This is a genomic window from Psychrobacter sp. CR212, assembly GCF_059693765.1.
This window is the reverse complement of record NZ_JCATIF010000001.1, coordinates 288,358-346,028: the sequence shown is the minus strand read 5'-3', so window position 1 is coordinate 346,028 and position 57,671 is coordinate 288,358. Positions and strand designations below refer to the sequence as shown.

The window sequence follows — 57,671 nt, the reverse complement described above, 5'->3', positions numbered from 1 at the left end:
AGCGTTTTACCGCCTTGTTTGGTCGCCTCTAAACGGATACCGATTTGCTCCGCATCTGAGGCTTTTTTGGTTTTATCATGAGCGACATGTGTATCTGCATGGATTTGCCAGTATTCTTCTGGAATGAACGCGCGAATTTCATGCTCACGCTCAACAACCAAGCGCATAGCAACTGACTGCACACGGCCTGCTGATAGTCCGCGAGCAACCTTTTGCCATAGCAGCGGCGATACCATGAAGCCAACGACACGGTCCAAGAATCTGCGCGCTTGCTGAGCATTGACGCGATCGATATCAAGCTTTGATGGTTGCTTAAAGGCGCTTTGAATAGCTGACTTAGTAATCTCGTTAAAGACCACACGTTGATACTTGCTATCAGGCCCACCGATAACTTCTTTTAGATGCCAAGCGATCGCCTCCCCCTCTCTATCCATATCCGTTGCCAGATAGATTTTGTCAGCGTCTTTGGCCAGTGCTTTGAGCTCTTTGATGACCTTGGTTTTGTTTGGCAGTACTTCATAGACGGCCGCCCAATCATGCTCTGGATCTACGCCCATACGGCGCACCAGTGCTTGCTGTGCTTTTTCTTCTTTGGTCAGACTGTCATCTTTTTTAGCGGTCGTTGCTTTCTTTGCACTTTTGCTCGCACTGACCGGCAAATCACGGACGTGGCCGATACTTGAGCGTACAATAAAGTCATCGCCAAGATATTTATTAATCGTTTTTGCCTTGGCTGGTGATTCTACAATCACCAAAGACTTGCCCTTTGGGCTGTCAGCAGCTGATGCTGCGGCTTTTTTGGTTGTGGTTTTTGCCATATTCGACGACACCATAATATAGGTAAATTAAAAAATATAAGTAAACTAAAGGTGAAATTACAGTCAGCAGTAAAGTGATTTATAGTAATAATGGCTGCTGATAAAAAAGGTTATAAAACAAATTATAACCATAAAATAAAGATATAGTTATAAAGACGTTACACTGCTAAGCGTTAAACTGTCAACTTTAAATAAATTGAATATGAAAAACTGCTTGCATATCGCCCTTTAATGGAGACAAAAAAGCGCTTTACTAGCCTTTCACGTCTTTTTGCATTTGTATCGCCCACTTCTCAAGATTGGCTTTGAGCACTAACAGATCTTCCTCAATACGTTGCTGATGATACGTGGGATTAGAGTTTGGGCGCACGTAAGCAATGTCTTCCCAATAGATGATAATGCTATTTGCCTTGGTCATCAGCCCTTTAACAAACGGCTCAATGCTCACTGGTAGCTCTAATGGCGCTTTGTCCAAGCTAAAATCGGTTTTTTTTACCGTCACATTATTGCTGCTTTGCGTAGAGCGAATGGCACTTGGAATATGGAGTGTTTTTGCATCATCGCTGGTATCAACAAAACTGTTATCTGGTCGCCATTGTCCATCGATCACTTGATAGCGTGTGTGCGGCAGTTTGGTCTCTTCTAATATCAGACAATACTGTCCAAGCATACCGCGGCCATATTCATTATCACGACCTTTGATCCAATCAGGGCAAGCAACGAGCTTTGGATTAAGCTGCAAACGGCGTGCGGTCATACGCAGCTTGTCTAAACGCTGATCGATACCATTCGGTTTGAGCGCCATCATACTCCCTAAGACGAATAGTACAATGATAACGCCAATCAATGTTCCCATGATGCTCTGGCCTTTTAACTAAATAAAAATGATGCTAAACAATATCAATATAACTGCCACGGCTGATAACCGCTGTCTACGCTAACAGTAAAAATAACGGCTTTATAAATAACTATCCTATAAATCGTTAACGTGAACTGGCTGCTACTCACATGACAGATAACGATATAGCAAGACTTATAATGAGCTCGAACCCGCAAAAATCAAGCACTGCCACTCAACTACTATTCAAAAACTGGCTGTATGGCTCACTCTTTATTTGTCAGTTATACTGTTAAATCAGACATTTAGCGTGCCTAATCATCAGTAGCATAGCCACATACAAAAACCAGATACAAAAAGTGGTCGGCGTAAAAAAGTGCTATGATAAACCATAATTTTAAACGCGCGCAGGTTTATTATGAATTATCTTATTAAGTCAAACTCATCAAGCGCTTATATCGCTAGCAAGCTGACAGGTAAACTCCTGAGCAACACTGGCATAAGCTTATCATTACTTGGCGCAATCGTGCTAACAGTGTCAGGCTGTGCCACCACCCAAAGCCTGACCCCACAGCAATGTCAAAGCAGTAACTGGCAAGAAGTCGGTTATGCCGATGGTCTACAAGGTCGTTCAGGGGCTTACTTTGGACACTATACCAACAGCTGCGCCAGTGTCGGCGGCGCCAGTCCTAGCCGCATACAGTGGGAGCAAGGACGACAGCAAGGTCTCAAAAACTACTGTACCGAGCTGAATGCTTATAAGCTCGGTCGCGAAGGCTATGACTGGCAGCCAGTCTGTCCATTAGAAGGTATTGAGAAATTAGAAGAAGCTTACTCTCAAGGACGCTACTACTATATCCGTCAGCGCGATCTGGATTACTTGCGCTCGCCTTATCCGTTTGGTTACGGACATCTGGGCTTTGGCTACCGTCCATTTGGCTATGGCTGGTAAAAAGAAAACCTCAGTGATGACTTAATTTGAGGTTTAAGTCGTCACTGAGGTCGGAGAGAAGCTTATTATTTTAATCGTTCTTATTATTGTTATGGCGCTCGTGCTATTCATTGGCTTGTTGATTTATATCGCTAATTTTTTGCTGTAACGGACGTTGCATTTCGCTGCTTATTACTACTTACTACCGTTTATCGCTGCTATTATTCATTGACAAAGGCAATCTTGGTAAGTCCTGCTTGACTGGCAGCCGCCAAGACCTGAGCGACCGTATCATACTTACCTTCTTTATCAGCGCGCAGTTGTACTGAAGGATCTTTGCCGGTTGCGCCTTGCTCCTGCAAACGCGCCTCTAGCGCTTCCATGCTGATGGGATCGCTGTCCCAAAATATCCCCGCGTCTTTATCAATACTGATTTGAATGGCTTCTGGCGGCGTTTGATTGACCTCAGCACTGGTCTTTGGCAAATCTAAAGGAACCGTCGGATTCAGCACGGTCGCTGTCAATAAAAAGATAATCATCAATACCAGCATGATATCGATAAGCGGAATGAGGTTCATCTCATTCATACCTTGAACGTCATCATCACCCAGTTGAAATGCCATAATTATTCTCAATACTTGTGTTTATTGTCATGCCGCCAAGAGGTGCTTTTTTATTCTGCCACAGAGCTGCTGTAGTGGCGCGCTTGCTGCGTGTCTACTGCTGCATCGATAGTATTTGAGCGATTGCCTTTAACCGCCTGCACCGATGTTGCGCCCGCATTCGGGCTAGTAGACAATGGCACAGGCTCAGCAGACCCGGACAACAGATCATGTGCTCTATCATTGGCTTGATACATCACACGGCGATTGATACGTACTGCTATGTTGTAAAACACCACAGCTGGAATAGCCACAGCGATACCAAGACCCGTCATAATTAGTGCCTCACCAACGGGGCCTGCCACTTGTCCCAATCCTGCCTGTCCACTCATACCAATATTATGCAGCGCGTGGAAAATGCCCCACACCGTGCCAAATAAGCCGATAAATGGCGCGATCGCTGCCGTCGTTCCAAGAATAGGTAAGCCGCGCTCGCTGGCAAAACGGTAGCGCCCTATGTGCTTGAGTAACGTCTGTTCAGTGACCAAACGACGAGCGGCAGCATCGGAGCCGACCAAATCGGCCTGCTTTGCTTGTAGTTGTTGATTCAAGTCATCTGCCACACTGGTCGCCAGTTTGCGACTTTGCAATACGCGGACGATACCTGTCACCCAAGAGAGAATAGATAACGCAAGTAACAAAAAGAATAACGTCTTTGTCACCATGTCGCTGATCTGCCAGTATTGCATAAAGTCCATATCAGACTCCTTAATGTTTTATGCCATCACATGCTACTAAAACGAGTATCATGCCTTGTCTTATTATGAAAGATTATCAATAAATACGTTGTTATAAAATATAAATGCTCAAGGAACCGCATAGCTGATCGGCAAGGTCACATTGCCCACCACTGGTGCGCCATTCTTGGTAAAGGGTTTGAACTTGCCAGAGCGTACTTGACGCTGGGCTTCTTTATCCAGCAAAGTATTGCCTGAAGACTGCGCCACTCGCACGCTATCGATACCACCTTGTTTATTGACGCGCAGTACCAATACCACGTTGAGCGTATCACCTGAACGCGCTCTACGTGCCGCACGATCAGGGAAGCTAAATTTCGGTGCAGAGGCCCAATTGGCAGCGCTCGCAGTAAAGCTTACAGGCTCATTACTCTGTGCTCGAGCAGCAGCTTCCGCAGCAGCCTCAGCTGCTTCTCTAGCGGCTTTGGCTTGGGCGGCGGCTTCTGCTTCTCTAGCAGCTTTGGCTTGTGCCGCAGCCTTAGCATCCGCGACTCTTTTAGCTTCTTGCGCTGCTCTGTCTTGTGCTTCTTGAGCGGCTTTTTTGGCTCGGGCAGCAGCCTCTTTGCGCTGCTCATCAGCAGCCGATGTATCGACTATCGGTTCTGGGCTGATCTTTTTGGGTGCTGCTTCTGTTGGTACAGGCTTTTGACTACTCTCAGTAGATGTTTTTTCGGTTGCGATGATCGGCGGTGTTTCAGATATTTTTTTCACCACAGGCTTCGCTGGTTCTATAGGTGTCTCGACACGCTTCTTAGGCGGTGGCTCTGCTTTTGGCTGTTGTACAGGCTCAGGTTGCACTTCTTTTTTGATGGTGACCTTTTTGACCTGCTGCACAGGTTCTTTCGTTTCTGCTATAGGCGCTGCGCTTTTAGTCGGTAGCGTGACGAACTCTATTTCAACCGGCGGTATGTCTTGTTTTGGCTCAGGCTGTAATTTGGGCGCTTTTATGCTCACCAATGCGACTGCTGTTAGCACATGCAGTCCTACCACTACTAAAATAGAGAGTAGGATCGATCTGATTGGTGGGGCCTCTAAATCCGTTGAACTCATAACAGCCTAATATTTATTGTCCGGGATGGAATGGCGTAGATAATAATGCAAACGATAATTATTATCAATAATAATTTACAATATTTCTTTGTTTGCCAACTTTTTTATACTTCTTTTGCTGAGCTTATTTGATTAACCAACACCTCTATTTTAATACCTGTGGCTCACCTACTACCTGTCTTTGGAAAAAAAACATCACCTATTAAATGGTACAGCTAATGACTCAATTTGTAGACAATTATTTATAGATAGCCATCCATTGCTAATAAAAACCATTATCATTTGTATTGATAATGAGTCTCAACTACTTTATCATAGAGGCTGTTCTGTCTAGTAGTCCTATTTTAAAAAATGATTTATATAAGAATATTCAAATTATAAAAATGCCTAACCTATAAGAACAAGGTTAGCAGGCAGAACCGATGAGATTTCTATCAGCCTATCTCGAATTTATTCAAAAACATGCTTGATAACGCTCGTCATTTTCCTATTTTTTATTGTCCTACATGTGCAATTAGATTGTTAAAACATTGCCTAAATACACGATATACCGAGTCTATTATGTCTACTACTTCATTATCAAATCGCTCTACCAGTCCTTTTTTTAAGCGTCCATTATTGGCTACTATGATGACAGCTTTAATCGCTGCTATCAGTGTGACAGGTTGTAGCTCACCTGAGTCTGAATCAGCTGATGCTACAGCTACCAATCAAACGGCCAATGAGTCTGCAAACGTTGCCAACAACGATGCTGTATCTGCTGAAAAAATCACGGTGAATACCGCTAAGGGTGATGTTGATCTGGCAATGAGTCCCTCACCGTTGGTGGTGTATGACATGACCTTGATGCAAGACTTGGCAGCATTAGACGTGGCTGTTGATGGTATGCCAGGCAGTTTGCTGTTAGACAATTTACACTCAAAAACACAGCCTGAACCAAAAGCGGTCGGCACTGTGTTTGAGCCAGATCTTGAAGCATTAAATGCCATGCAACCACAAGCAATCTTGGTGGGCTCACGCATGGCAGAAAAGTATAACGAGCTGTCAAACATCGCGCCGACGTTGGACATGTCTATCGACACGGCTAATATTTATGAGTCGAGTAAGCAGCGTTTGCATGATTTAGGTGCGCTATTTGGCAAAAGCGATCAGGCCGCTAGATTGCAACAAGACATAGATACGCTTATCGACGAGACAAAGGGTGTCACCAAAGATAAAGGCACTGGCCTAGTCGTCATGGTCAATGGCAACAAAATGTCAGCATATGGCGACAAATCTCGTTACGGGTTTATCCATACTGTATTAGGTGTACCAATGGCAGATAAGCAGATTGCCGATGCCCCTCATGGACAGCCGGTCTCTTTTGAATATATCCAAAAAGCCAATCCAGACTGGTTGTTTGTTATCGATCGCAGCGCTGCAATTGGTGAAGATGGTATCGGTGCCAAAGCCGTATTGGACAATCCGCTGGTCGCGCAGACCAATGCGTGGAGCAAGCAGCAAGTGGTTTATCTAAGCCCAGACTCTTACCTAGCGTTTGGTGGCTATTACCAATGGATGCAGGATCTCACAACGATTAAAGATGCCTTTGCTAACGCTAAGTAACTGTGCTTATTGTTGAATAATTGCCCTACTAGGTCGTTACGCAAGTAATTGCACACAACGTAGGCCATTATCACTACCGTTATTACTGCTCATTTTTAAGCCAATAAAAATTATGTCGTTATTTTCACACCGTGCTCGTGCTAGGCTCAAACCTAGCGCTTCTTTGCCAGTATCAAATTGGCAAGGAAGCGCTAGCCATACTTTAGGCTCGAAATATCGACGTGCCGCCATACCACCGTGGTTAATCAACACAGCAAGCCTCATTATCATGGGGCTTTTGGTGTTATTGAGCTTATCTATTGGTGTGGCTGACTTTTCGTGGTCGGGTATCTTACAAAGTATCATTAGTCATAGTGCAAACTCTGATAGCTCGCTACTACTGGTCAGCCGTATCCCGCGCACCGTTGCGATTATTTTGACGGGCATTGCGATGGCAGTGGCGGGAATGATCATTCAAGTGGTGCTCAAAAACCGCTTTGTAGAGCCGTCCATGGTCGGCGCAACTCAGAGTGCTGCACTTGGTTTGCTAGTGGTCAGCCTACTGTTCCCTGCCAGTGCGCTCATTGTGAAGATGAGCGTAGCGACCATCGCCGCTGTATTCGGTATGATGCTCTTTATGCTATTGATTCATCGTATACCACCAACTGATTTTTTGATGGTTCCACTGATTGGTATTGTCTTCGGCGGCATTATCGAAGCAGTCACCACCTTTATCGCCTATCAAACTGAGTCGCTACAGATGCTGAGCGTCTGGCAGTTTGGGGATTTCTCAGGCGTACTAGCCGGTCGCTATGAGCTGCTGTGGCTCACGGGCGCGCTGTGTGTACTCGCCTATATCATCGCCGATAAGCTAACCATCGTTGGCTTGGGTGACAATATCGCCTTGAACTTGGGTATTAGTAAACGCCAAGTCACGTGGATTGGCGTGGGTATGGTCGCCATGATGAGTGCCGTCGTGGTCGTGACCGTGGGTATGATTCCTTTTATTGGCCTTGTCGTACCAAACATTGTGAGCCGACTGATGGGAGATAAGTTGCGTCGTAGCTTGCCTGCAGTCGCGCTACTTGGTGCTTCGGCAGTATTGCTGTGCGATATTATCGGTCGCTCGATTCGCTATCCATTCGAAGTGCCTGTTGCCACCGTATTTGGCGTGGTCGGTACAGTGCTGTTTTTATGGCTATTATTGCGCGCGCCAGCTGAGCAATAGCACTATGTTTACTAACTGTATGCCCACTTTTGGTACTCATGTACCGTCGTTCATTTTTTGCCTTATTAGATAAGCTTGGCACCATAGGATTTTTGTATGTTCTCATCAACTAAGCTTACTGCCACAAAGGCTCGCTCTACAGACCCTAGCACAGCGATAGACAACTCATCTTCAGCAGATGGTCAGTACTCAGCTGCTGCCCAAGGTCAGTTGGCAAAGCTTTGGGCATGGATAGCTGCGCATCCGAAATCCATTGCAGCCATTATTTTACTTATCGCGATGACCTTGTTTATGACACTCAATGTCAATGGCTATTGGGACTTTGCGCTACCGCTACGGGGCAAGAAATTACTGGCTCTGATGGTGGTTGGCTATGCGATTGGCGTGTCGACGTTATTGTTTCAAACGTTGACTCACAATCCAATTCTAACGCCCTCCCTACTCGGGTTTGATTCGCTCTATGTTTTGCTACAAAGCTTACTGGTTTTCTTTTTAGGGGCGATTAGTTTTACCAGTCTCGATCCTATTGCCAAGTTCACGCTAGAGATTGTCCTGATGTTTGGGGCATCTTTATTATTATTTAAGCTATTATTTTCTAAAAGCAGTCAGGATCTGACACGCTTGATATTGGTGGGCGTTATCTTTGGTGTGTTGTTCCGCAGTTTATCAGCACTCATTGCACGGCTGATTAACCCTGATGATTTTGTGGTCGTACAGTCCGCTAGCTACGCGCAGTTCAATACGGTCAATCCTCAGCTATTAGGCATTAGCCTATTTATCTGTATCATCACTGCGGTGTTTGTCTGGCGCTGGCGCTACCAATGCGATGTGCTGATGCTCGGACAAGCCCAAGCCATTAACCTTGGTATCAATTATCAACGTCTGGCATTTGGCCTATTAACTGTTATCGCAGTGCTAGTCGCCACAGCCACTGCACTGGTCGGTCCAGTGACTTTCTTTGGTCTATTGGTTTGTGCATTGACCAATCGTATCGCTCGACACATGTATCATACTGAGCGGCTGATATTGGTCAGTTTGGTCGCTATGATTTGCTTGGTGTTGGGTCAGACACTCTTTGAGCAAGTGCTAGATATGGCAGGCGTATTGTCCGTTGTGATAGAGCTAGCAGGTGGCCTCGTATTCTTGGCATTGATATTTATGTCTCAACGCCGTTCGTTATAACGACTCAGCCGACATTGTTTATTTAGCTGATGCTGTTGATAAAGAAAGCCCTAAGACTTTTTAAATAAGACGATTATGATTAAACTGAATAATATCTCTCACCATATTGGCAAACAACAAATCTTGCATGACATTACGTTGTCCCTACCAACGGCGCAGGTCATTGCTTTGATTGGGCCTAACGGCGCTGGAAAATCGACGTTGTTTTCTGTCATGGCTCGCTTGCAACCACTGCAATCTGGACAAGTGAGCTTCGCTGTAGATAATGAGGAACGTGATATTGTCAGCTGTCAGGCGCGCACACTTGCCAAGACGGTCGCTATGCTCGGACAAGACAACCATGTACAAGGACGACTGCGCGTGCATGAGCTGCTGATGTTTGGTCGTTACCCTTATCATCAAGGACAACCAACCGTAGGCGATCAGCAAAAAGTACAAGAAATCCTTGAACGCTTTGAGCTGGAGCCACTTGCCGAGCGTTTCTTGTCAACGCTATCAGGTGGACAGCGTCAGCGCGTGCTGATTGCAATGATCGTCTGCCAAGATACGCCCTATCTATTGCTTGATGAGCCACTCAATAACCTAGATATGTATCATGCTGGTCGACTCATGCGTGAGCTACGTACGCTTAGCCACAATCAGCAAAAAACCGTGGTGATCGTCCTACATGATATCAATCAAGCAGCACAATTTGCCGATACGGTCGTTACAATGAAAGCAGGAGAAGTGATGGCTGTTGGTCGCCCTGCTGATGTTATTACCAAAGAGACAATGAAAGATTTATACAATGTCGATGTGACTGTGCTCAATCATCAGGGTCGTCCTGTGATTGTTGATACGGTGTAAAACCCCACTTCTTCTTATGTAAAAAAGCTCAATATAATGCTAGTGCATTGGTACTAGCACTATATTGAGCACATCAATTTTATGTTTTAATATCTATTTGAGCTTTTGCAACGCCTTTAAACGCTGCTGTCGGCCTTTCCACCATAGATACACACCTGTCCCTGATAGCACCGCAACTGCCAGTCCAATCATTGCCAAAAATGCTTGATACAGTCGATGGCCCCACCCATGACCGATATGTCCCATATGCAGCGTTGAAAGCCATTGGTCTACTTTGTTGCCAAAACCGCTTTGATAACCAAAACTAACGCGCGCAACCTCTCCTGTGGCAGCATCAACCGTAATAGATGACGCGCCGCTGTGTGTACCAATATCTCTATCTGTTTTGAAACGCATCTGCCACTGCTTATCCTCTGCAACCCAGCGGATACCCAATAACTGCTGTACAGCCGTACCATTCTGCCGCGCCGCAATATCGGCTTGGGCACTCAGATAGGCAATGCTGTTGCTCTTATTGACTGTTTGAGCAATGGCATCCGCTGTATTGCGGCTATCGTTAACAGTCGTATTTGAGTTTATAGACTTATCTGCCCTACCCTGATTTTCTACTGTTTTATTCGGTTCAGGCTTGGTTGGCGGTCGCCCTCTTTCTCTTGGCGTCAGTCCGACCACTGCCTGCATCACAGGCTGATAAACGGGTTTTAGATTAAACCCAACGCTCGACCAAGCGATGACAAATAGCATCACCCATAGCCACAGACCAAACGCATGATGCAAATCATAGTTAAGCTTAAAGGTATTGGTTTTTCGGCGAATTTTCCATGCAGGTAGCCAGCGCTTAAACAGCGAGGTGCGTTTTTTGCTAGAGACTTGTTTTGACTGACTCGATTTGACTGCTCGAGGAAACGTTAAGTAAAAGCCAATAAAGCAATTAATCGTCCAAACTAGCGAGACAACGCCCAAGACCCATTTACCAATATCACCAAGCAATAAGTCGCGGTGCAACCAAAATACCTTCCACATGGTGTTATGCCATGCCCATGCCTCCTTATCACGCGTACCGATAATCGCGCCAGTATAAGGGTCAACATAAACTTCATGAAAGGTTGGCTCAGGTGCGTCTGAACTGGCATTGCCGCGCCATCTGTCTACAGCAAATACAACCGATTTACCGTCATCAATAGCGGTCGGCATACTAGAAAATGCATACTCTGGATACGTCGTTATTACTGTGTCATGTAGCTCAGAAATAGACAGCATCGGTGTGCTTTGCGCCTCGATACTGGCCAGTTTGTGATTAAACACATCGTCAAGCTCATGATGAAAAGCGAGCAGCGCACCCGTGAGACTGGCAATGATTAAAAAGGCTGCCATAGCAAGCCCAGTATAACGGTGAATCCACAAGCAGGCTTGACGAGGATTGAATGTAATCATGGGTCTTGGTTCTTTATTATATGTTGTTTGGGTAGGTATTTATCCGTTAGCGTCATTGCTGCTATAGCCAATCCAAAAGCCAGTAGGCAATAAAAAGCCAGCTCCCATGTACAGACAGCTGACTCTATAAGTACGATTAGACTCAAACCAGATAAGCTATATTAGAACTGATACGTTAAAGACGTTTTGATATTACGTCCCATCTCAAAATCAGTATAGGCATCATCGATAGAGTTGCGCGATGCATGACTTGCATAAGTCTCATCAAAGATATTGTAGACACCTAGCGTGGCCTTTAGACCTTCGATTTGAGTTGGTGCATAAGTCATAAAGATATCATGCACGTCATAGCCTGGTTTTTCGTTGTCATCACCGGCGGTATTTGGTGTCACATCGGCGACATAAATACTGCGCCAGCCAAGCTCGGTGGTGCTGGTTGGAGCGTAACCAAGATTGACCATGTACTTGTCACCAGACTCTGAGCCACTGCCGCTGACAGAAGAGATATTGTAACCCGTATCTTCGCCTTTGCTACGTGCACGAGCATAGCTTAGACCCATGTTGAAATTATCTGCGCGATAATCAGCTGATAACTCTACGCCTTTGATCTTAAAATCTTCGTCATTGTTAATGACACCTTGGCAGGCTTCAGGGGCAGCACTTGTACCTAGTTGCCCAGTGGTACAATTCATACCAGTTCTACTGTCACCTGCACGTACGAACTCAATATAGTTTTCGATATTGGTTTCAAAGTACTTAGCGCTCAGTTTTAAAGAGTCATCAGCCATGGTCAAACCACGCAGCGTTGTCGCAATACCGATTTCTGCATTGTCACCTTCTTCTGCTTCTAGGTCATTGTTCACATAGGTATCAACACCGTCGGAATTAAAGATCGTTTGGCTAAGATCTGGGCCATTAAATAACTGCGTATAGCTCGCAAATAGCTGGGTACGCGGTGCAATCTCATAACTGGCGGCCAATGCGCCAACGACATTGTCGTAAGTCTTGCCAGCCGATACGTACTCTGGAGACTCATAACGGTCATAGCGGACGCCGGGCGTTAAGCTAAGCTTACCCATCTGCCATTGGTCTTCTAGATACACAGACGTATTGGTTGCTTCATCTGTACCAGCAACTGGTATAGTTGTACCTCGTTGAACACTGCTATAGTCAGATTCTTTTTTGTAATGCTCAACCCCAGCGATGAACTTATGAACCCCTGGTACGCCGTTGATGATGCTGCTATCGACGATACTGGTGTTCTGTATTTTGCCGCCTGTAGTTTTGACTTCCGCATCAAACTCAAACCCAGGTACGCCATCAGAGTTACGCAAAATCTGTGTGCTGGTCTGATATACATTGGCGTCTACATTGACCAACTGGTTGGCAGGACTGTATGCGTAGTCAAGCGCATAGGTATCGCGTTTGACTTCCTGCGGGATGATTGGGTTCCAGCCACCAGCAGGAAAATCTGGACGTAATGGGAACTTGCCTTTGTTTTCGGTACGGCTAAAGCTAGCGCCTACATGATGATCACTACCGACATACGCACCCGCTTTTAATAAGATGTTTTCGCCTTCGCTATCTTCCGTTTGGATTTTACGGCCTTTACCATCTTCACCAGCGTCCGCGTCACGTTTGCCATAATAAGCCAGTAAATCAATATTTTCTGTTGGCGCACCATACACAGTAGCTGAGGTTAGCAGTTCATCATTGTTGCTGCCGTAGCCTGCATGCAGCTTAGCACCTATTTTTTGACCAGGCTTAAGTAAATCTGCCGCGTCGACTGTCTCAAAAGCAACCGCACCGCCGATAGCATCATTACCGAGCGTCACTGAGTTATTGCCCACTGACACCTCTGCTTGTTTTAGCAGATCTGGATCAATAGTGACATCACCCATGTGGTAGAACAACGCGCCTTCTTGACGTGCGCCATCAATCGTTACTTTTAGGTTGGTATCATCAAGACCACGTACACGAATACGTTGGTTGACCGATGAGGTACCGCCTACGCTTACCCCCGGTACGACGTCCAGAAAATCGCTCAGATGGCTTGCTTGAGCTGCTGGCGTATAGTCATCTATATAGACAGAGTCCTCTTGTACACTATCGCGGACAGAGCTATTTGCTGTCACGGTAATCGTTTGCAATGTCGTGTTTGGCATATCTGCTGCCGTTGCAGCACTGGCAGCTTGTGCACACAATGCCGCTGCTACACCCATAGATAGCACAGTCAATCTGCTAGATAACTTTACTTCGCGCATAACACATCTACTCACTTTATTTACTGTCAAAAATTAGAATTATTTTTAAAACCTATCATCGAATAGTCCTGAAAATAGCGCCTATCAGAAGATTCATTACCTTAAAAACACTCAATCATGTCGTGCAAATAACACTATTAATACTAATGATAATGATTAGCGTTTAAATAAAGAGAGGCATAATAACTAAGTATTAACAATTTGGCAATAATTAATACCATACATTCTCAATTCTAGTACTTAGTACGCCAGGTGGACGTAGCAATACAACGCAGCAACGCTTGGTATTAACTATAAATATGCTATCGAATATGATGCTGGCCACGAGTTGAATCTATATAAACAAAGCTTAAACATCATCACGTCTATCATCACGTCTATAGCAGCCTGTTATTAACTTAGCTCATCACTTGTATTTCTTGTACTACTGTACTAGAATGCTGATACAAGCCAAAAGTATCATGGCTATCCTGACTGTTTTTTGATGAAAACTTTATTTGATTAAGACCACGATTATGAGTACTGACCCTTATCACAGCTTACTGAGTCATCTGGCAAACTGTACTGATAGCGCAGAGATTGAAAAGCTACTCAGTGCCCTGCTGACGAATAAAGAGCAGCACGACATTGCTAACCGCATTCGTATCTTTGACTTGCTTGATCGAGGTATCACGCAGCGTGACATCTCTGAGCAACTAGGCGTTGGTATCGCGACTGTCTCTCGCGGTGCTAGAGCCATGCACAGCCATGATGTGAGTGCACTGCTTGCGACCCATAGAGAACGCGCTTAAACCACCGATCTCAATACTTTCTACCCTTTTACTCATTACTTTATTAATTGTTGATTGACACATATTTGAACCATTTTGGACTTTATTATGACTGCTAGTACGCCCATACATACCCAACCTGCACCTATCGATATCCCGAGCAAACCACAACGTATCAAGCTCACGCAAGATATCGATTTTTTTGCATTATTCAAACGTATCGAGAGCGCTTTTGACACCTGTTATTTGCTCGAGTCATTGGGCGAAGACAGTCATATCTCACGCCACCATGCCATCGGCTTTGATCCTGTGACCACCATCGCTGCTATTGACCGTAATACGCTCGCTATCACTGATAACAAAACGGCTGAAACGACTCGTTATCAAACTGACAATCCTTATCAATTGCTCCGCGCCATCACGCCGCAGCACGTCATTGCCCGTGATCAAAGTGGCGGTCTCGTCGGTTATTTGGGCTATGACTGTGTGAATTTTTTTGAGCCAAGCCTGACAGTCAAAGCCAGTGAAGACTTTGAGCCATTTAAATTTGGCGTCTATTTGGACGGCTTGACGCTCGATAAAATGACGGGTGAGATTTTCTACTTTTATTATCCAACCGCTCAGCAGAATAATCGTATCGAGCAAATCAAAGCCCTACTTGATGAGCCAGTTCCCAGCTACGAAGCACCCACCGTTGAATTTTTGGGCGATGGTATGAGTCAAGATGAGCATGCCAAGGTAGTGATGCAAGTCAAAGAAGACATCATCTCTGGTCGTATCTTTCAGTGTGAGGTTGGGTTTAAGTCCAAATATCGTATTGCTGGCGACAAAATGCCCATCTACGAAAAATTGCGTACCGTGAACCCCTCGCCGCACATGTATTTTATGAAATTTGCTCAGCAGTGCATCATTGGTGCTTCCCCTGAGCTACTGTTTCGCTTGCGTCAAGGCGAGATGGAAACTTACCCACTCGCAGGTACTGCCAAGCGTGGCGTCGATGTGGCAGAAGATCGCAAACTTGCTCGCGCCCTACTCAACGATGACAAAGAAATTGCCGAGCACAATATGTTAGTCGACTTGCATCGTAATGATATTGGCCGAGTGGCGCGATTTGGCACGGTAAAAGTGCGTAGTTTGATGGACATCAAGCGCTTCTCGCACGTACAGCATATCTCCTCTGAGATCGTCGGCATCTTGCACCCTGACGAAGATATGTTCAGTGCCCTTGCCAGCAACTTCCCCGCTGGTACGTTATCAGGCGCTCCTAAGGTAGAGGCTATTAAGGTGATTAACGAGCTGGAGCCCGATGGGCGCGGTGCTTATGGCGGCGCGCTGGGTTCATTTAACTTCAATGGTGATTGTATTTTTGCCATTCCAATTCGTAGCCTGTTTATCAGCGGCGAGTCAGCCTACGCGCAAACGTGCGGCGGCAATGTCTATGACTCAAACCCAGCCGATGAGTATCTAGAGATTCAGCGTAAGCTGTCGGCGATGAAAGTCGTATTAGACAGCTTTATGCAACCATAATTACCCCTATTTTTATCAAAGAGTTTATGACCCATGAATGTTTTAATTATCGATAACTACGACTCGTTTACCTTCAATCTGTACCAATATGTCGGCGAGATTCTGCAAACCTTGAGCGATGATAAAGAAACCAGCGTCACCGTGAAGCGCAATAATGAGATTACCCTCGCAGAGGTAGAAGCAATGAATCTGGATAGAATCATCATTTCACCTGGCCCTGGCTCCCCTGATGATCCTGCCTATTTTGGTATATGTAGCGAGGTCATCGAGAAACTGGGCAAGACTGTGCCACTACTGGGCGTGTGCCTCGGTATGCAAGGTATCGCGCATGTGTTCGGCGGCGATGTGGTACGTGCCAGTGTGCCGATGCATGGCAAGGTCTCATCGATTCGCCATGATGGTAAGGGTATCTATCAGGGCTTGCCGCAAGCGCTTGAAATCATGCGCTATCATTCACTGGTGGTGAAAGCCGATACGATCCCAAGCTGCCTAACGATTACCTCAGTCGTCGCCAATGACGAGCGAGCGACATTAAGCTTCGATGAATCTGCGCTGACGGGCGATGAGATTATGGGACTAAAGCACAAAGACTATCCGATTCAAGGCGTACAATTTCACCCTGAATCGTTTGCTACTGAGGGCGCTAAGCGTTTGCTGAGTAATTTCTTACTGCAGGTGTAAATGCTACTATCCAGCCACGTCTTCCATTTTAAATAACAGTCGATTAAATTTAGACCACGCCCTAGTAGCAGTTTATAATCTTTTAATGATAGACTAAAAGAACAAACAAAAGACAGCCCTTGAACCGGTTGTCTTTTCTTATTGCAATACGGCTTGGCGCCTTTACATCACAGGCGCTTTGGCAATATAGTCGAACCACTATTAAAATGTTACAGCGTTAGACTCGTTTAGCCTACTACTGTAGCACTTGCACTCGTCCGCCTTGTACCACTTTTAATATTGATTGACTATAGCCCAATGTCATTTAGATCGTAAGAAGAAACCATTATGGCAAATATCGACAGTACAGCGGCGATACACTCGCATCAGTCATGGATAGGCATTGTCCAAATCATTACCGCGGCAACCTGCTGGGGGACGCTTGGGATATTCTCAACCTACCTCAATCAAATGGGCTTTAGTGGTTGGCAAGTCACGATATTACGCATCGTGACGGCAGCAGTGATTATCTTAGCCATGCTACCGACCCTATGGCCACAGCTGATCAAACTACGACCCAAGCAGTGGTTTGGGCTAGCACTTCAGTCCTTGATTGGTGTACTGGGGATGTCCGTCTGCTATTTTTTTGCTGTCAGTTATGTTGGCGCGGGCCCTGCGGTGGCTTTGCTTTATACCGCACCTGTGTTTAGCTTGTTATTCTCAAAGTTTTTGCTCAGTGAGTCCATTACGCGAAAATCTATCGCGCTGGCATTCATGGCGGTTTTTGGGGTTGGGTTGACGATGCTGGGTGAGCAAGCAGAGGTCAATTGGGGTATTTTGCTCGGCTTGGCAGCAGGGATGTGCTACTCACTATACGGTGTGCTCGGTAAGCGTGCGATGCATGATGCGCACCCTGCCCCTTTGGTATTTTTCACTTCCGTAGTAATCAGCGCGTGCGGGCTGCTATTACTGCCCAAAACGTATCACACCTATGATCAGCTAATGTCCTTACCACTACTGACTTGGGGCTATGTGTTAGGGCTATCGCTCTTGGGTACAGTCGTTCCCTTCGGCTTGTATATGAAAGCGCTGGAGAAATTGCCTGCCTCGCGTGCATCTGTGTTTACGATTTTTGAGCCGTTGACGGCGATTGCGCTGGCAATGATACTGCTACATCAAGCTCTGTCTTGGATTCAATATCTGGGCGTGACACTGATTTTGCTGGCGGCGTTGTTAAATGCAGTGGTCAATGGCACGACCACACGGGTGCCTCGCTGGCTTAAAAGACGGCAAACGGTTTAGCCTTGTTATTTGGTTGTCTGGTAGGGTGCGATAGCCAAATTTGGATTAAAAAACGACGCAATAGATAGGCTTGATTAATGGTATAAACTTCAAGTTAAATTAAAATGATCATTTATAATCTATGAATTAGAACTATTTATCATGCAACGCTCTTCCATCTGGCAATCCAAATAAAACTAAGATCTTATCCAAGTTGCACTTATCTGAAGGTGTGGTTTTTAAGCCTTTTAGAATATAGCCGTTAGGATTATCTTTAGAAGTTAGAGTCCCTCCAGCGCTTATAGTATCGCCTACTTGGTAAATGACATTAAAATATTTTAAAGTCTGATTCTTTTTATCCCAGCTCGAAACCCCGTATGGTAGCAGCGGTACGGCTTTGTGTGGGCCATACTGGAAATAAATACATTCATTTTCGTATTTAAGCTGTACATTTACACCTTGTAAAATTTCACTCTCATTGAGATCGGAAAAATTGAAAGGGTAAGTATAAAATAAACCCTGACCACTAGTAGAAGAGTAATGAACTAAAGGCATAGTACTTTGAGAATAGTCCTTTGCTACTTTCATGTCTTTCGAAGGAGAGGTTGTAACTTGACAAGCAGTCAACAAAACGCAAAAGAAAATTGATACGTTACGAATATTCAAACCAGCTCCTTTAAGCACTAGGTTAAGAGTGTTTTTAACTTTATTAAAACATCAATATAAATAAAAAAAAGTTTTAATATATTACTATTTTGTTAAGGTGGCTATGATGCTTAGAATAGTCAAGTATGAGTATATGTATTCTTAACCTTACCGACTTGGCTTTTAAAAAAGGTATTTTTTTCGCTTGCTGTACCTACGTTGACAGAGGCTACATAAAATTTGTCCAAAACCGTCAAACTCAAATTATAGACACAAAAAAAGCCCTCAATGGGCTTCTTTCTAACTAAACATATTGCAACGATATAAATCGCTTACTGCTCGATACGCTGCAAAAACGCTTGCGTACGTGGATGGCGCGAGTCTTCAAATAACTGTTTGGCGCTGCCTTCTTCGACAACGACACCGTCTTCGATTAAGACCACGTGGTCTGCCACATCACGGGCAAAGTTGATTTCGTGAGTGACCACGACCATCGTCCAGCCTTCTGACGCTAACTGCTTCATGGTTTCAAGGACATCTTGTACCAGCTCTGGATCAAGTGCAGACGTTGGCTCATCAAACAATAACAATGAGGGTTCAATCGCTAGTGCACGGGCGATGCCAATACGCTGCTGCTGACCACCAGATAGCTGGAATGGATAGAGATCAGCTTTGTCTGATAGCCCTACTTTATCTAGCAAGACCAAAGCCTGCTCTCGTGCTTGCGCTTTGCTTTGTCCTTGCACCACCGTAGGCCCAAGCATCAGATTCTCAATCGCTGTCTTATGCGGGAACAAATTATAAGACTGAAACACCATGCCAGATTTACGCTGCAAAGCGAGCAGCGTTTTTTTGCTTGGCTTAGTCGCAAAGTCAACTTTTAGGCTATCATCATCAAATGCAATGACGCCTTTATCAGGAATCTCCAGCGCATTAAGACAACGCAAAAATGTGGTTTTACCAGAGCCTGAAGGTCCTAATATGACAACCACTTTACCTTTATTAATGGTCAAGTCGATGCCTTTTAGCACTTGATTGCCACCAAAGGCTTTATGAATATTAGTGACTTTGATCATAAAAATTCCTGTTGTGCTGGTCTATATTTGCAAGTGTCTATATTTGCGAGTGACTATTGAGCCATAACTTACTTTACTACGTAGCTTATTTTGCTACATAACGATCAAGGCGCGTTTCAAGCTTGCCTTGGATAAAGGTCAAGAACAGACAGATACCCCAATAAATAATCGCCGCTTCGGTATACACCAGCATAAATTCATAGTTACGAGCCGTGATGATCTGCGCTTGTTTAAACAGCTCAGTCACCAATACCAGTGAAGCAAGTGAGGTATCTTTTACCAGACTGATAAAGGTATTAGACAATGGCGGCACCGACACGCGCAGCGCTTGCGGTAAAATCACATGACGAAACGTCTGTAAATACGTTAAGCCAACAGTTGAACCCGCCTCCCATTGTCCTTTGGGAATAGACAAAATCGAGGCACGCACCGTCTCCGATGCATACGCACCAATATTGAGCGAGAATGCAATAATCGCTGAAGGAAACGGATCGAGCTTGACGCCCACACTTGGTAAACCGTAGAAAATAATAAACAGTTGAACCAGCATCGGTGTACCACGAATCGCGGATACATAGATACGAGCCAAGCGATAAATGATCTCATGGAACCAACCAGCACGCGGTACAATCCGAATCAATGCGACGGTCAGGGCAATCGCCATACCGATAGCAAATGAGATCAATGCCAGCGGTATCGAATAATAAATACCGCCTTTGAGCATTGGCCAAAACGACGAGATGACAATCTGTGCTCGATCAGGACTCATAAATGGCAATAATGCCAATAGTTCAGCGAGCACAGATGTGATAGAAGCCAACATTACTTTTGTTGACTTACATCAGCACCAAAGAACTCTTCACTAAGTTTGGTGAGTGTACCGTCAGCGGCGAGTGCTGCCATTGCTTCATCCAATTTTGCCACAACTTCATCGTTGCCTTTGATAAGCACGAGACCTGAGCCTGTTTGTTCACTTGGTGGGGCTGTCAGTTTGATCTCAAGATCAGAGTCTGGGAATTTTTTGAGATAATCAAGCACGGCTAGATTGTCATTCATCGTAAAGTCAGCGCGGTCTTGTTTAACCAATTGAATCGCTTGTGCCATACCATCGACAGGGACAATCTCTGCGCCGTATTTTTCTGCCAACTCACCGTAGTTACTGCTGAGTGATTGCGCGGTACGCAGGCCTTTTAGGTTATCCCAAGAGCTATAACGGTTGTCATCAGTCGGTGCCAATGCAACCGCGCCCGACCAGCTATAAGCCATAGATTTGTCATATTTGGCTTGACGTTCAGGCGTCGTTAAGCTGACTTGGTTGGCCACCATATCAAAGCGTTTTGAGTCCAAACCTGCCAGCATCGCATCCCACTGAGTCTCTTTAAACTCAACATCAACGCCCAGTTTGTCCGCGACCGCACGCGTCACTTCGACGTCATAGCCTGTCAGCTTGCCACTCTCATCATGATAGGTAAATGGAGGATATGTACCCTCTGTACCGACGTTAATCGTGCCGCCGTTATTGATACGTTGCAGCAAATCAGAACCGCCAGTCGAGGTGGTGTCAGTGGCAGTAGTGTCAGCTTCATTAGTATTAGACTGACCACAAGCGGCAAGCAAAACAGTACTAGCAGCAAGGGCTAAAAGAGTACGACGTTTCATAAGACGTCCTTATAAAAGTAGATAAATGAGATAAAAGGGTTTACATGAAAACAGTTAGCGCCAATAAATAGGGAAAAGCCGATACAAGAGGGCAATATAATAATCGCCCTGCAATATTCGGCTTTGGCTGCTCGATTTGAGGGTGCTCAGCATATTTTTCAATGCTGCGACCCTATTATTTTCGAATTTTTATAGCGTATGATTATTCAATAGGCAGCCGATCAGACGTTCATAGTTGCTACTGGATCAATCGCCGCTCATAAATATAATATCTCACTTTAGACAGAAAAAACGTACAAAATCAGTGAGCATACGTCAGGTAGTGACTATCATTCACGGACGACTACAGCTCACCCGAGAATTGATAGCGATCACCGGCATGCCACATCTTCACAAAAGTGACGACCTGACCGGCTGAGTAAGTCTGGCGACGCAATACAAGCGTTGGTGACTGCGCTGCAATCTGCAACGCATCTGCCACCTCGTTTGGTGCCGCAAGCGCACGTATGGTGTAGCTACCACTCTCTAACGGTATTTTGGCAACCAAATAATCACTGGTATTAACCACCGTAAAGTCTTGCTCAATAAACTCAGGCACTTTTTTGGCATCGACCCAGCGCTCTTCAAACTGTATGGGCTGACCATCTGCAACGTGAATGATTTTCACCTCGTATAAAATCGGTGCATCACTAGCGTCTGTATGAGTCACGGTAGCCATCTCATCAATACCAAACTTGCGGCGCAACTCATCATCGAGCATCGAAGCAGTCACCGCGCGCTTACTCACCACTTTTGCTTCGTAATCGCGATTGGCAGATTTGAGATCCTCTGCGATATTACGCACTTCTACAAAGGTATGGTTGAATTGCTGCTGCGCGACAAAGGTTCCTGAGCCTTGACGCCGCTCCAATACACGCTCTTCGCTTAGCTCTTTGAGCGCGCGATTCACCGTCATCCGTGAGACACCAAACTCTGTCGCCAGTGCCATTTCTGTAGAGATCGCACTGCCCGCTGGCCATTTGCCAGAGTGAATATTGTCTAATATCGCATTTTTAATCCGCTGATACGCCGGAATCGTTTTTGTCATATTTGTTTTAAACCGTCAGTTCCGCTAATAAGGGTAGCGCCATAATATCACGACAATCATGCAAACTCTTATTCATATCACTCTATCAGTTATGCTCTTTTTTTCATTAATTCTGATTTTTATTAAAAAATCCTTGCATGAAAAAAGTATCTTTGATAATTTGTATATACAACTTATAGCAAGTCTAAAATTATTGACCTAGCCATTCGATGTTTCGATGCCTTTATAGACTGCCTATAGAACACCTACTCTGATTATTTTATCGCCCTATGAGTTACCACAAGGATATGACCATGACTACTGAAAACGGAACCAACAATAAACTTACCCGCCGTGATGAGTCTCGCGATATCAAAGCCCCTACTGGCAGCACGTTGCACTGTAAAAGCTGGCTGACCGAAGCGCCGTATCGCATGCTACAAAACAACCTACATCCTGATGTAGCAGAAAACCCAAAAAGCCTTGTAGTATATGGCGGTATCGGACGCGCTGCCCGCAATTGGGAAAGCTATGATCAAATCTTAGAGTCGCTCAAAGAATTAGAAGATGACGAAACCTTACTCGTACAATCAGGCAAGCCTGTGGGCGTGTTTCAAACTCATGAGAATGCACCGCGTGTATTGATTGCCAACTCTAACCTAGTACCACGCTGGGCGACATGGGAGCACTTCAATGAGCTTGATCGCAAAGACTTGTTTATGTATGGACAGATGACCGCAGGTAGCTGGATCTATATCGGTACGCAAGGCATTGTCCAAGGTACGTATGAGACTTTTGTTGAAGCAGGTCGTCAGCATTATAATGGCAGCTGGGAAGGTCGCTGGATTTTGACCGCAGGTCTTGGCGGTATGGGCGGCGCGCAGCCACTAGCCGCAACCTTTGCAGGCGCAACCTCATTGAACATCGAATGTCAGCAGTCTAGTATCGATTTCCGTTTGCGCACGGGTTATGTCGATAAGCAAGCGCGCGATCTTGACCATGCTTATGAATTAATTAAACAACATACCGATGCGGGCGAAGCGGTTTCAATCGCGCTACTTGGTAACGCTGCAGATATCTTGCCTGAAATCGTTAAGCGCGCTCGTGAAGGAGACATCAAACCTGATTTGGTGACCGATCAAACCTCAGCGCACGACCTGATCAATGGCTATCTACCAAGCGGCTGGACTGTTGAAGAATGGAGGTCCGCTCAAGAAGATCCAGAGCAGCATGCAGCCCTCACCAAAGCCGCTGCTCAATCTTGTGCCGTACACGTCCAAGCGATTTTAGACTTGCAAGCGATGGATATTCCAGCGACCGATTACGGTAATAATATCCGTCAGGTGGCGTTCGATGAAGGGGTTGAGGATGCCTTTAATTTCCCCGGTTTTGTCCCTGCTTATATTCGTCCGCTGTTCTGCCAAGGCAAAGGTCCGTTCCGCTGGGTGGCGCTCTCAGGTGATCCAGAAGACATCTATAAGACCGATCAAAAAATCAAAGAGCTGTTCCCTGAAAACAAGCATATCCATCGCTGGCTCGATATGGCAAAAGAGCGTATTCAGTTCCAAGGTTTGCCTGCTCGCATCTGCTGGTTAGGTCTGGGCGAGCGTGACAAGGCGGGTTTGGCATTTAATGAGATGGTCAAAAACGGTGAGCTAAAAGGCCCAATCGTTATCGGTCGTGACCACCTCGACACGGGCTCGGTCGCCAGCCCCAACCGCGAGACCGAAAGCATGAAAGACGGCTCAGATGCGGTATCTGATTGGGCACTGTTGAACGGTATGCTAAACGTAGCAGGCGGCGCAACGTGGGTATCACTACATCATGGCGGCGGTGTCGGCATGGGCTACTCGCAGCATTCAGGCATGGTCATCGTGGCGGACGGTACAGATGCCGCAGCCAAACGCTTGTCACGCGTATTGGTCAATGATTGCGGCTCAGGCGTTATGCGTCATGCCGATGCAGGTTATGAGTTGGCGATTAAGACAGCGAAAGATTATGGTTTAAAGCTACCGATGATCAAATAATTTGCCCTCTGTCCTTATGAGCTTGTAACTAGGCATAAGGACATAATCGCCTATTTATCAAGGAGGATAATATGATTGAGCAAAATACGACATCTGATCTGCATGATGACCATGCAACGACATCGTCAAAAAAACTGCTATCAAAGCCTGTGGCACTGATACAGCTGATTGTCTTTAGTGCTATCGGTCTGGTGATGTTCTTTGTGCCGTTTACCATTGCTGAAAAAAGCACGATATTGTTCGATCATGGCGCGACCTACTTGGTAACGCAGCAGCATACTTTATCTGTCACGCTATTGTTTTTACTCATGCTCTACGGCGTGAGTAAACCATTTATCGACGGCTCGTGGCGTAAGAATATCACTCATATGATTATGACTGGTTTCAAGGTCATTGGTCTGATATTGGCGGTAATGTATGTTTCTGGCGCGGCACCTTCCTTTATAATGGAAGCCGAGATGCTGCCGTTTTTATTTGAAAAACTGGCACTACCCGTCGGAATGATTGTACCCATTGGTGCGCTGATTTTAGCCTTTTTGGTGGGCTTTGGGCTGCTTGAGATGGTTGGTGTGCTGATGCAACCCATTATGAAACCCATTTGGAAAACGCCGGGATCATCAGCGATTGATGCCGTTGCTTCCTTTGTCGGTAGCTACTCTATCGGTCTGCTCATTACCAATCGTGTGTATTTGCAAAAACAATATTCAGCGCGTGAAGCCGTCATTATCGCCACTGGCTTTTCGACGGTATCGGCCGCATTTATGGTAATTGTTGCCAAAACGCTTGGGATCATGGAATTTTGGAACCTCTTTTTTTGGTCAACGCTAGTGATTACTTTTATTGTCACTGCGATTACTGCTCGGATTCCGCCCATCAATCTGTTTGATGATAAGGTGGAGCGTCCAACCCTCGATCACGCAAGAGGCAAACGACTAGTAGCAGCATTTGATTTGGGTTTGTCCACCTCACGCCGAGCCACTGATCTCAAACAAATTTTGTGGTCTAATTTTCGTGATGGCCTGACGATGGCAGCGGCTATTGTGCCCTCTATCATTGCGGTCGGTTTGACTGGATTGCTATTAGCAAAATATACACCCGTGTTCGATGCCTTAGGGTTACTGCTTTATCCATTTACATGGCTTGGCGGCCTACCAGACCCTCTAGTCGCTGCCAAAGGTATGTCAGCAGGATTGGCTGAGATGTTCTTGCCAGCACTACTACTGAGTGACGCAGATGTACTGACGCGCTATGTCGCAGGGGTCATCTCCATTAGTAGCGTGCTGTTTTTCTCCGCCATGATTCCTTGTGTCCTTGCAACTGAAATCCCAGTCTCTGTAGGTAAAATGGTCATCATTTGGTTTGAGCGCGTGGTGCTCAGTATTTTGCTCGCGGCGGGCTTTGGTCAATTGGCCATCTACCTTAACTGGATTGGTTGATAGCAGTGACATCAAATGAGACGTATTAAATATTAAAGTACCTAAAAATACCTAAATAGCTCAACCTTATAACGACTTGCCTTAAAAATAATACCATTAACACCGCTTACAACCCTAGGATTACCCTTATGAGCAACATCAAACAACTTACCCTACACCCACGCCAGCTTAGCTTCAAGATGCTACGCGACATCTACGATCAGCCCGTGGTATTGAGCTTGCCTGAGAGTGCTTACGCGGATATTGACGCCTCGCATAACAATGTCAAAACCATTATTGAGCGTGATAAGAGCGCCTACGGCATTAATACCGGCTTTGGTCTGCTTGCCAAGACGCGTATCAGTGATGACCAGCTTGAGCTGCTACAGCGTAACCTGATCGTTTCTCACTCGGTAGGTACGGGTGACGCGCTACCAGAGGGCGTGGTACGACTGATTATGGTGATGAAAGTTGCTAGCCTAGCACAAGGTGTGTCTGGCGTACGTCGCGAGGTGGTAGATAGTTTACTTGGTTTAATCAACAATCAAATCACCCCAAATATCCCAGCCAAAGGCTCAGTTGGTGCCTCTGGTGACTTAGCGCCACTATCACATATGACACTTGCGATGATGGGCGAAGGTGATGTGTTTGTCGCTGGTAAAAAAGTGCCAGCTGCTGATGCCCTAGCAAAGCATGGACTTGAGCCTATTACTCTTGCAGCCAAAGAAGGCCTTGCGCTTATCAACGGTACGCAAGTATCAACGGCGCTGGCATTACGCGGTTATTTCTTAGCGCGTGATTTACTTGAGACAGCTACTATCGTCGGCTCACTGTCAATTGATGCCGCCAAAGGCTCCGATTCACCATTTGATGCGCGTATTCACGAAGTACGTGGCCATCATGGTCAGATAGAGATCGCCAAAGCACACCGTCAACTGATCAAAGGCAGTGCTATCCGCGCCTCGCACGATGGCGAGCAAGATGATCGCGTTCAAGACCCTTATTGCTTACGTTGCCAGCCACAGGTCATGGGTGCTTGTCTTGATATCATCAACCAAGCAGGGAAAACGCTGCTCATCGAATCTAATGCGGTAACAGACAATCCGCTTATCTTTAATAATGAAGATGGTCCGGTCGCCATATCAGGTGGTAACTTCCATGCTGAGCCAGTCGCTTTTGCCGCGGATATTTTAGCATTGGCAATCGCTGAGATTGGCTCGATGTCTGAGCGCCGTGTCGCTTTGCTGATCGATGCAACTTTGTCAGGTGGTCTGCCACCATTCCTAGTCGATAACGCTGGGGTAAACTCAGGCTTTATGATTGCTCATGTAACCGCAGCAGCACTGGCTTCAGAAAACAAATCTATCGCCCATCCAGGCAGCGTCGATAGCATCCCAACCTCTGCCAACCAAGAAGATCACGTCTCAATGGCTACCTATTGCGCACGCCGCCTATATGAGATGGCGCAAAACACTGCGACTATCATAGGTATTGAGCTACTGGCTGCTGGTCAAGGTATTGATTTTCATCGAGGACTCGAGACATCAGAGCCGTTGACTGTGGCACATCAAAAACTACGTGAGAAAGTCACTTTCTATGATAAAGATCGCTACCTCGCCCCTGATATCGAAGCGGCCAAGCAGTTAGTATTAGACGGTACACTTGCTCAGCACTGGCAAGAACTACGTCACAACTGGTACGAGTCTAAGTAACGGTTAATTGGTAAAAGGAGAGCAATGATGGCAGTCACAAACATGACCACACCCATTAGCCATATACCTGCTGATATGACTCAGTGGACAGGACGCGCAGAGCCGTTTGAGACTGCACGCGCCCGTTATTGGTATCAGCTTGCTCAGCCTTATGAGGCTCAACATATTGGGCTAATTGGCTTTGCCTGTGATCAAGGCGTCAGACGCAATCAAGGCCGCGTGGGTGCTAGAGCTGCACCGTCATTGATTCGTCGAGCTTTTGCTACGCTGCCAGTCATCGCTGATTTGCAACAACGTTTTGATAGTCAATTATCAACCTTATTGGGTGATGCTGGCGACATTCATTGTGATGATAATGATGGCTTTGCCGACAGTATTCTTGAGCAAGCTCAGATCAAATATGCCGATGCAGTGAGCACTATCGTCAAGCAAGGTGGATTACCCATCGGGCTTGGCGGTGGTCATGCCATTGCTTATGGTAGCTTTTTGGGATTATGGCAGGCCTTAGAAAAGGCAAACGATACAACTATCAGCACAAACACAGCGCCTACTATCGGGATTATTAATTTCGATGCCCATCTTGATATTCGTCAGTCTGATGTAGCAACCTCTGGTACACCGTTTCGCCAAATTGCCGAGCATCTTGACGCACACGATCAGCCCTTTCATTATTGCTGTATTGGCGTCAGTCGCTTTTCTAATACCGCCGCGCTCTTTGATCGCGCTGAGCAACTGGGTGTACAGGTTATTAGTGATGAAGACTGTCATTATCAGCCTTGGGACACCATTGCCGAGCAGGTCAAAAGCTTCATAGATCAGGTTGATATTATTTATCTCACTATTGATATGGACTGTCTCCCCTCTAGTGTCGTTCCGGGTGTCAGTGCGCCTGCTGCTTTTGGTATTGAGCTTGGTTTTGTTGAGCGTATGGTCAAGCTGATTGTGTCATCAGGCAAAGTAAAAATGGCAGATATTGCTGAGATCAACCCGACCTTTGATGTGGATAGTCGTAGCTGCAAAGTCGCTGCTCGACTGCTGGCAACGATTGTAGAACAGCACTTACTTGTCACTTAGCTCTTACAAGCAAAGGTCTTGCAAACAAAGATCGCTCGCCTCCCAATTATTAGGAGCATACTATGAATAAATCAGAAAATTTTAAAGAGCAGACGCTCGACAAATCTACTATGACATCGTTTGATCAACTCATTATCAATGCCAATATTGCGACGTTTTCAGCGCACTATGGTTTTAATAATGATAAGAATGAAGACGCTCGTAGTATCCCATACGGTCAGTTAGAGAACGCGGCTATCGGTATTAAAGACGGCAAAATTGCTTGGCTTGGGGCACAAGACCAAATCGCTACTCACCTGCCTCATTATCACGAGAACCAAATCACAGACGCCGATGGTAAATGGCTAACCCCAGGGCTTATCGATTGTCATACGCACATTGTCTATGGTGGCAACCGCAGCAATGAATTCGAAGCGCGTTTGCAAGGTGCTAGTTACCAAGACATCGCTGCACAAGGCGGCGGTATTGTCGCGACCGTTAGCGCTACCCGCGAGGCTAGTATTGAGACACTATTTGCCCAAAGTGAAAAACGTTTAATCGCGCTGATGAAAGAAGGCGTCACCAGTATCGAAATCAAGTCAGGTTATGGTCTCGACTTAGACACTGAACGCAAAATGCTTACCGTCGCTCGCCAGCTTGGCGAAAAATATGACATTCATGTGAGCACTACTTATCTAGCGGCGCACGCCTTACCACCTGAATATAAGTCTCACATGCAGGACCGTGCGGACGACTATATCAAGCAAGTCTGCGAGTGGCTGCCCATTTTACACTCCGAAGGCTTAGTCGATGCGGTCGATGGTTTTTGTGAAAATATTGCGTTTAGTAGTGATCAGATTAGACGCGTTTTTGAGGTTGCACGCTCCTTAGACCTGCCAGTCAAACTTCATTCTGAGCAGTTATCTGACATCGGCGGTAGCGCTTTAGTTGCCGAATACAAAGGGTTATCTAGTGACCATTTAGAACATTTATCAGAAACTGACATAGAGAAAATGGCTGCTAGCAATACGGTTGCGGTGATATTGCCCGGAGCGTTTTATACTTTACGTGATACCAAGCTGCCACCGATTGAGGCACTGCGCAAGCATCAAGTTCCTATGGCGATTTCAACCGATTGTAACCCTGGTACCTCACCTTTGACATCGCTGTTGTTGGCAATGAATATGGGCTGTACGCTGTTTTACCTCACCCCTGAAGAAGTACTGGCAGGATCGACCGTTTATGCGGCGCAGGCTTTGGGGCTACCTAATAAAGGCAAAATAGAAGTGGGCTGTGATGCTGATCTGGTACTGTGGGACATCGCCCGCCCTGCTGATTTGGCCTATCAGATGGGACTGAACCCTATTGCAGGCACTATGTTTCAAGGTCAATGGCGTGATAAAGCTTAACGAATACGCCTTGATTTATCGTCACTAAAAAAGCCCCTATCATTGAATGATGGGGGCTTTTTGGTCGTTACTTTACAAGTTTTATGAAATAGCAGAAAAAATTTATCATAACCTTATTTTAAATAGGGTTTTTCTATATCAATATTTTTAGTAAGGATTTATAATACCCTTTTTTAAACAGGGTTATTTCTGGCTAACTATAGTTCATAAATAAAAATTAACACACAGTATAGAGAAAGCGATATGCGTACAGATTCATTTCAACAGATATTGGAAGACTTAAACAGCTCATCAGCAGATGTTGAAGCATCTGCCCTAATCTCTAACGATGGTCTGATGATTGCCTCAGCTCTACCAACTGGCGTTGATGAAGACCGCGTGGGTGCGATGTCAGCAGCACTGCTATCATTGGGCGACCGTGCAGGCCGTGAATTGGCACGCGGCAGTATTGATCGCATCATGATTCAAGGCGAAAAAGGCTATGTGATTATGACCTCATCAGGCGAAGAAGCAGTCCTTACCATCATGGCAAAACCCAATGCCAAGCTTGGTTTGATATTCTTGGACATCAAGCGCGCCTCAGAAGCCCTAGCAAAACTCATTTGATTGGTGGCTTTGGCTTTTTGACGAGTGCCTATGTACTCGATTTTACTCATTATAAATATAACGACCAACGAAGGAGATGACCATGGGTTCTCCAATCCCTGATGCACACAAGCCTGACCTGCCTGCTGAGCAAATCACCCTGACCTATCATGATGGCACCTCTCGGACTGTCTATGATACAGGTGTAGAGCGTCCCTACCCAGATGGTAAGCTCATTGTCTCGCGTACCGATTTAGACGGTATTATCACTCACGTCAACGACGCCTTTGTCGAGATTAGTGGCTACCACGTCGATGAGCTCATCGGTCAACAGCACTATATTCTGCGTCATCCTGATATGCCAAAAGCCGCTTACAAAGACCTGTGGGATACTGCTGAGTCTGGACAAAAATGGCATGGCTACGTCAAAAATTTATGCAAAGACGGCAGTCACTACTGGGTATATGCCACGGTCGTGCCCAATGTTCGCCGCGGCGAAACTGTAGGATACACTTCAGTACGCCGTAAGCCATCACGCAGCAAAATCGAAGCGGCAATGACTCAGTACGCCCAAATGAAACAAGATGAGGAAGGCTAAATCATGACGACACACAATATGTTAATCGCCCCTGATTTTTCGCCTGAGCGCTTTGCTGGCTGGCACATGTTCAATACGCTGATTCAAAAACGTGCCAACCTAAACATGCACCTCAATATCCCAGCCTCACATGCTGAGCAAGAGACCTTGATTGAGGCAGGTGATATTCAAATTATCTACGCCAACCCTTTTGATGCCGCTGCCCTCATCCGTGAGCAAGGCTACCGTGCAGTTGCTCGTCCCATTGGCAAATCTGATGAGATGGTCATTGCCGCGGCGGCCAATAGCGACATCAATCACTTAGAAGATATCCATAAAGGCGCAACCGTTGCGATGGCAGACAATCGAGACGTCAAGTTGATCGGTTTGCGTTTGCTTGAAGCTGTCGATATAGAAGAATCTGACCTCAACTGGGATATCACTGAGACCTATCAAGCAGCTGCTCGCAAAGTCATCAAAGGCGATGCCCAAGCGGCGTTTTTCTTGGCGGAGATTTTTCACAGCTTCTCACGCTTGACCAAAGCTCAACTCTCAGTATTGATTGAAAGTGATCTGGCAGACATAAGCCACGTCCTTCTCATCAAAGACGACTTTCCAGATGCGCAAATTTTTATAGAAGCCATTCTGGATTTGCATAGCGATGATGATGGAAAAGAAGCCTTAACTGAGCTTGGTATGCCTGAAGGGTTTGAGGCAATGAGTGAAGAGGATGCTGAATTTATGACTGATTTGATGCAGACATTGCTGGATTGATGGCTCATTGACACTCATATTATCAGAGGTTGTTTTGCTGAATGAGCTCATAGCCTGAGGCGCTGGTTGTCGTCACGGCTATGACACAAGGAGACCATTATGTCTGACTCAGACCTGATCAAAGAAAACGAGAAAGTGGCGCACCGAGTCTTTCGGTTTTATTCACGCAAAGTGTTTTTGGCACCCAACAACCGTCACTTTCATGAGCAGCGCATCAACGCCGCCTTATTACTCACCGAAAAAGAACCCCTACAGGGCGCGGTAGCAGACTTTTTCTATGGGTGCTGGTTTGACATTCCATACGATGTCAATAATCTGTTTACGCGTATTAAAGATCGCTTGACCCCTGAGGCCAAGCAAGGGTTTCGCGATTGTATTGATAAAAAAAGCTATATTCAGCGCAACAGTATGCTCGCCACTCGCTGGAGCGTTTTGGTATCACCGTCGCTCAATGAGCAAAAGCAACGCTTGCGCATCAGTAGCGATGATGCGAAAGAAATCGCTAAAGACATCACAAGCGAGTTGATGCAAGCACGTGCTAGCCAAGACTGGGGCACCATTGAGCAAATTGAAAATGAGTTTTTTGCCTACTGTACGGCGCGCAACGATCGTCTGGCATTTTCCTTAGTATGGTTTAGCTTGGGCAAAAGTGATTGGCAATTTGATCAACGCTGGGATAACTGCCAACAGCATTTGGATCAGACCATCAAGCCTACCACGACATCATAAACTGTCATGCGTTTATAACTTAACTTCTATCACTTTTTACCACTTTTTCATCGCTAAGGTAGCCGCTATGTCTTCTTATTTGAATGCCGATAAGACCTATCTAACCTTAACGCCTGCTGGTATTTTTGAGGCGTTTTCACAGAATGAGCCGACTGACGAGCAGTTGGCGCTACAAGATTTATTGTCTTATGGGCAGACGCTACTCGCCGCTGATTGGTTGCAGCGCTACTCTGATACTTGGCTACAGAGCTTTATAGAACACGGCTGGATCGAAAAACTGTCTTTGCTATTGCCAGCGCCCAATCTACCATTGGATCAGTTTTTGCCTTACGTAGTCGCGAGCTTATCTGGCAAACGCCGTGCCGCAATTGGCTCTGATGAAGGGTTTTGTTTGGCTCGCATTGGCTACAGTCAAGAAGAAGCGGACATGCTCAGTGTTGCCGCCGCTGACTTTTCAGGGTTTATGCTGCGCCAAAAGCAGCGCGGCTGGGCAGTCGAGAGCCAAGCCATCTCGTTTTTTCAGCAAGTTGACTTGCTCATTCCTGAAACCAGCTTTGTGTTTTTATGGATCGATGGCGCAGGTTATGTGCTCATCATCGATGGCGAACCCTTAACCAACAGTCGCGCCTTTGTAGAGCTGGTCTGGGCACTTAAGACCTCTGGACTCAAATTTCTAAATTGATTCAGCAGCATAAGCCAGCTTTAATCCTCTCTTGTATGGGCTTGTCAAAATAAACGACAAGCCTATCATGCCAGCATAAAAGCCATTCAACATCTCTCATACGCTTCTTTTACCGTCCGCTTTCACCAGCCCTTTTATCCAGCAATAACAATACCTTCAGAATTAACAATAACTTGTCATCATTTAGGTCATACTCTCCTCACACTTGTAAGACGCTTTTCTTGGCGCTGCCTAGTCTTTTCTAAAACAATAACTTCTACAAACGCTCATTTTCTACCATTTCTAAGATTTAGATACCCTATTCCAACGTCCTACCTCACCGAAAGCGGCAACCTTTGCCAACCTTTGCACTTTTGCTTATTTTTTAGGACAGTTTATGACTTCGCTGACCACTGTGCGCGTGCGCTATCAAACGATTGAAATTGGCAACACCGACATTCACCTCTGCACCCTGCGTGACAACCAACAATTTAGTGACCCCGATGATGAGGCATTAAACTTGGGTATTTGCTCCGCTTCTTGGCCGATGTTTGGGGTAATCTGGCCGTCAAGCTTGGTATTAGCCAATCATATGCTGGAATATGATATTAAGGACAAACGGATATTGGAAGTGGGCTGCGGCATGGCGCTATCAAGTTTGCTGCTCAATCATAGACATGCTGACATCACAGCGACCGACTATCATCCGACCGTTGAGTATTTCCTTGATAGAAATACCACGCTAAATAATAACAAAGAGATTAACTTTGAGCGTTTGGATTGGGCAGAGGATAACAGCCACCTTGGCAAGTTTGATATTATTATCGGTAGCGATCTGCTCTACGAAGACCAACATATTGGGATATTGGCTGAGTTTATCGAACGTCATGCGCTGCCAACTTGTGAAGTCATCGTCGTTGACCCTGGTCGCGGTCGCAAAAACAAGCTTACCAATAAGATGATTGAGTTTGGCTTTAGCAGTCAGCACGTCAAACCTGAAAATACGACTTATCTAGCGTTACCTTTTAAAGGGCATATTTTGACGTTTTCAAGATCGGCCGTATAATATAAATAGAGTCCGTTATACTATAAGGGCTTGCCACTCTTGACGCGTGATTTTATACAGGACATGCTCAGTCAGTCGATGCTCAGCATCGAGCATTGGATGATAAAAATTGTCCTGCGTATCAGTCATACCAAGACGCTGCATAAGCTTTTGCGAGCGCTTATTGATAACGGCAGTAAAGGCAACAACCTCGCTAAGTTCTAAAACTTCAAAAGCATAGCGCAAAGCAGCCAGCGCAGCCTCGGTCGCATACCCTAGACCCCAATAATCCCTGTGCAAACGCCAAGCGATCTCGACAGCAGGAGCAAAGGGCATATTGGCATGAACGTTATTTAACCCAACCATACCGATAAAATCATCGCTTTTATCTGCGCCATCTTTACGAGCCACCGCCCAAAATCCCCAGCCATGTTCTTCAATTAATTTTTGACACTTATTGGCAATGGTATTACTCAATGCAGGGGTTAATAGTTTAGGAAAATACGCCATCACTTCAAGATCAGCATTCATCTCGGCAAACAGCGCAAGATCACTTGCTTGCCACTGTCTTAGGTACAGACGCTTGGTTTCTATCATGCTTGTCATGTCAGTCGCTTACTATTCATATTCGTTCAGAGTGCTGATCAAGCCAGCCTTTTTTTTGAGCAAACGCTAGCTGTGCTGGCGTATCGATATCATAACTGAGCTGCTTATTGATCACTGTATGTATTTGGCTTGGCGGTAATGCTCTGATTAAATGACGCAAGCCTTTATCACCTGTCAATTCAGTTTGCCATTGTCTGAGTAAACCTGTATCAATCACTAGCGGTAAGCCGATGATATTTTTTGGCTCTGTAGTGCTTAATTCATCTGAATACGTCCAGCTATGATAACTACTGGCTACCACAGACCGATCACCAGCCAGCAAAGCCGTTAAATGCGACTCAGCTAATAGAACCTGATCAACCCCCATGATAAGCACGCGCTCGATTGACGAATTTCCAAGACTCGCAATGCTCTCAATACCCAAACGCAAACTGTCCGCCATACCAGTTTCAGGTTTTGGGTTTACTACCGCTTGAACCGCTGGATATTGCACAGCCAACTCTGTAACTACACTAGCAATTGCAGGATGCTTATCAGGAAACACAACGATGACGGCTTGCGCATTGGTGCTCACTGCCGATCGGATCATGTGCACGATTAATAGCTCGCCATTCTTAACGAGCAGCTGCTTAGGTTGGCCAAGGCGCTGACTGAGGCCACTTGCCAACATGATGACCGCATGATTTTGCACCTGTCTGTCCTTGTCTTCTAAGACGATACTACTCATACGGTACTCGGCACAATATCAGCATCCGTATTACCAACGCTTGCTTCTGAATTCGAGACCCTACTGTAAGAGCCTTCTACTGATGCAGTTTGATCGTGCATGACTGCATTTATCTGAGCCATGATACCCAGTGCGAGTGCCTCTGGACCATCTCCTCCTAGCTTATAGCCAATCGGATAATGCAGTTTTTGAACGCCCGTATCCAAGATAGCAGGATAATCCATGTTAGCGCTTATCTCATTGATTAAGCGTTCGGTACGATAACGCGGCCCCAACTGCCCTAAATATCTATAATTTTGCGCATGCGCTAATAGTATTGCCAAGCGAGCGCGATCTTGGGTCAGACTATGTGACATAAGAGCGACCGCTGCGTTATTACTCAGCTTTAGCAGGGTATCACTATCCTCTAAAGATAATGACATCACTGCATCTGCCTGAGGAAAGCGCATACGAGTCGCATATTGCGCGCGACTGTCTATGACCGTGACATGCCAATCTTGTAGCTTGGCCATGGTCACCAATGGCATCACATCATTACCCGCGCCACAAATCAATAAACGCACTTGTGGTTGCAGGCGTTGTACGAGCCACTCGGTGGTTGCCTCGTCCGTTTTTATGGTCACGTATTCAGTATTGCTCTCAGACAGCTCGCACTCTGCTAACTTTTCTACAATATCGGCAATTATATTCGAAGGGTTTATTATCTCTTGTTTTGGTGAATTTTCCGAATTGTGATATTCGTCTAGATTGATACGCAGGCCAACTTGCAACTCGTTATTCTGACAACCGTTGTTGCGAATCAAAGTAGCGACCATAACTGGCTGCTGATGACGTCGCACCTGACGAACTGACTCTAAAAATGGTGCGGCTGTTGCCAGACGCTCAAACAGCACATGCATACGTCCATTACAGCCAAGCCCAAAATTCAACTCATCAAAGTCCATGTCATCCAAGTCGTCTAGATCGTCTGTATCGGCAGCTTCTTTGTTGATCGCTACCTGCGCTTGACCATTATCAGCGTACTCAATGTCATCACCTGTCTGATAAACCTGCACATTGGCACCGTCACGCGTGAGCCAAAAGGCACGTTTGATGATGTGAGGCTCCAAGCAGCCACCGCTGATCATTCCGACCGAACGACCATCTTCACAGATGAGCATCATGGCACCAGCGCGGCGATACGCTGAGCCTTCTGTATGAACGACAGTGGCCAATACAGCATCAACACCTTGCTGCTGAGCCTCGCTTGCCAGCTTCAGAATGTCAGCGACTTGATTCATAATGCCTCTTATTTAATAATTGTTTTTTGTTAGTGAATTTTTTGCTAGTAATAAAATATACTACCGACTCAGTTACAAAAACCCGCTCAGTAAGCGGGTTTTTGTCATACATAAGCTGATAAAACTACTCTGGCATCTCATAAAGCAGCTTGTCGAGGGTAATCGGGAAGTCATAAACACGCACACCGACCGCATTATAGATAGCATTGGCAATCGCGGCAGCCGCACCGGCAATAGCCGTCTCACCGATACCTTTGATGTGCATTGGATTGGTATAAGGATCATCTTCTTCTACCAATATGACATCTAACTGCGGTACGTCCGCATTAACTGGCACATGATACTCGGCAAGGTCATGGTTACAGAGACGACCGTCACGTTTGTCATGAATCACTTCTTCCATCAACGCTGAGCCAATACCGAACACCATACCGCCATAGCATTGCGACGTTGCAGTTTTGTGGTTCAGAATACGACCAGCGGCAAATGCACCTGTCATACGTTTCACCCGAATCTCACCAGTGACTTTATGAACCGCCACTTCAGCGAAGTTCGCACCAAAAGAGGCTTGGCGATGGCTCTTACCGTTCTTACCCGGTTTTATCTGGCCTTTGGCAGTGATTTTTTGCTCATCATAGTTAGCGACCACATCCGCAAGCGCATAAGACTCTGTATTATCAAAATCATACTCTTGTGATGCTGACTGTCCTGATAGCGAAAGCCCTGTGGTTTGCGATAGCTTATCAATAGTGCTGTCAGCAAATGATTGGCCGCTCTTTTTGGCAGCTTCCATTGCCGTTAAAGCATGCTCGCCTGTTTTCTTGATTTGACCATTGTCTAACTGAATGTTGTCAGGATACAGACCAACTTTTTCTGCTAGCATTTCACGCAGCTGCTCACAAGCAAGATAGACACCACTACCCGCACTCGCAGCACCAAAACTACCCCCCGAACCGGATGCTGGTGGCAATGCACTGTCACCTAGTTTCATCTCAACATGGTCGATAGGCAGTCCTAACAGGTCTGCCGCTACCTGAGAAAACACCGTATAAGACCCTGTACCGATGTCTGTCATGTCTGTCTCGATAACTGCTTTGATACCAAGTGCTTTTGACTCATCTACCTGTAGGGTTGCACGTGCTTCAGATGGCTGTAATTGGTTACCACGGGCAGCCGCCGCCATGCCTGTACCTATCCACCAGTCACCTTCTAATTGACTGGCAGGCTTGGCGTTTCGCTCACTCCAACCAAAATGCTTGGCACCTTGTTCCATACAGGCAATCAATTGGCGCGTTGAGAAAGGAATATCTTGACTGGGATCTTGCTCTGGCTCATTACGACGGCGTAGTTCAATCGGATCAATCTCCAACTGTGTGGCAAGCTCATCCATGGCACATTCAAGCGCGATCATACCTACCGCTTCGCCAGGCGCACGCATAGAACCTGACAACACTTGGTTCATGTCTACCATCTCATAATTCACACGGCGGTTTTTGCCGCTATATAGATGGTGCGTAGATAGAGCAGTTGGCTCAAAGAAAGCCTCACCTGGCAAATTACTAGAGATCGTATCGTGAATCAATGTATCGATCACGCCGTCATTGTTCGCGCCGATTGCGATACGCTGACGCGTGTTTGAGCGTCTGACCGTTGCTTCCATCACTTGTGGACGCATCATGGTAATCAACACCGGACGGCCCAGATCTTTTGCAGCAATCGCCGCTGCAATAGATTCAGGGGCAATACCAAGCTTACTACCGAACCCACCACCGACATAGTATGCGATCAGTTGTACTTGATCTTTATTTAGGTCCAGAGCATCCATGACTTGCTGTTTGCAAGAAGCGAGCATCTGATTGGAAGTATACAGAACGAGCTTATCGCCTTCCCAATGAGCCAACGTTGCATGGGGCTCCATCGGAGAGTTGCTTTGACTTGGGGTATGATAAAAGCGATCAACGGTCACTGCCGCATCAGCTAAGCCTTGGTCTGGATCGCCTTGGACATTATTTTTATCAGAGCCTTTTTTTTCATCTACCGCATGTGCGTTAGAGAGCTCTTGGGTAAAGTTCAATGCCGCTTGGTCAGTCTCATCCTTATAAGTCACTTTCAGCGCTTTAGCGCCTTCTCTTGCCGCCTCAAAAGTCTCAGCAACCACGACAGCAATAGGCTGACCATGATAAAAAATCTCGCTAACCCCTTGCTTGGGTGCTTTAGTTTTTGTCCCTTGTTGAGAGTTACGCAAAAAGTGCTCAGGATCGGTCACGACTTTAATAATATTGGGAATGCCTTTTAGAGAGTCACTATCGATACTCTCAACTTGACCTTTAGCAATGGTCGCGCCTACCAATACACCATAGGCTTGATTGTCCAAGTGTATTTCGGCACTGTATTTCGCTTGACCGCTAACCTTTAGCGAACCATCAACACGGTTGATTGGCTTACCAACTAGCTTGCTTGCCGTTGTGCTAAATAGCGTTTCAACAGGCTCATCCATGGTCAGTTTTTTGGTTGGTTCTGACTGTGTGATTGATTCTAATAGTGCCATGATTATGCTCCCTCGCCCGCTAGTGCGCGCTGAATAACTTGTTTTAGTAGGCGACGCGTCAACGGTATTTTAAAGTCGTTCTGACCATTACCTTTGGCATCATGCAATAATAGATCAGCGGCCTGTGTGATAACGTCGCTATTGCCATCGGTATCCATTAATAGTGCCTCAACCTCTTCATTACGCCATGGCTTGGTACCAATGCCGCCGAACGCCAATCGTACTGTCTTTAGGTTGCCATTGTCGTCAGCATCGATGACTGCGGCACAAGATACCAGTGCAAAGGCGTAAGAAGCGCGATCACGCACTTTGTCATAGGTATGCATGCCCTTAATAGGGGCAGGTAATACAACATGAGTAATCAGCTCGCCTGCTTCTAGCACATTTTCGATGTGCGGCGTGTCTTTTGGCAAACAATAAAAATCTTTGACATCGATAGCGCGAGTCGAGCCATCTGCTTTAACTGTCTCTATCGTGGCATCCAGTAAGCGCATTGCCACTGCCATATCGGATGGGTGCTGAGCAATACATGAATCACTGGTACCTAAGACAGCTAGGGTACGGTTCTCCCCGTTGATAGCAGGACATCCTGTTCCCGGTTCACGTTTATTACAAGCGCTGTCTGTTTGATAAAAATAATAGCAACGAGTACGCTGCAAAAAGTTGCCGCCCGTTGTCGCTCTGTTACGTAGCTGACCAGTCGCTCCTGCCAAGATAGCTCGAGACAATACCGGATAGTTTGCAATCACCTCAGGATGCGCGGCCAAATCGCTATTGGTCACAAGCGTACCAATACGTAAACCACCATCGGCAGTCGTTTCTACTTTCTCTAATTCTAAACGAGTGATATCGACCAGTTTGATTGGGGTTTCGATCTCTAGTTTCATGAGATCTAATAAGTTAGTACCACCTGCGATAAAAGAAGCGTCTTTGCTGCTAGCAGAGGTTGCGGCTTGCTTAGGTGCATCAGCGCGGCTATATTCAAAACGTTTCATGAGTGGTCTCCTGCCTTGCCTGTTATTGTTTTGTTATTCGCTGAGGCTTTATGGAACTGAGCCTCGCTTGGCGGCGGTGACCAAATACCTGTTACGCTTGAGTTTTGCGCAGCGTTGTCATTGGTCTGGGCAGCAGACTCTGACATCTCATTTTCAAGTACTTGTGAGATGGCTTTGATAATATTGGGATAAGCGGAGCAACGGCAAATATTGCCACTCATGCGCTCAGCGATTTCTTGTACTAGAAGGCTATCAGGATTCTGCAAGTCTGTGCTCACATGACTTGGCCAATTTTGTTTTACTTCTTCTATTAAGGCAGTCGCTGAACAAATTTGACCTGGGGTGCAGTACCCGCACTGAAAGGCATCGTTATCTTTAAAGGCTTGTTGCAGCGCCGATAGTGAGTCCGGCATACCGATGCCTTCGATGGTCGTAATCTCATCACCATCATGCATGATAGCAAGTGTGAGACAAGAGTTGACTCGGCGACCATTGATGAGCATGGTACAAGCGCCACATTGGCCGTGGTCACAGCCTTTTTTGGGTCCAGTAATTTGTAAATGTTGACGACAGACGTCGAGCAGTGTCGTACGGGCGTCAAGATTCTCGAGCTGATAATCCTGCTTATTGATTGTTAACGTCAAGGTAGACATGCTGGCTTCTCGCTGGCAGATAAATATAATGGGTGAAAAAAGCGCCTTATAGCTACGGCGGCAATAAATCCATTATGGCGTACCAAAAAACTTGCTTTGTTTTTATTTTGTAGTGGTTAGAGTGTAGTTTTTAATCCGAGGCAGTACCTGAAAGTGTGTACTACCAATCGCTTTAAGCTAACTGATAATCATTTACCTCAATTAGCCTAACCGTCCGCTGCTAGCTAGTATTAATTGGTTTTAATTTATCAGCACTCAAATTCAGGCCATATGATTTAGCAATATATTATGTGAAGTGGGCAATCTATTTTTTAGAAAAAGGTAGTATATTAAATAGACTTCAATAAAGAAAAGCCCCACAAACGAAAGTTTATAGGACTATTATGAGGCTACTTTAGAATGATCATTTCAAATCAAACACCTAAAACTAGGCTTTAGTGATGATTGTTTTTTTGTCAAATCGAGACTTAGGCAGATCAGCATTAAAATCATCTTCACTACGATAGCCAAGCGATATCACGGCAACAGCGGTATAGCCCTTACTACGTAACTCAAACTCTTCATCAAGTGCTTTTAAGTCTGTGCCTTCCATCGGCACAGCATCAATATCCAAAGTAGCAGCGCCCAGTAGTAATGCACCCATATTGAGATAGAGCTGCTCTATCAACCAATGCGCCTCGTCTTTTTGCTCGTAACGACGAATATCCAAGAACATTTTGCGCGTTTGATGCATTTGCTCTTTGAGTTTTGGTTCTGCAAAGCGACCATCGGCATCTTCTTTGTCGAGCAAGCCTTCTAAAAACTCGTCATCGGCATAGACACGACTACAGAATACAATGACATGCGAGGCATCTTTTACTTTGGCATCATTGAATTCATACATGCCCTCAGTGCCTTTTGCAATTCGAGCTTTACCAGCTTCTTCATCAGCAATCACAAAATGCCAAGGTTGAATATTGGTGCTCGACGGACTGAGACGTAAGATATCTTTTAGACTCTGAAAGTCTTCTGCTTATATTTTTTGTTGGTGTCAAAGTCTTTGGTGCTGTAACGCCACTTCATTGCTTCAGTGATATTTTTCATATACGACACCATAGTGAGTGTTAAGTTTTTATTGTTTATCAAATTATTATTATTAGCGTTATTTATAAATAATCATCGCTAATTTCAATGGAGCAACTTTAAATAAAACCTGTTTTGTGACCACGGCAGATTGGTTAAGTAGTCATGGGTTTTGTTATCAGTGCGTCAGTTGTTAGACCGTTTTTGCAAAAATTTCGGCTATCCTACTGATAATAGTTACAATTAAGCTACCTAAGTGATAACGCAGACTGTGCAGACTACATTGTAATCGCTCCCTCATTCTCTTAATATTGACTGAGTGATATTATCCAAAGCTGATTCAACCAAGTCGCTTTGGCTGATATGTCTAGCTATAAAATACCCTCATAAAAAATAAACAATAATGCCTGCGAGGATATATGAGCACATCAGAAAAACCACTCCGAATAGACATCGTCTCAGACGTTGTATGCCCTTGGTGCGTCATCGGCTATCGCCAACTGGCAGCAGCACTTGAGCAAACCAATACCGCACATACCATTCATTGGCATCCGTTTGAGCTGAATCCTCACATGCCAAGCGAGGGGCAAAACTTGCGTGAGCACATTATCGAAAAGTATGGCTCGACTAAAGAAGAGTCAGATGCTAGCCGAGTCAGAATGACTGAAGCTGGACAGGAAGTTGGCTTTGAATTTAATTTCAATGACGACACTCGCATGCACAATACATTTAATCTGCATCAGCTGCTGCATTTTGCAGACCAGCAAGGATATATGCATGAGTTAAAACAAGCGTTATTTGCGGCACATTTTACCGATAACAGAAACATCTCCGATATCAATGTGCTTGCTGACATTGCAGCTGAGACTGGACTGGATCGTAGTGAGGCACTGGCAGTGCTAGAAGGTCAGTTCTTTGCAAAAGAAGTGCGAGCAGAAGAACAGCATTGGCAGCAGCAAGGCATTCAAAGTGTGCCGGCGATTATCTTCAACGAGCGCCATTTGGTCAGCGGTGCGCAAGGGGTTGAAAATTACATCAGCATATTAGAACAATTGGCGAACATGACTGACTAAACCGTCTGTCATTGTAATAAAATAAAAAAAAGCTGCTTCAAAATTGAAGCAGCTTTTTTTATTGTAGCGTCATCAGGTTAAAACTGTGATTTTGATATTACTGTCAGTAACGACGCTTAGAAATTGACAACCGTACGAATGCTCTCGCCTTTGTGCATTAAGTCAAACGCTTCGTTCACGTCTTCTATTGGCATCGTGTGGGTGATGAAATCCTGTAAAGGAATCTCACCTGCCAGATAGCGCTCGACATAACCTGGTAGCTCCGTACGGCCTTTCACACCACCAAATGCTGAACCTTTCCAGACGCGACCCGTCACTAACTGGAATGGACGGGTTGAGATTTCTTGTCCAGCACCAGCGACACCGATGATGACTGACTCGCCCCAACCTTTATGGCAGCACTCTAGCGCTGAACGCATGACATCGACGTTACCGATACATTCAAACGAATAATCCACACCGCCATCGGTTAGCTCAACAATAACTTCTTGAATCGGTTTGTCGTAGTCTTTTGGATTGATGCAATCGGTTGCGCCTAGTTTTTTAGCTAACTCAAACTTGCTCTCGTTAATATCGATGACAATGATACGGCTGGCTTTTGCCATCGCCGCACCGATGACTGCGGATAGTCCAATGCCGCCTAGACCAAAGATAGCAACGGTAGCGCCCTCTTCGACTTTAGCCGTATTCATGACCGCGCCCATGCCCGTGGTCACACCGCAACCAAGCAAACAAACTTCTTCTAATGGCGCCTCTTTATTGACTTTGGCTAGAGAAATCTCTGGTAGCACAGTATATTCAGAAAACGTTGAACAACCCATATAATGATAGATAGGCTCGCCGTCTTTGTAAAAACGCGTCGTGCCATCTGGCATCAAGCCTTTACCTTGCGTCTCGCGTACTGCTGAGCAAAGATTGGTTTTGCCTGAGCGGCACATTTTACAAACGCCGCACTCTGCCGTGTATAACGGAATGACATGATCACCGACCTGAACGCTGGTTACGCCTTCGCCGACTTGCTCAACGATACCGCCACCTTCATGACCCAAAATCGCTGGGAATACGCCCTCTGGGTCTTCACCAGATAAGGTAAACGCATCTGTGTGACACACACCGCTGGCTACGATTTTTACCAGTACTTCGCCTTTACGTGGTAGCATGACGTCTACTTCTTCGATAGACAATGGCTGCTTTGGGCCCCAAGCGATGGCGGCTTTTGATTTGATAAATTTATCTGACATAAGAATCTCTCTTTTTGATTGTTATTGATGGATTGTAACGTAGCGTAAACTTAAAACGTCATTCACGCCCAATCATTATTTTTGTTCAATAAGGCTATCTGCTCGTTTTAAACGTCACGATTTCTACGGATAAAGACAGACTGAGCTTATCTTGCCTGCCCTCTGTAGGCAAGCATTGATGACCATAAAGCAGCATCTATTTACATTGATACTAACCATTATATTTATTTCTGAGCAGATAACAATATGCTATATTTGCAAATATCTTTTACATATTGGTAATAATCATGCGCTGGGAAGGGATTAGTGAGTTTGTCTGTGTGGCAGAGTACGAGAGCTTTACGCGAGCTGCAAAAGCGCTTGGCATCTCGACTGCGCAAGTCAGCCGCCAGATCAGTGCGTTAGAGGAGCGACTAAAGATCAAGCTGCTATATCGTACCACGCGTAAAGTCTCACTCACCGAAGAGGGCCGCGTGTTTTATCAGCATTGCCGCAGTGTGCTCGATGGTTTGAACGCGGCTGAGCAAGCGGTGAGCAATTTGCAATCAAAACCTCAAGGTAGAATAAAACTGACCGCGCCTGTGACTTATGGCGAGCAGCAACTACTACCGCTGATCAATGATTTTATGATGCAGTATCGTGAGATCGAAGTAACTGCTTTTTTGAGCAATCAACAGATTGATTTGGTCGAGGGCGGCTACGATTTGGCCATTCGTATTGGCAAGTTGCGCGACTCTACGATGATGGCAAAAAAGCTTAGCCTGCGTACCAATTTTGTCTGTGCGACACCAGCCTATCTCAATCAATACGGGGTACCGCGCACGCTTGACGATCTCAGTCAACATAACTGCCTATTGGGTACGCGCGACTATTGGCACTTTGTCGAAAAAGACATAGAAAAAAACCTGCGCGTCTCTGGTTCCATACAGTACAACAGCGGCTATAGTCTGGTTGATGCGGCGCTAAAAGGGCTGGGTATCGTACAACTGCCCGATTACTACGTACAAAAACATCTGGCATCGGGTGCGTTGGTGAGCGTACTCGACGACTATAGAGAACCTAAAGAAAGCATTTGGGCCATCTACCCACACAACCGTCAACTATCGCCAAAAATCAGACTACTGGTCGACTATTTGGCAGAGCGTTTGGTGTAACGATCAATTGGAATATATTGCCATCCCCTGCCTGATGACGCACAATAAGTATTGGGTATTGCCACCTACTACGGATCGCTCAAGGATATCACTACGATTAAAATTGTCTCTATTGCCGCTCTGGCATTGGCCGTGTCATCTTGTGCCAGTGTCGATACGTTTTTGAATAAAGCCGATGCTACTGATTCACCGACAGCAACAACCCAGTCAATCAACGCTGACAAAGGCCTAGTAACCCTACAAAGCAATCATTCCGTCCAATATACCGCAGATAAGCTGATCTCAATGATCGAAAGCAAAGGTATGACAGTGTTTGCACGCGTCGATCATCAAAAAAATGCTCAGAGTGCAGGCTTATTATTAAGACCAGCGCAAGTCGTGATGTTTGGTAATCCCAAAGCGGGTACGCCTCTGATGAATTGCGAGCAAACCGTCGCCATTGATTTACCACAAAAAATCCTCATTAGCGAAGATGCCAATAAAAAGGTATGGCTATCATACAACAATCCTGACTACCTAAAGACACGCCACCATATCAAAGGCTGTGATACTGAGCTTGATAATGCCTCAAAAGCGCTCAACGCGATCAGCACGGCGGTAGTAGCCAAATAATATCAAACCAGAAAAATATAATCTAAGCAAAAAAAAGGGGGAGAAGCAAAAGTTTCCCCACCTTTTTCTTTGCTTAGTTGATAGCTGCGTCAGTAACCATCAGTCAGCGACATTTCGGACTGTAGCTCCACTTTTAGCTTCTTGGCACATTCAATAATTTTTTTCCTGTCGGCAGGCAGCGCCCCCTTCTCAAGGGCTGTTTCGCGCATTTGCACGGTAATATCATAATGCGGGTAGCTTGCGGTGCGGTGGAATAAACGTGGATCTACCTCGATAAACGCTGCAAAATCATGCAGCTCTTGCAAACTATCCGCAAGCATATGACACCATTTATAGCCTTTGAATTTTATCTGCACAAAATCTACATATACCGCCATGAGACACTCTCTCTTACTTATCTTCTCAAAACAACCTTTACTGATATTTGCTACATATCCATGCGTCAGCATCTTTAATCTCACTCAAATTATCAACGCCATCCATTAAAACGTTACAATAATTCGCGCACATTTTTTTTCAGCTGCTTAAGTAGTTTTTGATACTCACTGTGATTGGTATCAAACGTACTCAAACGCCCATAACGTAACTGACGATAGTTTTGCTTAATTTCAATCAGTTTTGACTGAACCGCTATCGGGTTTTCACTGTCTGTTAAACGACTTGCATGACGGTGAGTATCGTTATCTAAGCGACTATCGATAGCAGATGCTAAACGCTCAAGCCATGCCAACTGTCCTTCATTATCCTCTCGAGCCAGCAATTTATCACGTTTGCCGATACGTTTTGAGAGCTGGGCAAGCGGCAGGTCTGCTGGGTGCCAGCGTTTGCGCCGGCGGCGCCAAATGATGAATACTAAGGTAGCCATAATAATAACAGCACTGGCTGCTAACCAGATAATTTGCTGCATGATGGAGCTGATATTAAACCATTTTAATAGCGAATCTGCTTGTTTGTCTTGATCATAACCAACCACGTCTTTTTGCCAATAGTAACTGGCTTGGTCAGACAAGCGACGTAGTGTTTGTAGCATTTGATACTGCTGGTAGCTGATTTGCGCGCTGGCACCACTGCCAAACATGGCTGCGCCTTGCTGCTGGGTCATCGCATTCATACCCTGCTCAACCCGCTCAGGCGCCACAAATGACGTGGGATCGACGCGTACCCAGCCTTGACCTTCGAGCCAAACCTCAGTCCATGCATGCGCATCTTTTTGACGCACTTCCCATACGTTGCCATTGCGACTGGGCTCGCCTCCTTGATAGCCTGCTACTACCCGCGCTGGAATACCAGCTGCGCGCATCATAAAGGTAAAGCTTGAAGAGTAGTGCTCACAAAACCCTGCTTTGGTCTGAAACAAAAACTCATCTATACGATCAGTATTGAGTCGTGGCGGTGACAACGTATAGCGAAACTCTGTTTGATTGATCCAGCGCTCGATAGCAGCCATGTAGCGCACTGGATCTGAGCCTGATTGTACAAATAACTGCTTAGCAAGCGCGCGTGCTTGCGGATTGCCCTCTGCTGGTAGTGCCAGATTTAGGCGTCTTGATGCCTCTGTCAGCACAGAATCAATACGCATTGATGAGAATTGCATTACATTATAGCGAAGCTGCTGCGTAACAGGCTGATCTTTCGCTAGCGTAAAGTTTGAGGTGATGTTGATATCTGGCTGCTGAGAAAAAGGATAATCGAGCCCGAATAACCAGTTCTGCTGAGTAGGTTCTAGGATAATTTGATAGCGAGTAGGTGTGGCTTGCACTTGCTCGGGAACAGTAGCAAAGGCATTTTGAATCCATGTAGGGGCTTGCGATCTAGTCGACCATTGACTTACCTGATTGCTTGGACGCCAGGTAACTCCGTCAAAATCACTAAACACGAGTCCGCGCCAATATAGTTGCTGTTGCGGTGGACGCTCATCGCCAAACTCTACGCGAAAAGCCAGCTCAGTTGACTGGCCTAAATTGGCAAAATCACCGGGTGACATACTATCAGACACACCTGTGGTCGCTTGCTGACCTGATAGTTGTACAGACCACAGTGGCGGCAGTCTTGGGAAAAATAGAAACAGCACCACCAACAATGGCAGTGCCCCAATCCCTAATACCCCTAAAGTACGCAGGCGTCCATCACCGTCATCATTGCTATCGTCGTTTAGGGCAATAAACGCCAGCAGGACAATAACAGCGCCCAGTACCACCTCTAAAGTTGTCAGCAACCCTTGATCCATTAAAAATAATGCAGCAAGTACAAATAACGATAGATTCAACACCACGTAAGCATCGCGCCGCTTGTACAGCTCCCAAAGCTTACTAGCGAGACATAGCACCAAAAATGCCACGCCCATGTCTAGCCCAAAGGCTGTGTTATACGTTAGCCACAGACCTACTAGGCCTAATAAAAAACCCAGCATCTGCATGCTTTGATAGACACGTTTTAAATGCGAGATTTTTTTTAGCCGACTCTTGAGACGCGGTAGTTGGGCAATGATACTAATCGCCGCAAACCCGATTAACCATATTGGCAAGTGAGCAGCATGTGGCAACACGACTGCTATTTGAGCAATTAGCACCCAGTAGTAGGCTGGTAGAGCCAGTAGTCGCCGATACCATGTATTATCAGCTGCTATGCCACTTTTCGCTTGTATATTTTGACCGAGTGCTAACTGCTCAAAGCTTGCCGTTTTTGTGGCATCGGTTGCAGAAAACTGTTTGGGTTCATTCATGGTGCTTTCGCCAGCCTTAGCAAGCATGCTTGCGCAAAAGTCTCGCCATCATCCACCGCTGCGCTAGTAGGCGTATCATTGGGTAAACGCATTTGAAAGGGCACGCCTAATTGACCCAATGTCAACGCCCCATGAGCCAATTGCGCAAGCTTCTGTTCATGATGAGCACCTGGCATATCTGCATAATCAAGCGTTTGCTCATGACCGACAGGGTCTGCAAAGTGCTTGGTAAACATGCCTTGACCCCGTGCTACATGGCCCCAAGAGACACGGGCCAGTGACTCTCCTTCGACATAATTATCCAGTCGCTCAAAGTCGTCTTGCCCTTGTCGATATTGTCCGCCAGTTGGCAGATCCTCCGAGCTTGCAACTGAATACTGCACCTGCCAGTCAAATGCTTCAGGTTTGGGATACACCCAAGTCTTACGCGCAAAATAGACATAAGACCAAGCACGCATAATACCCAAAGGATAAACGGTTTTAATTATTAGTTGTGGCAGCTCAAGAGGACCGCGATTGTAGGTTTGAACAGGTAGGCGAATAGTTTGCTCACTTTGTAGACTCGTTACGAGTATGGAGCTTTGCCGATTCGTGCCACTTTTATCCTTCTTGTCAGCTGCTTGCTCAAACTCAAATAATAACTGTCGCCGTGGTTGACGGCTTTCACTTTTGAGTTGCAGTGTCACCCAAGCAGGTGTCCCCGCCTCTGTCATAGTGACCTCCAGCAAATGCACTTGTAAGCCAGATATATGAGCAAAAGTCACATGAAAACTGATTAGCCAGACGCTGACCAGATAAAAGCACAAGCCAAGTACCAAGTTATTGCCATAATTGATACCTGCGATAAAGGTAATCACTAATAGCACAGCAAATAGCATACCCTCACGACTAAAAAAAATATAGACGTTGCGTAGATTGAGCGTCGCGCTATCATTTTTGGGTGCGCGCGAGGCAAACCAACGGCTCATTGCTGACCTGATTAACGCGGTTAAGGCTTTTGGTAAAAAGCTCATGACTACCCTATTCTTACCATGTAATTGACTCTAGTCGCTAGTCCTCAGCCTAACGGACTCAATGATATAGCCATGTATTATCAAACCTGCTCGTACTTCAATATAGATAACTAAAAATATAGACAGCTAAACGATGACAGGCACGTCTGCTAAAATGCGTTGGGCGATGGTCTGCGATACCTGTCCGCCTGTCAATTGTGCGGGGGCAAAACGCTGCCCGAGACGATGATCAGCGACGGCAGCAAAGACCGCTTGGATATCTTCAGGCGTCACCTCCATATGCCCCGACACATAAGCATAAGCCTGTGCAGCACGCTGTAGCGATAGCACGCCACGTGGTGATAACCCATGATACTCTTGGCTTGCTCGAGTCTTTGCTACAAGTCTTTGTAGATAATCCAATACCACGTCCGCCACATAAACTTGTTTTACGCCTTGTTGTGCCAATAGCACAGCCTCAGTATCAAGCACCGTATCTAGATCCTTTAATAGCTCACGGCGATCTTGACCTTTTAGTAGTTCACGCTCTGCCATAGGTGATGGATAGCCCAATGACACACACAGCAAGAACCTATCTAACTGTGATTCAGGTAACGGATAGACGCCAGCTTGTTGCAGTGGGTTTTGGGTTGCAATAACAAAGAACGGCTGCGGCAAGGGATAAGTTTGTCCATCTTGCGTCACTTGTCGCTCTTCCATTGCTTCAAGGAGTGCGCTTTGCGTCTTGGGGCTGGAGCGGTTGATTTCGTCAGCAAGTAGCAGTTGAGTAAAAATAGGACCGGGACGAAATTCAAAACGCAGTTTACTTTGGTCATAGATACTCATGCCTAAGATATCGGCAGGGAGCATGTCATTGGTGAACTGCACTCGGCTAAAACTCAGGCCTAACAGCTTAGCCAAACCTTGAGCCAGAGTTGTCTTACCCATACCAGGTAAATCTTGTAGCAATAAATGCCCACCTGCTAGTATGCCACTGAGTGCCAATTTAACTGCTTGTGGTTTGTCCAATACAATTTGGTTCAATTGCGCCATCAATTGTGCAATTTTCTGCTGATTGCGTTGCAAATCTGTGCCACTAGGAGCGGATTGACCAAGCGTTTTGGCTATTTTTTGATATGTAGGTGATGGTGCTCTATCGTTAGGGGCATGGGTCATAGTAAATTATCGGCTCATTTTTTGGGTCATAACGATCAACCAGTAAGGTCAGTTCGCATCATCTACGACGATCGGCGCATCAGCGCGGAGGGTTGATAAATACGCAATAACATCCGCGCGCTCTTTAGCATCTGGCATAGGGTCTGATAGCATCTTTGAATCTGGCATGGCTTTTTGTGCATCCGCGATATAGGGATCGAGTGTTTTGGCATCCCATACCCATCCTGACTCTGTGAGCCCTTCGCTATAAGTGTAATCTTTTAGCTCAGCAGCTGGTGCGCCGTATATATTCATTAATTGCGGGCCCTTTTTATTGAGACCAGCGTTGAGCTGGTGGCATTGACTGCAAGCATCTTGATAAATTAACGAGCCATTATCTGCATCTCCATTGACATATAGCGGTAGTGTCACAGGGTCGCGATGATCAGGCGGGGTATGCTCACAAGCAGTGAGCAATAAAACAGCGGCAAAAAGACTGCTTATTTGATATTTACTAATAATAGACATTTTGGCAATCTTTGGTTGGTGAGCATTAGCGATAAAGATTTTGTAGCATCGCAATATGTTAACTGGCAATCTTTAGCGTTTTGCTAGGCTTTTCTAAATAGTATCCTTGCAGATAGCGCGCCCCCACACTCCATGCGACTGACATAGTCGCTGCATCTTCAATATACGGCATTAGCACATCAACATTTACCTCATTGATGCGCATGATAAGTGATTTAACCGTGTCTAAGTTATCTGCTGAATTGATATCTTGTACATAGTTACGCGCCAAACGCACGATATCCGGCTGCACTAAATTGGCAATTTCGATAGATTTGGCAGAAGAACCAAAATTAGTAATGCCCATTTGACAGTTGACTTCGTTAAGGGCCGAAAACTGAGATTTTGCCACAGTTAAATGATCCGAGATGTCTTTTTCGTTAAATTGCAACGTTAAGACACCAGCGGCGCCGCCTACTGCCTTGATCAGTTGGCTTGCAACATTAGGCAGTTTCTTGTCAATTAATGAGGCACTGGTTAGCTGCACCAATAGTCTGGCTTCAGGATGCTCTTTACGGACATCATTGATTTTTTTGCACGCATTAATGAGTACCCAGCGATCTATCTTTTCAAGTAGCTTGTGTTTTCTGGCCACAGCCATAAACTGATCAGGAGTCAATACCGTGTTATCGGCATCGGCCAATGGCAGACGTAGATACACTTCAAAAAAGTCACTACGATCTTGATTGATATCGTATATTGGTTGAAATGACAGCTCAAATCGACTGTTTGTAATAGCATCAATCAGAGACTCAGCAAGCGCATGATCATCACTATTGGCATGCTCACTTGGATCATATAGATGATAAGTACCACCATGGTTAGAGGTTTCGACCATGATCTGGCTAATAGCATCCATAGCACGCTCTATTATTATAGCGGGCTCTGCGGTATTTTTTTCGATTTTGACGATTGCGATACTTACCGTGGTACTCGTCGTACGCTTATCTACCTCAATGAGCATCTCACTGATACGCGAACCGATGTTCTCAGCCAGCTCTTCGAGCTCTGAGGTAGTTTTGTCTTTGACAAGTATCATAAATGCGGTATCACTAAAGCGGCTGACATGTCCATTCGATACCAGTTCATCTAGTGCATAGGCAACCTGTTTGACAGTCGTATCTACTCCTTGCAGTCCGAGGCTACTTCTTATTTTTCCAATGTTATCGAGCTGTACATAGAGCAATGCTGCTGTCAGCACGCCTTGAGTTGCTTGCTGGTGTACTATCGCCATTTGCTCCTCAAAGCCGTGGCGATTATTCACACCTGTCATGTTATCTTTACGCTCTGCTTCAGCCAAGCGTTTGGCAACCTCTGCGCTGTTGCTAGCATTTTGTTGTATGATAATCTGAGTAACGGGTTCGCCATCTAAAGTCGCAGATGCCAACTGTAATTTTGCCTCAAAAGTACTGCCATCCGTACGCACGCTTTCAAAGTTAAACTCAACTTCGTCACGGCTACCTTTATCGAACTGACGTAGAAATTGCTTGAAGTCCTTGACACTATCGCCACCTGAAATCAAATCAACAACAGGCACACCTATGGCATCATTCATTGACCGAAAGCCAAACAGTTGAAGATAGGGATCATTGGCAAAGATATGGATACCTTCATCGATATAGGCAACTGCACTTTTCGAGTTTTTAATCAGCACATTGGCACGTTGCTCTGCTTCTGATAGGACATGGCGTAGTTTCTTGAGCTCACGGCGACTACGCAAGCTGTCATGCTGTAAGCAGATAGCCATAACGATAGCCATCTCTTGATCAGCCTTGAGTGCTTTGACCATGGTTCCGCTCATCACCGCAGGCAACCCCTCATCATTACACGCGGTCGATATTGCCTCACCCTTCATCAAATAAATCATCGGCAAATCAATGCTCTGCTCTTGAATGATGCCAACCACATCCGTAAAGCTCATATCATAAGCACTAACGAATACCAGCACATCCCACGACTGGCGCAGTACTTTTAGTAGCTCTTCTTTATCATCCAAAAATCCTAAATTCACGCTGTCATAATAATCACTCAGTAGATGTACAAGACGCTCAGCATAGAGCTGATCATCGTTAATCACTAATAGATTTAAGGTGGACTGAATGCGCATAGGTGGCCTTTTAATCTTATGGTTGTATCTTTATCTCTTATTTTTGACACCTTATACTGTTTCCAAAAATTAATCTGGCTTAGAAAACATTATAGAGAGTAGGCTCAGTAAGTATTGTGATAGTAGCTGAGTTTTAGTTGGCGTAATATATTCTAGCGCCCGAGGCATCTTATAAATTAGAGTAACAATATCGCTCATTATAGACAATAATTTGATTGACTGCAGGTTAACTTATGACCTTGTTTGTTTAATATCATTATCAAAAAAAACATCAGCCTTTTTTCTTATACGGTACAACCCCTCTTTCTTTCAATATAGTAGAACCTCAATAAAATTGATACAGCATAGAAAACGCGCTCGATTAAATGCTACTTTTTTTGCTTGCTGTGACTGCGTCTCCAGAGGCTGCGAAAAATAGCGTTTAATCTTGCTATACCATTTTTATAATGGTTTCACTATAAATACATAAATAGACATTATTTTGCTATTTCGTATTGACTAAACCCTTCAGTTATCATCAATCTACGACCCAAACGTAAATGGGTTTGTTTGCTGCTGATACGCATGATGACTCTATCATCAGGCTGAAAGTAAGACGAAGGTACAATCAGCGAACTCATGGTTTGCAGCTGCTCATCCTTACCCAGAATCAGCGCTGGCACAAAACAATGCTTCTGTGGGTCCCTCCCTTCCAAGCGCAACCCGCATGCCACAATCTGATGACCAAGCAATTGCCATTCAACCTCTTTGTCTTTGGTATCAAAGTGCCGCCAACGTACTACCCCTATTGACCAATCAGGCTGCTCTGTCACATCAGGTTGACAAACCAAGAACAAACTCATGATATGTAATGATGGCGGTGTGGTTGCAACAAGCTCGCCATCTATCATATCCATATCAAGAGCTTTCTCTCCAACATGCTCTTCATTCAAGACATCTACTGTTGGCACCAATCGCAGTGTACGAAATAATGACAGACTGTCATGGCTGTCAAACACCTCTATGTCTAATACGCTATTACTGTTTTGCTCTGCATTAACCGTGTCATAACGAGGGCGCTCGTCTATGGATAACTCATCTATTGCTATCAAGCTAGCAAAGCTGCTTGAGTCACCAACATGGTGATGGATACTGTTAAAACCAGCGATTAAACTCGCACGGTGTTTGAGACTATATTTAGTAGGCAGCGTAAGCTGTGGTTGTAGATAACGATAACTGACTGTCATTGATATTGTATTCAACAGACCGTGTCCTATCCCCACATTACTGCTCTCAGTGGATAGCTGCCTACGTGAATTAAAATACTGCACCATAGGAGTCAGCTCTAAAAACAAACAGTCATAGCGATCTTCATAGGGATTTAACTCAGAGTTGGGCGTTAGATACGTTGGTGGTTTATCACTCTGTAAATCTACGAACACGCGTGTTTCCGTCGTTGGTTCTATTGTCGCAACAATATAATGAGACCATTCAGGCAATAAACGTTGTACCAATAGAACATTAGGACGACGCATGGCACATACATTCAATAAACTATGCAAACATATTTGGCAATAAAGCTGATGAATACTATTTGTGTAGGGTGTCACTGTTTCTCGATTCAACTCGAGATGAGACACACGCTGTTGATAAGCGAGGTGGTACAACTGATTAATTCTGAACCAGAGATAATCTGATGGCTTGCGATAGCAAAGTGCCTCTTCACACAATAGCTTGTGGTACCTCAGTAACGACTGATAAATGGCAACCGTAAGTGTATTGGCGCGCTTTTTATTGGTATTAAAATAGCGTGGAAAACCTTTCTTTGAAATCTTTTTTGGCTGACTGTTTGATATTAATTCTTGACGACGTACAACCTTGTCATAAGCCAAAATAATTAAATAATGCAAGGATTTTACTTGAGCCACATAACCCAACTGCACCTCACTCAGCGCGCCTGTTTCATAAATATACTGCTGCCGTAACGTGGCAATCAACCGATCTGAAGCATCGCTCACAGCCGTCATCAGTTTAAGGCGTTGAAGCTCATCTATATTGGCCTCGCATAATACGGAGAGAACTTTTTCTAGGTGCTCAGCTTGCTGCTCTTGGGTTTGTGAAGATAGCGTTGTCAATAGTTTGAGCAAATGATGCTCTTGGCCGCTCACTGATTGGTTTGGCGTTGGTAGTGGCTCTTTGGAAGAAAGGGCTTCTTGAAACTTAGATAAAGTTATCATCAGTATTTCTACTCACTGTTGGCCACTCTGAGTAAGTTGACAAGAGGCAAGTATGCAACCACACAAAGTAGAGCAATATCAGGTAAAAAGCATGCAAACTGTGTATTGTTTTAAAGAGGCTATAGGTATGAACGATAGACGTTTTATTGTTAGACAATATATTTTAGGCGTTCTATCAATATAATGCCTGATACCGTGACTCCCTTCTTATAAAAAATCAGTCACTGACCAATTTTTATCAACAATCGTCTCTTTTTAACAGGTTTTTTCTGCAACCCTATATTGCCTGCATTAAATATGTTTGTAAATATCAATCGGCACCTTAAAAGGTCTATTCGGCAGTTCTCTGACCAACTTGGGTACCAAATAACCTGGTAATGCTGCTAATAGTGACCAGTAAAGCTCAATTGCAGACCGCTCGTCATTATCAAAGTGTGCTGCACCAGCCACCTTATCTAAAACATGTAGATAATACGGCAACACACCAGAGTCGAACAAACGCTGACTTAATGCAGCCTGAGCTTCAGTATTATCGTTGATATTTTTCAATAGTACGGCTTGATTCAATAATGTCACGCCAGCAGATCGAGCACGCTGCAAGTGCTCTGCGGTTAGCTCATCAATCTCGTTGGCATGATTACAATGAATCACCATCACAATACGGCAGCGACTTTGGGACAATCTGTCTAACAGCTCACCATCCAATCGCGCTGGTATGACCAGTGGTAGACGAGTATGTAGTCGAATCGTCGTCAGCTGCGGGATAGACTCCAAAGTATCCAACCATGCAAACAGACGTCTATTGGTCACATTTAAAGGATCACCACCGCTTAAAATCACTTCATTGATTTCAGGATGCGCGCTGATATAGTTGATGATATTTTCTTTTGCATCAGCAGTTGGCATATTGGCGCTATAGTCGAAATGCTGGCGGAAACAGTAACGACAATGAATCGCGCACGCCCCAGTAATCGTCAGTAATACTCTTGATTGGTACTTGTGCAGCATTCCTTTGACAGGGTTTTGGCTGTTTTCGCTTAAAGGATCTGCTACATAGCCTGTTACGTTGATTTGCTCTTGTTGGTCTGGCAGTATTTGTCTTAATAACGGATCATCACGGTCGCCCACAGTCATTTTTGCCACAAAGCCGCGCGGCACACGCAGCACAAAATGCTTCGGCACATAGACGTCTGCGCGTAGTGAGTCGAGTTTTAGGAGACTGAGCAGCTCGTCAACAGACGTAATGGCTTCCGATAATTGTGTTTGCCAGTTTTTTTGTGTGATTAAATGGTTTATCATGACAGCCTACTACCTGTGCCCAAAATCGGATATTATACGCCCTTAGTGTCTACCCTATCAAAGTATACCGCTAATACGTAAGCACTTGGCTTGGCAGCAACTTTTGGTACAGTCAGCCTCATATCTATCTACTACCATATCTACAACCCCTAGGAGTCTCTTGTGGCAAGTTTTTCTACTAATGAATTTAAAGCTGGTCTAAAAGTCATGCTTGATGGCAACCCTTGTGCCATTCTTGAAAACGAATTTGTCAAACCCGGTAAAGGTCAAGCCTTTAACCGCGTTAAGCTGCGTAATCTTCGTAGTGGTAAAGTACTGGAGCAAACATTCAAATCAGGCGACAGCTTAGAAGCGGCTGATGTGATGGATACGGAAATGAACTATCTATACAACGATGGTGAGTTTTGGCACTTTATG

General features: G+C 45.4%; 52 protein-coding genes (2 of these 52 only partly in view). 24 read left to right on the top strand and 28 right to left on the bottom strand.

Features of this window, described 5'->3' with window-relative positions; genetic code table 11:
• Both topA and AC58CZ_RS01490 read right to left on the bottom strand, forming a co-directional pair.
• Positions 1-818, bottom strand: partial view of a type I DNA topoisomerase gene (gene topA, locus AC58CZ_RS01495; RefSeq protein ID WP_494223542.1) — the 5' end (the start) only. 1,849 nt of this gene lie to the left of the window's left edge; the window shows 818 of its 2,667 coding nt (coding positions 1-818); its start codon is at positions 816-818; its stop codon lies off the left edge, out of view.
• 253 nt (positions 819-1,071) lie between these two features.
• A complete protein-coding gene (locus AC58CZ_RS01490) occupies positions 1,072-1,674 on the bottom strand; it encodes a hypothetical protein (protein ID WP_494223543.1) in 603 nt (200 codons plus the stop codon).
• Between the two features lie 400 nt (positions 1,675-2,074).
• On the opposite strand from AC58CZ_RS01490, the gene AC58CZ_RS01485 reads away from it, so the two are divergent.
• On the top strand, positions 2,075-2,608 hold the full coding sequence (locus AC58CZ_RS01485; RefSeq protein WP_494223544.1) for a DUF2799 domain-containing protein: 534 nt from the start codon (positions 2,075-2,077) through the stop codon (positions 2,606-2,608).
• 200 nt (positions 2,609-2,808) lie between these two features.
• On the opposite strand, the gene AC58CZ_RS01480 is transcribed toward AC58CZ_RS01485, so the two are convergent.
• The 3 genes from AC58CZ_RS01480 to AC58CZ_RS01470 form a co-directional block, all read right to left on the bottom strand.
• Positions 2,809-3,210, bottom strand: a complete 402-nt coding sequence (locus AC58CZ_RS01480; protein WP_071002155.1) for an ExbD/TolR family protein — start codon at positions 3,208-3,210, stop codon at positions 2,809-2,811.
• Between the two features lie 50 nt (positions 3,211-3,260).
• Positions 3,261-3,947: a MotA/TolQ/ExbB proton channel family protein gene (locus AC58CZ_RS01475; RefSeq protein ID WP_494223545.1), complete on the bottom strand. Its 687-nt coding sequence runs from the start codon at positions 3,945-3,947 to the stop codon at positions 3,261-3,263.
• A 108-nt stretch (positions 3,948-4,055) separates the two neighbouring features.
• Complete coding sequence (locus tag AC58CZ_RS01470) at positions 4,056-5,036, bottom strand: TonB family protein (protein WP_494223546.1); 981 nt, start codon at positions 5,034-5,036, stop codon at positions 4,056-4,058.
• A gap of 561 nt (positions 5,037-5,597) precedes the next feature.
• On the opposite strand from AC58CZ_RS01470, the gene AC58CZ_RS01465 reads away from it, so the two are divergent.
• The 4 genes from AC58CZ_RS01465 to AC58CZ_RS01450 all read left to right on the top strand — a co-directional run bounded on the left by AC58CZ_RS01465 (position 5,598) and on the right by AC58CZ_RS01450 (position 9,876).
• Positions 5,598-6,641, top strand: coding sequence for an ABC transporter substrate-binding protein (locus tag AC58CZ_RS01465; protein ID WP_494223547.1), 1,044 nt, complete (start codon positions 5,598-5,600; stop codon positions 6,639-6,641).
• Between the two features lie 112 nt (positions 6,642-6,753).
• Positions 6,754-7,848 carry an iron chelate uptake ABC transporter family permease subunit gene (locus AC58CZ_RS01460; RefSeq protein WP_494223548.1) on the top strand — a complete coding sequence of 365 codons (1,095 nt, stop codon included), beginning with the start codon at positions 6,754-6,756 and terminating at the stop codon, positions 7,846-7,848.
• A gap of 96 nt (positions 7,849-7,944) precedes the next feature.
• On the top strand, positions 7,945-9,030 hold the full coding sequence (locus AC58CZ_RS01455) for an iron chelate uptake ABC transporter family permease subunit (RefSeq protein WP_494223549.1): 1,086 nt from the start codon (positions 7,945-7,947) through the stop codon (positions 9,028-9,030).
• A gap of 75 nt (positions 9,031-9,105) precedes the next feature.
• A complete protein-coding gene (locus AC58CZ_RS01450) occupies positions 9,106-9,876 on the top strand; it encodes an ATP-binding cassette domain-containing protein (RefSeq protein ID WP_494223550.1) in 771 nt (256 codons plus the stop codon).
• Between the two features lie 93 nt (positions 9,877-9,969).
• Here AC58CZ_RS01450 and AC58CZ_RS01445 read toward each other — a convergent pair whose 3' ends face one another.
• Positions 9,970-11,310, bottom strand: a complete 1,341-nt coding sequence (locus tag AC58CZ_RS01445) for a PepSY domain-containing protein (protein ID WP_494223551.1) — start codon at positions 11,308-11,310, stop codon at positions 9,970-9,972.
• 161 nt (positions 11,311-11,471) lie between these two features.
• Entirely contained in the window at positions 11,472-13,574 is a 2,103-nt protein-coding gene (locus AC58CZ_RS01440) for a TonB-dependent receptor domain-containing protein (RefSeq protein WP_494223552.1), read from the bottom strand.
• A 515-nt stretch (positions 13,575-14,089) separates the two neighbouring features.
• On the opposite strand from AC58CZ_RS01440, the gene AC58CZ_RS01435 reads away from it, so the two are divergent.
• The 4 genes from AC58CZ_RS01435 to AC58CZ_RS01420 all read left to right on the top strand — a co-directional run bounded on the left by AC58CZ_RS01435 (position 14,090) and on the right by AC58CZ_RS01420 (position 17,833).
• The gene (locus AC58CZ_RS01435; RefSeq protein WP_494223553.1) at positions 14,090-14,365 is read left to right on the top strand and encodes a Trp family transcriptional regulator; all 276 of its coding nucleotides are present in this window, start codon (positions 14,090-14,092) and stop codon (positions 14,363-14,365) included.
• An 87-nt stretch (positions 14,366-14,452) separates the two neighbouring features.
• A complete protein-coding gene (locus AC58CZ_RS01430) occupies positions 14,453-15,871 on the top strand; it encodes a chorismate-binding protein (protein ID WP_494223554.1) in 1,419 nt (472 codons plus the stop codon).
• 33 nt (positions 15,872-15,904) lie between these two features.
• A complete protein-coding gene (locus AC58CZ_RS01425; RefSeq protein WP_494223555.1) occupies positions 15,905-16,552 on the top strand; it encodes a glutamine amidotransferase-related protein in 648 nt (215 codons plus the stop codon).
• Between the two features lie 327 nt (positions 16,553-16,879).
• Positions 16,880-17,833, top strand: a complete 954-nt coding sequence (locus AC58CZ_RS01420) for an EamA family transporter (protein WP_494223556.1) — start codon at positions 16,880-16,882, stop codon at positions 17,831-17,833.
• A 132-nt stretch (positions 17,834-17,965) separates the two neighbouring features.
• On the opposite strand, the gene AC58CZ_RS01415 is transcribed toward AC58CZ_RS01420, so the two are convergent.
• The 5 genes from AC58CZ_RS01415 to hutC form a co-directional block, all read right to left on the bottom strand.
• The gene (locus AC58CZ_RS01415) at positions 17,966-18,478 is read right to left on the bottom strand and encodes a hypothetical protein (protein ID WP_152978606.1); all 513 of its coding nucleotides are present in this window, start codon (positions 18,476-18,478) and stop codon (positions 17,966-17,968) included.
• 311 nt (positions 18,479-18,789) lie between these two features.
• Positions 18,790-19,533 (bottom strand): ATP-binding cassette domain-containing protein, encoded by a 744-nt coding sequence (locus AC58CZ_RS01410; RefSeq protein WP_494223557.1) that lies wholly within the window; start codon positions 19,531-19,533, stop codon positions 18,790-18,792.
• Positions 19,534-19,618: 85 nt separating this feature from the next.
• Positions 19,619-20,356 (bottom strand): amino acid ABC transporter permease, encoded by a 738-nt coding sequence (locus AC58CZ_RS01405; protein ID WP_075106828.1) that lies wholly within the window; start codon positions 20,354-20,356, stop codon positions 19,619-19,621.
• Entirely contained in the window at positions 20,356-21,192 is an 837-nt protein-coding gene (locus AC58CZ_RS01400) for a transporter substrate-binding domain-containing protein (protein ID WP_494223558.1), read from the bottom strand. The genes AC58CZ_RS01405 and AC58CZ_RS01400 overlap by 1 nt, the downstream gene beginning before the upstream one ends.
• Positions 21,193-21,535: 343 nt before the next feature.
• The gene (gene hutC / locus AC58CZ_RS01395) at positions 21,536-22,279 is read right to left on the bottom strand and encodes a histidine utilization transcriptional repressor HutC (RefSeq protein WP_494223559.1); all 744 of its coding nucleotides are present in this window, start codon (positions 22,277-22,279) and stop codon (positions 21,536-21,538) included.
• Positions 22,280-22,572: 293 nt separating this feature from the next.
• Here hutC and hutU point away from each other — a divergent pair, with 293 nt between their 5' ends.
• The 11 genes from hutU to AC58CZ_RS01340 all read left to right on the top strand — a co-directional run bounded on the left by hutU (position 22,573) and on the right by AC58CZ_RS01340 (position 34,266).
• Positions 22,573-24,285 (top strand): urocanate hydratase, encoded by a 1,713-nt coding sequence (gene hutU, locus AC58CZ_RS01390; protein ID WP_494223560.1) that lies wholly within the window; start codon positions 22,573-22,575, stop codon positions 24,283-24,285.
• Positions 24,286-24,356: 71 nt separating this feature from the next.
• The gene (locus AC58CZ_RS01385; protein ID WP_494223561.1) at positions 24,357-25,721 is read left to right on the top strand and encodes a nucleoside recognition domain-containing protein; all 1,365 of its coding nucleotides are present in this window, start codon (positions 24,357-24,359) and stop codon (positions 25,719-25,721) included.
• Between the two features lie 128 nt (positions 25,722-25,849).
• A complete protein-coding gene (hutH, locus tag AC58CZ_RS01380; protein ID WP_494223562.1) occupies positions 25,850-27,412 on the top strand; it encodes a histidine ammonia-lyase in 1,563 nt (520 codons plus the stop codon).
• Positions 27,413-27,454: 42 nt separating this feature from the next.
• A complete protein-coding gene (gene hutG, locus AC58CZ_RS01375) occupies positions 27,455-28,486 on the top strand; it encodes a formimidoylglutamase (protein ID WP_494223745.1) in 1,032 nt (343 codons plus the stop codon).
• Positions 28,487-28,548: 62 nt separating this feature from the next.
• Positions 28,549-29,874, top strand: coding sequence for an imidazolonepropionase (gene hutI, locus AC58CZ_RS01370; protein WP_494223563.1), 1,326 nt, complete (start codon positions 28,549-28,551; stop codon positions 29,872-29,874).
• A gap of 243 nt (positions 29,875-30,117) precedes the next feature.
• Entirely contained in the window at positions 30,118-30,480 is a 363-nt protein-coding gene (locus tag AC58CZ_RS01365) for a roadblock/LC7 domain-containing protein (RefSeq protein ID WP_040641606.1), read from the top strand.
• An 82-nt stretch (positions 30,481-30,562) separates the two neighbouring features.
• Positions 30,563-31,057 carry a PAS domain-containing protein gene (locus AC58CZ_RS01360; protein ID WP_494223564.1) on the top strand — a complete coding sequence of 165 codons (495 nt, stop codon included), beginning with the start codon at positions 30,563-30,565 and terminating at the stop codon, positions 31,055-31,057.
• A 3-nt stretch (positions 31,058-31,060) separates the two neighbouring features.
• Positions 31,061-31,810, top strand: coding sequence for a PhnD/SsuA/transferrin family substrate-binding protein (locus AC58CZ_RS01355; RefSeq protein WP_494223565.1), 750 nt, complete (start codon positions 31,061-31,063; stop codon positions 31,808-31,810).
• Between the two features lie 99 nt (positions 31,811-31,909).
• Positions 31,910-32,539 (top strand): hypothetical protein, encoded by a 630-nt coding sequence (locus AC58CZ_RS01350; RefSeq protein WP_494223566.1) that lies wholly within the window; start codon positions 31,910-31,912, stop codon positions 32,537-32,539.
• A 67-nt stretch (positions 32,540-32,606) separates the two neighbouring features.
• Complete coding sequence (locus AC58CZ_RS01345) at positions 32,607-33,221, top strand: hypothetical protein (RefSeq protein ID WP_075106835.1); 615 nt, start codon at positions 32,607-32,609, stop codon at positions 33,219-33,221.
• A gap of 376 nt (positions 33,222-33,597) precedes the next feature.
• Complete coding sequence (locus AC58CZ_RS01340; RefSeq protein WP_058024424.1) at positions 33,598-34,266, top strand: class I SAM-dependent methyltransferase; 669 nt, start codon at positions 33,598-33,600, stop codon at positions 34,264-34,266.
• 15 nt (positions 34,267-34,281) lie between these two features.
• On the opposite strand, the gene AC58CZ_RS01335 is transcribed toward AC58CZ_RS01340, so the two are convergent.
• The 7 genes from AC58CZ_RS01335 to nfsB form a co-directional block, all read right to left on the bottom strand.
• The gene (locus tag AC58CZ_RS01335; RefSeq protein WP_494223567.1) at positions 34,282-34,851 is read right to left on the bottom strand and encodes a GNAT family N-acetyltransferase; all 570 of its coding nucleotides are present in this window, start codon (positions 34,849-34,851) and stop codon (positions 34,282-34,284) included.
• Positions 34,852-34,867: 16 nt separating this feature from the next.
• A complete protein-coding gene (locus AC58CZ_RS01330) occupies positions 34,868-35,578 on the bottom strand; it encodes an NTP transferase domain-containing protein (protein WP_494223568.1) in 711 nt (236 codons plus the stop codon).
• Positions 35,575-36,858, bottom strand: a complete 1,284-nt coding sequence (locus tag AC58CZ_RS01325; RefSeq protein ID WP_494223569.1) for an XdhC family protein — start codon at positions 36,856-36,858, stop codon at positions 35,575-35,577. The genes AC58CZ_RS01330 and AC58CZ_RS01325 overlap by 4 nt, the downstream gene beginning before the upstream one ends.
• A gap of 124 nt (positions 36,859-36,982) precedes the next feature.
• Positions 36,983-39,406 (bottom strand): molybdopterin cofactor-binding domain-containing protein, encoded by a 2,424-nt coding sequence (locus tag AC58CZ_RS01320; RefSeq protein WP_494223570.1) that lies wholly within the window; start codon positions 39,404-39,406, stop codon positions 36,983-36,985.
• A gap of 2 nt (positions 39,407-39,408) precedes the next feature.
• Positions 39,409-40,401 carry an FAD binding domain-containing protein gene (locus tag AC58CZ_RS01315; RefSeq protein ID WP_301449612.1) on the bottom strand — a complete coding sequence of 331 codons (993 nt, stop codon included), beginning with the start codon at positions 40,399-40,401 and terminating at the stop codon, positions 39,409-39,411.
• Positions 40,398-41,054 (bottom strand): 2Fe-2S iron-sulfur cluster-binding protein, encoded by a 657-nt coding sequence (locus tag AC58CZ_RS01310; protein WP_494223571.1) that lies wholly within the window; start codon positions 41,052-41,054, stop codon positions 40,398-40,400. The genes AC58CZ_RS01315 and AC58CZ_RS01310 overlap by 4 nt, the downstream gene beginning before the upstream one ends.
• Positions 41,055-41,481: 427 nt before the next feature.
• Entirely contained in the window at positions 41,482-42,009 is a 528-nt protein-coding gene (gene nfsB, locus AC58CZ_RS01305; protein ID WP_497413134.1) for an oxygen-insensitive NAD(P)H nitroreductase, read from the bottom strand.
• A gap of 526 nt (positions 42,010-42,535) precedes the next feature.
• On the opposite strand from nfsB, the gene AC58CZ_RS01300 reads away from it, so the two are divergent.
• Positions 42,536-43,189 (top strand): DsbA family oxidoreductase, encoded by a 654-nt coding sequence (locus tag AC58CZ_RS01300; protein ID WP_075106841.1) that lies wholly within the window; start codon positions 42,536-42,538, stop codon positions 43,187-43,189.
• 116 nt (positions 43,190-43,305) lie between these two features.
• On the opposite strand, the gene AC58CZ_RS01295 is transcribed toward AC58CZ_RS01300, so the two are convergent.
• Entirely contained in the window at positions 43,306-44,415 is a 1,110-nt protein-coding gene (locus AC58CZ_RS01295; RefSeq protein WP_201587549.1) for an S-(hydroxymethyl)glutathione dehydrogenase/class III alcohol dehydrogenase, read from the bottom strand.
• Between the two features lie 302 nt (positions 44,416-44,717).
• Here AC58CZ_RS01295 and AC58CZ_RS01290 point away from each other — a divergent pair, with 302 nt between their 5' ends.
• Entirely contained in the window at positions 44,718-45,584 is an 867-nt protein-coding gene (locus AC58CZ_RS01290; RefSeq protein WP_494223572.1) for a LysR substrate-binding domain-containing protein, read from the top strand.
• A gap of 51 nt (positions 45,585-45,635) precedes the next feature.
• The gene (locus tag AC58CZ_RS01285) at positions 45,636-46,196 is read left to right on the top strand and encodes a DUF302 domain-containing protein (protein ID WP_494223573.1); all 561 of its coding nucleotides are present in this window, start codon (positions 45,636-45,638) and stop codon (positions 46,194-46,196) included.
• A gap of 89 nt (positions 46,197-46,285) precedes the next feature.
• On the opposite strand, the gene AC58CZ_RS01280 is transcribed toward AC58CZ_RS01285, so the two are convergent.
• The 8 genes from AC58CZ_RS01280 to epmB form a co-directional block, all read right to left on the bottom strand.
• Complete coding sequence (locus tag AC58CZ_RS01280) at positions 46,286-46,573, bottom strand: DUF4031 domain-containing protein (protein ID WP_494223574.1); 288 nt, start codon at positions 46,571-46,573, stop codon at positions 46,286-46,288.
• A 113-nt stretch (positions 46,574-46,686) separates the two neighbouring features.
• Positions 46,687-48,918, bottom strand: coding sequence for a transglutaminaseTgpA domain-containing protein (locus AC58CZ_RS01275; protein ID WP_494223575.1), 2,232 nt, complete (start codon positions 48,916-48,918; stop codon positions 46,687-46,689).
• Positions 48,915-49,931 (bottom strand): DUF58 domain-containing protein, encoded by a 1,017-nt coding sequence (locus AC58CZ_RS01270; RefSeq protein ID WP_497413130.1) that lies wholly within the window; start codon positions 49,929-49,931, stop codon positions 48,915-48,917. The genes AC58CZ_RS01275 and AC58CZ_RS01270 overlap by 4 nt, the downstream gene beginning before the upstream one ends.
• Before the next feature lie 126 nt (positions 49,932-50,057).
• Positions 50,058-51,086: an AAA family ATPase gene (locus AC58CZ_RS01265; protein WP_494223577.1), complete on the bottom strand. Its 1,029-nt coding sequence runs from the start codon at positions 51,084-51,086 to the stop codon at positions 50,058-50,060.
• Between the two features lie 48 nt (positions 51,087-51,134).
• The gene (locus AC58CZ_RS01260) at positions 51,135-51,593 is read right to left on the bottom strand and encodes a c-type cytochrome (RefSeq protein ID WP_058024410.1); all 459 of its coding nucleotides are present in this window, start codon (positions 51,591-51,593) and stop codon (positions 51,135-51,137) included.
• 58 nt (positions 51,594-51,651) lie between these two features.
• On the bottom strand, positions 51,652-53,739 hold the full coding sequence (locus AC58CZ_RS01255; protein ID WP_494223578.1) for an EAL domain-containing protein: 2,088 nt from the start codon (positions 53,737-53,739) through the stop codon (positions 51,652-51,654).
• Positions 53,740-54,215: 476 nt separating this feature from the next.
• A complete protein-coding gene (locus AC58CZ_RS01250; protein ID WP_494223579.1) occupies positions 54,216-55,955 on the bottom strand; it encodes a cyclic-di-GMP receptor FimW-related protein in 1,740 nt (579 codons plus the stop codon).
• 291 nt (positions 55,956-56,246) lie between these two features.
• Positions 56,247-57,254, bottom strand: a complete 1,008-nt coding sequence (gene epmB / locus AC58CZ_RS01245; RefSeq protein WP_494223580.1) for an EF-P beta-lysylation protein EpmB — start codon at positions 57,252-57,254, stop codon at positions 56,247-56,249.
• Between the two features lie 162 nt (positions 57,255-57,416).
• Here epmB and efp point away from each other — a divergent pair, with 162 nt between their 5' ends.
• Positions 57,417-57,671, top strand: partial view of an elongation factor P gene (efp, locus tag AC58CZ_RS01240; protein ID WP_058025610.1) — the beginning only. The gene runs 318 nt beyond the window's last position; 255 of the gene's 573 nt are visible here — the first part of the coding sequence; it begins with the start codon at positions 57,417-57,419; the stop codon falls past the right edge of the window.

Excerpts from the sequence above, each read along its gene's own strand:
- AC58CZ_RS01465 (WP_494223547.1), top strand. The coding sequence starts at position 5,598 with ATGTCTACTACTTCATTATCAAATCGCTCTACCAGTCCTTTTTTTAAG.
- AC58CZ_RS01260 (WP_058024410.1), bottom strand. The coding sequence starts at position 51,593 with ATGTCTATTATTAGTAAATATCAAATAAGCAGTCTTTTTGCCGCTGTT.
- AC58CZ_RS01320 (WP_494223570.1), bottom strand. The coding sequence starts at position 39,406 with ATGGCACTATTAGAATCAATCACACAGTCAGAACCAACCAAAAAACTG.
- AC58CZ_RS01430 (WP_494223554.1), top strand. The coding sequence starts at position 14,453 with ATGACTGCTAGTACGCCCATACATACCCAACCTGCACCTATCGATATC.
- AC58CZ_RS01365 (WP_040641606.1), top strand. The coding sequence starts at position 30,118 with ATGCGTACAGATTCATTTCAACAGATATTGGAAGACTTAAACAGCTCA.
- AC58CZ_RS01445 (WP_494223551.1), bottom strand. The coding sequence starts at position 11,310 with ATGATTACATTCAATCCTCGTCAAGCCTGCTTGTGGATTCACCGTTAT.
- AC58CZ_RS01330 (WP_494223568.1), bottom strand. The coding sequence starts at position 35,578 with ATGAGTAGTATCGTCTTAGAAGACAAGGACAGACAGGTGCAAAATCAT.
- AC58CZ_RS01255 (WP_494223578.1), bottom strand. The coding sequence starts at position 53,739 with ATGCGCATTCAGTCCACCTTAAATCTATTAGTGATTAACGATGATCAG.
- AC58CZ_RS01485 (WP_494223544.1), top strand. The coding sequence starts at position 2,075 with ATGAATTATCTTATTAAGTCAAACTCATCAAGCGCTTATATCGCTAGC.
- hutC (WP_494223559.1), bottom strand. The coding sequence starts at position 22,279 with ATGACAAAAACGATTCCGGCGTATCAGCGGATTAAAAATGCGATATTA.
- AC58CZ_RS01340 (WP_058024424.1), top strand. The coding sequence starts at position 33,598 with ATGACTTCGCTGACCACTGTGCGCGTGCGCTATCAAACGATTGAAATT.
- AC58CZ_RS01455 (WP_494223549.1), top strand. The coding sequence starts at position 7,945 with ATGTTCTCATCAACTAAGCTTACTGCCACAAAGGCTCGCTCTACAGAC.
- AC58CZ_RS01290 (WP_494223572.1), top strand. The coding sequence starts at position 44,718 with ATGCGCTGGGAAGGGATTAGTGAGTTTGTCTGTGTGGCAGAGTACGAG.
- AC58CZ_RS01270 (WP_497413130.1), bottom strand. The coding sequence starts at position 49,931 with ATGAGCTTTTTACCAAAAGCCTTAACCGCGTTAATCAGGTCAGCAATG.
- AC58CZ_RS01475 (WP_494223545.1), bottom strand. The coding sequence starts at position 3,947 with ATGGACTTTATGCAATACTGGCAGATCAGCGACATGGTGACAAAGACG.
- AC58CZ_RS01310 (WP_494223571.1), bottom strand. The coding sequence starts at position 41,054 with ATGTCTACCTTGACGTTAACAATCAATAAGCAGGATTATCAGCTCGAG.
- AC58CZ_RS01385 (WP_494223561.1), top strand. The coding sequence starts at position 24,357 with ATGATTGAGCAAAATACGACATCTGATCTGCATGATGACCATGCAACG.
- AC58CZ_RS01420 (WP_494223556.1), top strand. The coding sequence starts at position 16,880 with ATGGCAAATATCGACAGTACAGCGGCGATACACTCGCATCAGTCATGG.
- AC58CZ_RS01460 (WP_494223548.1), top strand. The coding sequence starts at position 6,754 with ATGTCGTTATTTTCACACCGTGCTCGTGCTAGGCTCAAACCTAGCGCT.
- AC58CZ_RS01335 (WP_494223567.1), bottom strand. The coding sequence starts at position 34,851 with ATGACAAGCATGATAGAAACCAAGCGTCTGTACCTAAGACAGTGGCAA.
- AC58CZ_RS01325 (WP_494223569.1), bottom strand. The coding sequence starts at position 36,858 with ATGAATCAAGTCGCTGACATTCTGAAGCTGGCAAGCGAGGCTCAGCAG.
- AC58CZ_RS01470 (WP_494223546.1), bottom strand. The coding sequence starts at position 5,036 with ATGAGTTCAACGGATTTAGAGGCCCCACCAATCAGATCGATCCTACTC.
- AC58CZ_RS01360 (WP_494223564.1), top strand. The coding sequence starts at position 30,563 with ATGGGTTCTCCAATCCCTGATGCACACAAGCCTGACCTGCCTGCTGAG.
- AC58CZ_RS01275 (WP_494223575.1), bottom strand. The coding sequence starts at position 48,918 with ATGAATGAACCCAAACAGTTTTCTGCAACCGATGCCACAAAAACGGCA.
- AC58CZ_RS01450 (WP_494223550.1), top strand. The coding sequence starts at position 9,106 with ATGATTAAACTGAATAATATCTCTCACCATATTGGCAAACAACAAATC.
- AC58CZ_RS01440 (WP_494223552.1), bottom strand. The coding sequence starts at position 13,574 with ATGCGCGAAGTAAAGTTATCTAGCAGATTGACTGTGCTATCTATGGGT.
- AC58CZ_RS01490 (WP_494223543.1), bottom strand. The coding sequence starts at position 1,674 with ATGGGAACATTGATTGGCGTTATCATTGTACTATTCGTCTTAGGGAGT.
- AC58CZ_RS01265 (WP_494223577.1), bottom strand. The coding sequence starts at position 51,086 with ATGACCCATGCCCCTAACGATAGAGCACCATCACCTACATATCAAAAA.
- hutG (WP_494223745.1), top strand. The coding sequence starts at position 27,455 with ATGACCACACCCATTAGCCATATACCTGCTGATATGACTCAGTGGACA.
- hutU (WP_494223560.1), top strand. The coding sequence starts at position 22,573 with ATGACTACTGAAAACGGAACCAACAATAAACTTACCCGCCGTGATGAG.
- AC58CZ_RS01400 (WP_494223558.1), bottom strand. The coding sequence starts at position 21,192 with ATGAAACGTCGTACTCTTTTAGCCCTTGCTGCTAGTACTGTTTTGCTT.
- AC58CZ_RS01435 (WP_494223553.1), top strand. The coding sequence starts at position 14,090 with ATGAGTACTGACCCTTATCACAGCTTACTGAGTCATCTGGCAAACTGT.
- AC58CZ_RS01315 (WP_301449612.1), bottom strand. The coding sequence starts at position 40,401 with ATGAAACGTTTTGAATATAGCCGCGCTGATGCACCTAAGCAAGCCGCA.
- AC58CZ_RS01410 (WP_494223557.1), bottom strand. The coding sequence starts at position 19,533 with ATGATCAAAGTCACTAATATTCATAAAGCCTTTGGTGGCAATCAAGTG.
- AC58CZ_RS01280 (WP_494223574.1), bottom strand. The coding sequence starts at position 46,573 with ATGGCGGTATATGTAGATTTTGTGCAGATAAAATTCAAAGGCTATAAA.
- AC58CZ_RS01300 (WP_075106841.1), top strand. The coding sequence starts at position 42,536 with ATGAGCACATCAGAAAAACCACTCCGAATAGACATCGTCTCAGACGTT.
- AC58CZ_RS01355 (WP_494223565.1), top strand. The coding sequence starts at position 31,061 with ATGACGACACACAATATGTTAATCGCCCCTGATTTTTCGCCTGAGCGC.
- hutI (WP_494223563.1), top strand. The coding sequence starts at position 28,549 with ATGAATAAATCAGAAAATTTTAAAGAGCAGACGCTCGACAAATCTACT.
- AC58CZ_RS01250 (WP_494223579.1), bottom strand. The coding sequence starts at position 55,955 with ATGATAACTTTATCTAAGTTTCAAGAAGCCCTTTCTTCCAAAGAGCCA.
- AC58CZ_RS01480 (WP_071002155.1), bottom strand. The coding sequence starts at position 3,210 with ATGGCATTTCAACTGGGTGATGATGACGTTCAAGGTATGAATGAGATG.
- epmB (WP_494223580.1), bottom strand. The coding sequence starts at position 57,254 with ATGATAAACCATTTAATCACACAAAAAAACTGGCAAACACAATTATCG.
- AC58CZ_RS01425 (WP_494223555.1), top strand. The coding sequence starts at position 15,905 with ATGAATGTTTTAATTATCGATAACTACGACTCGTTTACCTTCAATCTG.
- AC58CZ_RS01405 (WP_075106828.1), bottom strand. The coding sequence starts at position 20,356 with ATGTTGGCTTCTATCACATCTGTGCTCGCTGAACTATTGGCATTATTG.
- AC58CZ_RS01350 (WP_494223566.1), top strand. The coding sequence starts at position 31,910 with ATGTCTGACTCAGACCTGATCAAAGAAAACGAGAAAGTGGCGCACCGA.
- hutH (WP_494223562.1), top strand. The coding sequence starts at position 25,850 with ATGAGCAACATCAAACAACTTACCCTACACCCACGCCAGCTTAGCTTC.
- AC58CZ_RS01345 (WP_075106835.1), top strand. The coding sequence starts at position 32,607 with ATGTCTTCTTATTTGAATGCCGATAAGACCTATCTAACCTTAACGCCT.